The sequence below is a fragment of the Tepidibacter sp. Z1-5 genome (assembly GCF_037844525.1).
Classification (GTDB): Bacteria; Bacillota; Clostridia; order Peptostreptococcales; family Peptostreptococcaceae; genus Tepidibacter_A.
Genome location: NZ_JBBMMD010000047.1, coordinates 115,343 through 156,925 on the forward strand (window position 1 = coordinate 115,343; position 41,583 = coordinate 156,925).

Below are 41,583 nucleotides of genomic sequence, written 5' to 3' on the forward strand. Positions count from 1 at the left end.
TTGGACCACTTAGAATGGCTCAGGTTATAAGTTTAGGCACAATAGTTGTAGGTATTCTTATTCATTTGGTGTTTATGAATAAGAAAAAAAACAAGATTTAATGTATTTAATAATTAGGAGGAAGAAATGGAATTTAATCATGTATCAGTATTATTAGATGAATGTATAGAAAATTTGAATATAAAGCCTGATGGAGTATATGTTGACGGTACTTTAGGGGGTGCAGGGCATTCTAGTGAAATAGCAAAAAGACTTGGAGAAAACGGAATGTTAATAGCATTTGACCAGGATATAAATGCTATTACGGTTGCTAAAGAAAGACTTAAGGCTTATGAAGGTAGGGTTAAGTTTATACACTCTAATTTTGTTAATTTAAAAGATGAACTTGAAAAGATAGGTGTAGAGCATATTGATGGTATATTAATGGATCTTGGAGTATCGTCTCACCAATTAGATGAAAGAGAAAGAGGCTTTTCTTATATGCAAGATGCAGATCTTGATATGAGGATGGATGTTAGAAATCCTCTTACAGCTGAGTATATAGTTAACAATTACAGTGAAGATGATCTGGATAGAATTATAAAATTATACGGCGAGGAAAACTGGTCTAGAAGAATTGCAAAGTTCATAGTTGAAGTAAGAGAAGAAAATCATATAAAGACTACTGGAGAATTGGTTGATATTATAAAAAGAGCTATACCTAAAAAAGCAAGAATAGATGGGCCACATCCTGCTAAAAGAACGTTTCAAGCTTTAAGAATTGCAGTGAATGATGAACTTGATATAATAGATAAAACTATAGAGGATGCAGCGAGCATTATGAATCCTAAAGGAAGAATATGCGTTATAACGTTCCACTCTCTTGAAGATAGAATAGTAAAGAACGTATATAAAAAATTATATACAGATTGTATATGTCCTACAGAACTTCCTATATGTCAATGTGATGAGGAAAGAATAGTTAAGATAATAACTAAAAAGCCTATACTTCCAACTGATGAAGAAATAGAAGTTAATCCAAGGGCGAGAAGTGCTAAATTAAGAGTCGCTGAAAAAATATAATTTATTAACGAAGTATTAGAACTATTAGCTTTTGTATAAAGGGGGGCAATATGGATAAAAAAGGGACAGTAAGTTTAAATGAATATAAGAAAAAGAAGCAATTAAAGAAAAAATCTCAATTAAATAATATAAATAAGCTTAAAAAGAAACGTTCTAAGAATAAAAGGAAAACCCTAGTTTACATTGTATTTGTTGCGATTGTATTATCCATAATAATAACCTTTATGTATAGATATTCTGTTATATCTGGTCTTAAATACGATATAAATTCTTTAAATAAAGAACTTGGAAATAAAAAAAATGAAAAAAAACAGTTGAATTTTGATTTAGATGAACTAAGCAGAAGTGGATTTATAGAAAAAGATGCAAAGGAAAGGCTTAATATGAATTATCCAACTGAAGAACAAACTGTTTATATAAACATTGATTGATGATAAGGGGGGAAACTTTTGTCTAAATCTAAAATAAGGTATAAAAGCAGATTGATGATTGTGTTATTTGGAGTGTGTTTTCTGTTTTTATGTTTGGTTGTAAGGATTGGATACTTGCAATTGGTAAAAGGAGTTTGGCTAAAAGAGAAGGCTTTATCTTTACAGACAAAGGATATCACTGTAGAAGCTAAAAGAGGAACAATATACGATAGAAAAGGAAAAGAACTTGCGTTAAGTCTTACTAAATATACTGTTTGGGCAGAACCATCTAAGATGACATCTTTAAATAAAAAAGATTTAAGAGAAGATTATGCAACTGTTCTTTCAGAAGTGTTAGAAGAAGACAAAAACACTATTTTAGATGAACTAAATTCTGATAAGAGAATTGTAAGAGTAAAAAGATGGATAGATTATGATAAGGTACAAGAATTAAAAAAGCATAATTTAAGAGGTATGTGGATAGTAAAAGATAATAAGAGATTTTATCCTTATGGAAACTTTGCATCCCATGTGATTGGACATGTTTCATCTGAAAATGCAGGAATGTCGGGTATAGAAAATAAATACGACAAAGATTTAAGAGGTCTTCCCGGAAGAAATATAATAAGCACAGATGTATCAGGAAAAGAAATTCCATATGGAAATGGCAAGTACAATGAGCCAAAGGATGGGATGAATATAGTTTTAACTATAGATGAAGTTATTCAACATTATGCAGAAGAGGCAGTTGATAAAGCTTTAATAGCTACTAATGCTAAAAAAGTTCATGCAATAGTTATGGATCCTAAAACTGGTGAAATTTTGTCTATGGTATCAAAGCCAGATTATGATCCTAACAAGCCAAGAAAAACCGTATATCCTGTATATCAACAGAGGATGGATGAAGGAGAAGATCAGCTAAATGTATTGATGGATATGTGGAGAAATCCTATGGTAAATGATATATATGAACCAGGGTCTACTTTTAAGTTAATAGTAGCTGCATCTGCACTTGAAGAAGATGTTGTAAAGTCTCATGAAAAATTCTATGATAAAGGATATATTATAGTTGCAGATAAGATGTTAAAGGATGCGGGATACCCTAAAAGCCATGGACAAGAAACGTTTGCTCAAGCTATTCAGAATTCATGTAACCCGGTGTTTGTACAAGTTGGTCAACGACTAGGTCTTGATAAATTATATGAATATACACAAGCTTTCGGAGTAACAGAAAAAACTGGTATAGATTTACCCGGTGAGGGAAAAGGAATTACATACAATAAAAAAGATGTAGGGCCTGTAGAACTTGCAACTATGTCATTTGGACAAGGTATATCTATGACTCCTATACAATTGATAACTGCTGTTTCATCTATAGCTAATGATGGAAAGCTTATGAAACCGAAGGTAGTTAAAGAATTTATAGATAGTAATGGAGAAGTTGTTAAAAGGTTTGAACCTGAGAAAATCAGAAATGTAATATCTGAGGATACTTCTAAGTTGCTTAGAAGTATAATGGAAAATGAGGTTATAGAAGGTGGAGGTAAAAACGCATATATATCAGGCTATCATGTTGGAGGAAAGACTGGAACTGCTCAAAAAGTTATAAATGGAAAATATGCACCGGGAAAATACATATCTTCTTTTGTAGGGATAGCTCCTGCTGATAATCCAAAGGTTGTAGTTTTGGTGGTTGTAGATGAACCTAATGTACAAAGCTACTATGGAGGAAGTGTAGCAGCTCCTGTTGTTAAGGATATTATATATAATACTTTGAGATATTTAAATGTAAAGCCTGTTTATACAGAAAAAGAAAAACAAGAACTTATACAAGAAGAGACTATAGTTCCTGAGGTTAGAAACTTGACTCTGCAAGAGGCTGGGAAAATATTATTAAATAATAAGCTTAACTTTACTATAGAACCTAATATGGATGTACATGGAGATGAGGAAATTATAGATATGTTTCCAAAGGCGGGTGCTAAAATACCAGTAGAATCAAATGTAATACTATATGTAAAAGGGAAAAATGAGAGTGATAAGGTTAATGTGCCAAATGTTGAGGGAAAAACTATAAAAGAAGTTTCGACTATATTTGAAGGTTTAGGCTTAAAGCTTAAGGCTACAGGAAATGGAAAGGCAGTATCTCAAAATCCAGTTGCAAATATTCAAGTAGAATCAAACTCTATAGTTACAGTACAATTTGAGTAGAAAAATTCGTCAATAAAAAAAGATATGCGTATTACGCATATCTTTTTTTTATTATGAATAATAATTATAATGAAAAGTATGATTTTAATACAGGTGGGATAATACGAAGGGGGATAGGTCTTTGTCTAGATTTGGGGTTAAGACTAAAAAGAGACTGGTATTCATATTGATAATGGTATCGTTGATATTTTCATTATTAATAGCTAGAATAGGATATTTATTATTAGTAAAAGGAGACTGGCTCAAAGAAAAAGCAATAGCACAACAAACAAGAGATATACCTATAGAACCAAAGAGGGGAACTATATACGATAGGAATGGAAAAGAACTTGCAGTTAGTATAACTAAGAACACTGTATGGGCTAAGCCATCTGAGATAAAGGATAAAAAAATGATAGCTAAAGAACTATCTATGATACTTGAAGAGGAAGAAGATGAAATATATAAAAAAATCAGCAAGAAAGTAGCTCTTGTAAAGGTTAAAAGATGGATAGAGGATGACAAGGCATCACAGATAAGAAAGCTAAAAATGAAGGGGATATGGATAGCAGAGGATAATAAAAGATATTATCCATATGGGAATTTTGCAGCACATATATTAGGGCATGTATCTCCTGATAATGAAGGGGTTTCTGGACTTGAGCTTAAATACAATAAGGATTTAAAAGGTTTTTTGGGAAGACTAGTTATAAGTACAGATGCATCTGGTAGAGAAATTCCAAGGGGAAGTGAAAAATACCATGAACCTACAGATGGATCGGGAATGGTTCTTACGGTTGATGAAACTATACAACATTATGCTGAAAAAGCAGTAGAAAAAGCTCTTATTATAAATAAGGCTAAACGAGTGCATGTAATAGTTATGCAGCCAAAGACAGGGGACATATTGGCTATGGTATCAAAGCCAGATTATGATCCTAATAATTATAGAACACCTATATACAAAAGTTTTGAAGAGGAACTAAATAAATACAGTGAAAAGGATAAGATAAAAGGCTGGTTTAAGATGTGGAGAAATCCAATAGTTAATGATACATACGAACCGGGTTCTACATTTAAGCTTATAACATCTGCAGCTGGGCTTGAAGAAGGGGTTGTAACTCCTGATGACGAGTTTTATGATAAGGGATTCATTATGGTAGGGGGAAGAAGAATAAAATGCTGGAGACATTATAGACCACATGGACAGGAAACATTTACTGAAGCTGTTCAAAATTCATGTAACCCAGTATTCGTAGAGGTTGGTCAAAGGTTGGGAGTTAAAAACTTATATAAATATATAAAGGCGTTTGGTCTTACTAGTAAAACAGGAATAGATCTTCCTGGAGAGGAGAATGGCCTTATGTACAATGAGAAAAATGTAGGGCCAGTAGAACTTGCGACTATATCTTTTGGTCAGAGTATATCCGTGACTCCTATACAACTTATAACGGCTATAAGTTGTATAGCTAATGATGGAAAACTTATGAAACCTAGAATAGTTAAGGAATTTATAGATAATAAAGGTAATGTTGTAAAAAGTATAGAGCCTAAGATGGTCAGAAGGGTAATTTCCCAGGAAACATCTAGGACGTTAAGAGGTATAATGGAATCTGTTGTGGCAGAGGGTTCGGGTAAAAAAGCTTATATAGAAGGATATCATGTTGGAGGTAAAACTGGAACTGCACAAAAGGTTATAGATGGAAGATATGCTAATGGTAGATATATTACATCGTTTGTTGGAATAGCACCAGCGTCAAATCCTGAAGTAGCAGTTATTGCTATAGTAGATGAGCCAAATGGAGAAACACAGTTTGGTAGTACGACTGCAGGTCCTATAATTAAAGAGGTAATTTATAATACTTTAAAATATCTAGAAATAAAACCTGATTATACAGAAGAAGAAAAAATTGATTTTGTAAAAAAAGAAGTCAGTGTTCCTGATGTTAGAAATATAAAACTTAAGGATGCAGGGAAAATTTTAGAGGAAAAGAATTTTAAATTTACGGTGGAGCCTAATATATACGAAACTGGAGAAGAAAAGGTTATAGATGTTTTTCCAAAGCCGGGGGTTAAGGTGTTTGAAGAATCTAATATAATACTTTATACTAAGCCAAATAATAAAGGAAATGAGAATATAATAAAGGTGGTAGTTCCGGATTTAATGGGCAAAACTGTAAAAGAATGTGATGATATTTTAAAAAAAATAGGATTGAAATTGAAACCAATAGGCTCAGGTATTGCTATATCACAAGATAAACAGGTGAATACAGAATTGAATGTAAATTCTATAATTACTGTTGAGTTTAAATAAACTATTAAAAAAAGATAAAGTGTTATATAATTAAAAAGGCAATGTATTTTTGTATGCATTGTCTTTTATAATGAAGTTTATTTATATTTTGAAAGGGGCACTAATATGTTGTTGAACGATTTGATAAAGGATTTGAATATTGTCGATATTAAAGGGAGTGTTGACATAAATATAGATGATATAAACTATGATTCGAGGAAATTAAAAAAAAATAGTTTGTTTATTTGTATTAAGGGATTTAGTTTAAATGGACATGAGTTCATATCTAATGCTATTGAAAAAGGAAGTACAGCATTTTTGGTAGAAGAAGATGTTTACATACAAGGATATACGTTTATAAGAGTTGAAGATACGAGAAAAGCCATGGCGAAAATATCTTCTAATTTTTATAATAATCCAACTAAAGAATTAAATTTAATAGGTGTTACAGGAACTAATGGAAAAACGACTATAACTCACCTTATAAAAGAAATTCTTGAATATAATGATGAAGAAACAGGTCTTATAGGTACTATAAAAAATGTAATAGCAGATGAAGAAATAGTTGCATCAAGAACAACGCCAGAGAGTGTTGAACTACAAGGTTATTTTAGGAAAATGCTTGATAAAAATATAAATAATTGTGCTATGGAGGTTTCATCGCACTCGTTAGAGCTTAAAAGAGTTGATGAATGTGAATTTAAGTTTGGGATATTTACAAATTTAACTGAGGAGCACCTTGATTTTCATACAGACTTAGATGAATATAGAAAAGCAAAAGAAAAGTTATTTCATAAGACAACTTTAGGCAACATTATAAATTTAGATGATGATGGTGGTAAAAAAATATATGAGTCTATAAAAAACTTGAAAACACCTATAATAACATATGCTATAGAAGAAGAAGCAGATATTATGGCAAAAGATATAAAAATATATTCAAGTGGAATTGAATATAAATTAATAACACCGAAATATCAAATGAATATAAAAACACCTATACCAGGAAGGTTTTCTGTATACAATTCACTAGCAGTTATAGCTCTGTGCTATTTAATGGATATACCAAAAGAAACTATAGCTGAAAGCCTACAAAATACAAATGGTGTATCTGGAAGATTTGAAAGCATTGATACAGATAAAGGATTTAGTGTGATAATAGATTATGCTCATACCCCTGATGCACTTGAAAATGTATTAAAAACTGCCAAGGAATTTGTAAAGGGAAACATAATAACAGTATTTGGATGTGGCGGAGATAGAGATAAGACAAAGAGACCTTTGATGGGAAGAATTAGTCAGCAATATTCTGATTATACAGTTATAACAAGTGATAATCCAAGAACAGAAATCCCAGAAGATATAGTAAAGGATATTTTAAATGGAATAGATACTAACAATTCAAATTACAAGATTATACTGGATAGAAAAGAAGCAATTCATCATGCAGTGGATAAGGCTGAAGATGGAGATGTTGTAATTATAGCTGGTAAGGGTCATGAAAATTATCAGATTATAGGTAAAGAGAAAATACATTTTGATGATAAAGAAGTTGTCAAAGAAATATTAGGAAAGGAGTAGAATATGAAGGCGATAAATATAAGTGAAATACTTGATAATGCAAAAGGGAAGCTTATACAGGGGAATAAAGGGACTTTGATAAAAAGTATAAGCATAAATAGTAAAAATGTAGATGAAGAAGGCTTATTTGTACCTTTGATCGGAGAAAAATTTGATGCACATGATTTTGTGTATGATGCATATAAAAACGGATGTAAGACTTTTTTAAAAGATAAAAATCACGATTTAAATTTTAACAGTGAAGACATAAATATTATAGAAGTTGAGGATACGACTAAGGCACTAGGGGATATAGCTAGATTGTATAAAGAAAAGTTTTTGATAAACTATGTAGCAGTTACAGGAAGTACAGGCAAGACTACTACTAAAGACATGATATATAGTGTATTATCTAGCAAATATAACACATTAAAAACAGAAGGGAACTTCAATAACCATATAGGACTTCCTCTGACTATATTTAAGCTTAAAGATGAACATCAATGTGCCATACTTGAAATGGGAATGTCTTCCTTTGGCGAAATAGAATATCTATCAGAAATAGTAAATCATAAAATCGCTGTAATATCCAATATAGGCCTTTCTCATATACAAAATTTGGGGTCGCAAGAAGGTATATTAAAGGCAAAGCTTGAGATAACTAAAAACTTTACTAATGAAAATACTCTTATAATAAATGCAGATGATAAGTACTTAAAAACTTTAAAAAATAAAGAATTAAAATATAAATTAAAAACGTTTGGATTTGAAAAAGACAACGATTTATATTGCGTTGAATACAAAATGAATGAAACAGGGATAGATTTTGAATGTATCGTTCATAATCAAAAAGAGGAGTTTTTTATTCCTGCAAGAGGTAAGCACAACATATATAATGCAATGGCAGCTATATTAACTGGAATTGAGTTAGGACTTAGCATAAATCAAATAAAAACAGGACTTCTAAATTTTAAGAATGGCAAAATGAGACTTGATATACTAAAGACAGATTCGTTTGAAATAATAAATGATGCATATAATGCAAGTCCGGATTCTATGAAGGCAGCTCTCAACATACTTGGTGAATATAAACAAAATAGAAAAATATCTATACTTGGAGATATGCTTGAAATGGGAGAATATGCGAAGAATGGTCATGAATTAGTAGGTGAATATTCAATTGGTAATTCTGATTTAATAATAACTGTTGGAAAAGATTCGAAGCATATAGGAAATGGTGCAATGAAAAAAGGATTTAATGAACAAAATGTAATCCACTTCAATACTAATTCACAGGTTATAGATTATCTTAAAAATATATTAGAAAAAGATGACGTTATTTTAATAAAAGGTTCAAGAGGTATGAAAATGGAAGAAATAGTTGTTTTTTTGAATGACTACAAAATTTAACTATATAAAAAACAAAGTTTAAAACGCGAGAGGAGTTTATAAAATGGTCGATGTACAACATATGATAATGACTATAATAGTTTCGTTTGTAATAACTTTAATATTAGGGCCTATATTTATACCTATGTTACAGAAATTGAAATTTGGTCAAACGGTAAGAGATGAGGGACCTAAAAGTCATTTGGTAAAAAATGGAACGCCGACAATGGGTGGAATAATAATGATAATAGCTATACTTATAACTTGCATAACAACAGCTAGAGTCAATAAGGATATGATATTTGCTTTGATATCTATAATAGGTTTTGGACTTATAGGATTTATAGATGATTACATAAAGGTGGTTCTTAAAAGATCGTTAGGTCTTAGAGCTTACCAAAAACTTATAGGACAATTTGCTCTAGCAGCTTTACTTGCAGTGTATCAATCGAAAACATCTGCACTTGGAACACAAGTAATAGTTCCGTTTTTAAAGCAAACAATAGATTTAGGGTTTTTATATGTACCGTTTATAGTGTTTGTAACAGTTGCTACAGTAAATAGTGTGAATTTAACAGATGGACTTGACGGATTAGCATCAGGGGTTACGCTAATAGTAGGAGCATTCTTTGCTATGATAGCTCTTCAATGTGGAAATACTAGTATAGCTATAGTTTCATCTGCTTTAGCTGGAGCTTGTTTAGGATTTTTAAAGTTTAACGCACATCCTGCTAAGGTATTTATGGGAGATACGGGTTCTATGGCTCTAGGAGGGGCAGTTGCAGCAGCAGCTATACTTATGAACCTATCGCTTATAATTCCGATTGTGGGCGGTATATACTTTGCAGAATCGCTATCTGTAATAATTCAGGTAACATCGTATAAGCTTACAGGAAAGAGAGTATTTAAGATGAGTCCGCTACATCATCATTTTGAATTAGAAGGATGGCACGAAACAAAAGTAGTTATGGTATTTTGGACTGTAAGTATAATACTTAGTATAATAGGTTTCATATCTTTAGCTTAGACATGATAGGGGGAGTTTAATATGAACTTAAATAGTAAAAATGTATTATTAGTTGGGCTTGCTAGAACAGGAATATCTACAATTAAAAAACTTTATGAAAAAGGTGCAAAGGTTATAGTAAATGATATAAAGGATGAAGAAAAATTAAAGGATATACTAAATGATTTAAAAGGATATGATGTCAAATATGTATTAGGAAAGCATATAGAAGATATAAGTGGTATAGATTTAACTATAGTATCTCCTGGTGTTCCTTTAGACCTTGAGTTTATAAAAAAAATAAAATCAGCAAATATAGAAGTAATAGGGGAGGTAGAACTATCGTATAGACTATCTAAAAGCTTTTTTATAGGTCTTACAGGAACTAATGGAAAGACCACTACTACAACACTTGTTGGAGAAATATTTAAAAGTGCAAATAAGGATACTTATATAGTTGGGAATATAGGTAACCCTGTAATTGATACAGTAGATAAATCAAATGAAGACTCTGTCCTTGTTACAGAACTTAGTAGTTTTCAGCTTGAGAGTATAAAAGAATTTAAACCGAGAATAAGTGCAATACTTAACATAACGCCTGATCATTTAAATAGACATAAAACTATGCAAAATTATATAGACGCAAAGTGTAGAATTTTTGAAAATCAAAATGAAAATGATTTTACTGTTTTGAACTACGATTGCGAGATTACTAGGGAATTGGGACGAAAGTGTAAAAGTAAAGTTGTATACTTTAGTAGAAAACAGATTTTAAATGAAGGTATATATGTTAAAGACAATATAATAACAATAAATTTAAACGACAAAGAGATTAAACTTATGAATATAAGTGACATAAGTATACCAGGAAGTCACAATTTAGAAAATGCTTTGGCAGCTGTAAGTATAGCAGCTGTATATGGACTTGATATGGAGGTAGTTAAACAGGTTTTAAAAACATTCGGTGGGGTTGAGCACAGACTTGAATTTGTAAGACAAATAAATGATATTAAATTTGTAAATGATTCAAAAGGAACTAATCCTGATGCGTCTATTAAAGCTTTAAAAGCATATGATAATCCTATCATATTAATAGCTGGTGGTCAGGATAAGAAGAGTGATTTTGCAGAGTTCACAAAACTTTTCAATGGAAAAGTTAAACATGTAATTCTTTTAGGGGAAACAGCGGATATAATAAGAAAAAGTGCTATAGAACAAGGATTTAACGATTGTTACAAGGTTGAAAATATGGAAGAAGCGGTTCAAAAAGCATATAAACTAGCTTCTTCGAATGATGTTGTTTTATTATCTCCGGCCTGTGCTAGTTGGGATATGTATGAAAGTTATGAAGTTAGAGGAAATCATTTTAAAAATGAAGTATTTAGCCTTTAAGTCATTAAGGAGGTTTTTAAATGGCTAAAAAAAGAGAAAAACATTTTGACCCTTATGTATTTTATACTACGTTATTGTTAGTAATAATAGGTATTGTAATGGTATTTAGCTCAAGTTACGTTCAAGCTAAATTTAAACAAAATGATGCATACTATTTTTTAAAAAGAAATATGATATATTCAATACTAGGATTTTGTGTGATGATGTTTGTATCTAAGATAAACTACAAGAGACTAGAAAAGTTTATACCTATGATAGGTATTATCACTGTAATATTATTAATTGCAGTACTTACTCCACTTGGTAAGTCGTTTAATGGAGCGAGACGTTGGCTTGGAGTAGGGGGACTTACTATAATGCCATCTGAGATAGCTAAATTTGCTTCTATAATAATAGTATCGAAGGTAATCGATAACAAAAAAGATAAAATGAATAACCTTATAAAAGGGATAATACCTCCTCTTATGATATCAGTTGTATTCTTTGCACTTATAGTTCTTCAACCTGACTTATCTACTGGAGGAACTATAATAATGACGACATTCGTTATGTTATTTGTAGCTGGTATGGATTTGAAGTACGTATACACTATGATGGGTGCAGGATTTGTTTTGCTAGGTGGACTTATCGCAGTAGCACCTTATAGACTCAAAAGATTCACATCGTTTTTAAATCCATTTAAGGATCCGTTAGGAGATGGATATCAGGTTATTCAATCATTATATGCACTTGGATCTGGAGGTTTATTTGGTTTAGGTCTTGGAAGAAGTAGACAAAAGTTTTTTTATATACCAGAGCCTCAAAATGATTTTATATTTGCTATAATAGGAGAAGAACTGGGGTATGTAGGGTGTATAGTTATATTGTTGTTGTTTTTGTTTTTAATATATAGATGTATAAGAATAGCTATTAATTGTCCTGATACTTTTTCTTGTATGTTAGTTACAGGAATTACAGCTCAGATAGGAATACAGGTTATGATAAATATAGCTGTGGCAACATCATCAATGCCTGTTACAGGTATGCCACTTCCGTTTATAAGTTATGGAGGAAGTTCTCTTATAATATTTATGGCCGCTATGGGAGTTATATTAAATATATCAAGACATGTTAAGTTAGACAGGAGTTGATTTAATGAAAGTTTTAATTTCAGGTGGAGGAACAGGAGGTCATGTTTATCCAGCTATAGCAATAGCAAATAAATTAAAAGAAGAAATTGAAGATGTAGAAATTTTATTTGTGGGAACAAAAAACGGAATAGAAAGTGAAATAGTTCCAAAAGCAGGTTATGAACTTAAGACTATAACTGTTCAGGGATTTAGAAGAAAGATAAGTGTAGATAATTTAAAAAGGGTTATTAAGTTATTTAAGGGGCTAGAACAATCAAGAAGAATAATAAAAAAGTTTAAGCCTGATATAGTAATAGGAACAGGTGGATATGTTTGTGGCCCTGTAGTTTTAAATGCAAGCATAAACAAAATACCTACTATAATACATGAGCAAAATGCATTCCCAGGTGTAACAAATAAAATATTATCTAAATTTGTAAGCAAAATTTTGATAAGCTTTGAGGATGCTAAAAAATACTTTAAAGATAAAGACAATGTAGTTCTTACTGGAAATCCAGTTAGAAAAGAAATTTTAATAAGCAATAAATTCTCTTCAAGAAAAAAGCTTGGAATAAATGAAGATAAGAGAATGATTTTATGCGTAGGTGGAAGTGGTGGAGCTACAAAACTAAATGATTCCATGAAAAAAATAATTCCAAGACTTGTAAAAGAGGATATACAATTTATACATGCAACAGGAAAGAACCACTACGATAAATTTATAAACTCGTTAGGAGAGCAAGACTTCAGAGGATGTCAAAAAGTAGTTCCATATCTTGAAGATATGGCAAGTGCTTTAGCAGCGTGTGATCTTGTAATATGCAGTGCTGGAGCGATAACACTTGCAGAGGTTACGGCATTATCAAAACCGTCTATTGTTATTCCAAAAGCTTATACAGCAGAAAATCATCAGGAATTTAATGCTAAAAGTATAGAAAAAAAAGGCGCTGGAATAGCTATACTAGAAAAACAATTGACATATAAAAAATTGGAAGACGCTATATTTAAGATACTTGGAGATAGAGAAAAATTAACTCAAATGGGCAAAAATAGTGGAGAAATAGGAAGTCCTGAATCTATTGATAATATATATAAAGAAATTATGGATGTCTTAAAGTAACACAAAACCCTGCTAATACATAAAATTATATATTATAAAGACAAATTTAAAATATATCAATTTAACTTTTAGTAGGGGGTGGCCCTTTTGGCAAAATATATAGTCCAAGGTGGAAATAAATTAGAAGGTGAAATTAGATTAAAAGGTGCAAAAAATTCAGTATTACCCATAATAGCAGCAACTATATTGAATGAAGGGGAAAGTGTAATACACAATGTCCCTAATATATCAGATGTTAAAGTAATGATTGATATATTAACTCATATAGGTTGCTATGTGAAAATAGAGGGTGATACATTAACTATTAATACAAAAAATATTAAATCATCTGAAATTCCAGAAAGCTTTGTTCGAAAGATGAGATCGTCTATAATATTTTTAGGATCTATGGTTAGTAGGTTTGGTCATACTAAAATCAGTTATCCGGGTGGATGTGAAATAGGTCCAAGACCAATTGATTTACACCTAAAGTCATTATCTCAAATGGGAGTCAATATTGAAGAAACACATGGATATATAAAATGTAAAAGACAAAACAATAAGGCGTGTGAAATAACTCTGGATTTTCCTAGTGTTGGAGCTACTGAAAATGTTATGCTAGCTGCTGTAAAAACTAATGGTGTAACAAAGATATATAATTCGGCAAAAGAACCTGAAATAATAGACCTTGCAAATTTTTTAAATTCTATGGGAGCTGATATAAAAGGAGCAGGAAATAGTTGCATAGAAATATATGGTGTTGATAAATTGCATGATGTTGAGTATCGAATAATACCTGATAGAATTGCTATAGGAACTTATTTGGTAGCTGGTGCAATAACCAATGGAAGAATAATTATAGACGACATAATACCAAGTCATATTAATAGCATTGTTTCGAAGCTTAGAGAAACTGGATGTGAGATTGAGTATATAAACAATAAGGTTCAATTGATTGCGCCTAAAACTATACAGTCTATAGATGTTATAAAAACTTTACCTCATCCAGGGTTTCCAACGGATATGCAGGCTCAAATGATGGCTTTGATGACATTGGCAAATGGTGCTTGTATAATAAATGAGAATATATTTGAAAATAGATTTAAGCATTGTGAAGAACTTATTAGAATGGGAGCTAATATCAATGTTAATGGGAAATTAGCTGTAATAAGAGGTGTTGATAAACTAATGGGAGCTAAGGTTGAATCTTTTGATTTAAGAGGAGGTGCGGCTCTTGTTCTAGCAGGTCTTGCTGCCGATGAATATACGGAAATAGACAGTATACACCATATAGATAGAGGATATGAGGCTATGGAAAAGGTACTTAATAGTCTGGGAGCTAATATTATTAGGGCTTAGACTTAAGCCCTTTTTTGGGAGGGGGGACAAGTTCTATGAAAAAGAAATATAAAATAATTACTTTTATAATGATTTTAATTATATGTGTATTTGGTTATATGGTAATAAAAACGGATTATTTTATTTTAAAAAAATTAAATGTTGTTGGACAAGTTAAACTCAGCAGACAAGATATACTAATTAGTGGTAAAATAGAATCTGGGAAAAATATATATAAATATAGTTCAAAAAAAATAAGAAAAAATTTACTTGAAAATCCATACATAGAAGATGCTAATGTAAAAATAAAACTTCCCGATATAATAAGTATAGATTTAAAAGAAAGGGTGGCTATGTGCGCTATACCTTATATGGGTTCTTATGCTCTTATAAATGAAGAAGGGATAGTTTTAAAGGTTGAAGATGATTTGAAAAATGTAGATGTACCTTTAATTGGAGGGATAAATCTTCAAAAATTAAAAATAGGTCAAAATGTAGATTTAAAAGATGATAATTTATTAAATAAAATATTAAATTTGCTAAACGCTTGCAATAATGCTAAAATTTTAAGTAATATATCTCAAATAAATATAGATGATAATAAGAATATAGATTTATATACAATAAATGGAATAAGAGTTCTTCTTGGAAAAGGAGAAGACTTAGATTATAAGATGACAGAGTTGAACAAAATTTTAATAGATTTATACACTAAAAATATAAAAGTTGGGATAGTAGATATGAGGTATGACTCATACCCCGTATATAGACCTGAATAGGTGGTGGGTTATTTTGAAAAAAAATAGTTTGTCATTGTTAATATTGAGTTTTTTATTAGGAATGCTAATTATAATTGAATTTAAAACTGTAGATAAGACTACTGGTGGATTAGTATCTTCACAAAAAGCGAATCAATTATCAATTGAACTAAAGAGCTTGACTGATAGAAAAAAAGCATTGGAAAAAGATGTACAAGTATTGGATGAGAGGATACAGGAATATAAGGATTCTGAAGCTGAAAAAAATGTTCTTGTAAAAAACTTAAAAGAAGATACTAAAAAATATGAAACATTGGCTGGATATTATGATGTAAGTGGTCCAGGGGTTGTAATAACTATAAAAAAGCCACAAGGAGAAACTGATGAAACAAAATTGATTTACAATTACGATTATATAGTTACTATAATAAATAAGCTCAATGCAGCTGGTGCAGAAGCTATATCTATAAATGGAGAAAGATATGTACTGAATACAGAAATACATTTATCTGGAGATAAGGTTATAGTAAATGGAAACCCTATAATGACTCCGTTTGAAATTAAGTGCATAGGAAATTCTGATATATTAGAATCTGCTTTGAATATGAGGTTTGGTGTGATTTATCAGCTTAGAAAAGACTGGAACTTAGATGTGGATGTTAAAAAGAAAGATAATATAAAAATATCTAGATACAACAAGACTATAGAGTTTAAATATGCTAAGCCTGTAGAAGTTAATGTGAAGGTGAAATGATTATGGGTAGTATAAAGGTAAAACAAAAATCTATGATAATATTAAACTTTATAATAGGTATAGTAATAGCTATAAACATTAAAAATTTAAGCGGGAATCAAACTTTTGTAACATTAAAAACAATACAAGAAATTGAAAATCAAATAGAAATAGAAAGAGTTGAGGTTGAAAATTTAAATAAATTAATACTTGAGAAGAAATCTAATATAGCAAAGTATGAAATTGAAATCGAAGATACAGGTTCTATAAAGAGCATATTAGAAGAAGAATTAAATAATGGTAAGATTATAACTGGGTTTGAAGATGTAGTTGGAGATGGAGTAATAGTAACCATTAGTGATAGTGAAAGAGAAATAGAAGAATGGGAATATGCAGAGGATTTTGTTATTCATGATAGGAATGTAATAAAAGTTATAAATGATCTTAAAATTGCTGGAGCAGAAGCTATATCTATAAATGGAGAAAGACTTACTACATTTTCTGAAATAAAGTGTGCAGGTCCTACTATAACAATTAATGGAAACACATATGGACAGCCATTTGTAATAAAAGCAATAGGTAATAAGAAATTTTTGAAATCTGCCATGGAAGCTCCAAATTCCGAGATGAATTTAAATAAATATCTTTATGCTGTAGGTTTTGAGGTAGAGGAAAAAGATAAAATAATAATACATAAATATAGTGGTCAATTTGAATTTGAATATATAAAAGAAGGTGATTAATTTGATTTTATCTTTGATAGGACTTGCACTAGGAATCATTATTGGATATTATATACCTGTGACTTATCCTGATAGCTATTCTTTATACATATCGGTAGGGTTACTAGCTGCAATGGACTCAGTATTTGGGGCTATAAGAGCGACCTTTGAAGGTAAATACGATGGAATTATATTTGTGAGTGGATTTTTTGGAAATGCAATTTTGGCTGGTATATTGGCCTATATAGGAGATAGATTAGGTTTTCCTCTATATTATGCGAGTATATTTGTTTTCGGAGGTAGATTATTTCAGAATTTTGCTATTATCAGAAGATATGCTTTTAACAAATTGGTTAATAAAAAAAGAGGAAATTAATAATTTCTGTTGAATACCTTAAATATTAATAAAAATTTAAAAAAAAATATGATTCAATAAATATAGTATAAAAATAAAAAAAGAATTATTAAGTAAGGAGGTTCTTACATGCTACAATTTGATGTTGGTATGGATCAGTTTGCACAGATAAAAGTAATAGGAGTAGGCGGCGGAGGAAACAATGCTGTTAATAGAATGATAGAGGCTAATTTACAAGGAGTAGAGTTTGTAGCTATAAATACAGACAAACAAGCACTTTTTACTTCAAAGGCTGAGCAAAAGATACAAATAGGAGAAAAGTTAACAAGAGGACTAGGTGCTGGAGCAAATCCTGAAATAGGACAAAGAGCAGCAGAAGAAAGTAAAGAAGATATTACACAAGCTCTTCAAGGTGCGGATATGGTATTTGTAACTGCTGGAATGGGTGGTGGAACAGGAACTGGAGCAGCTCCTGTAGTTGCCAAGGTTGCTAAGGAATTAGGAATACTTACAGTAGGCGTTGTGACAAAGCCTTTTACTTTTGAAGGTAAAAGAAGAATGATTCATGCTGAACAAGGTATAAAAGAATTTAAAACTAATGTAGATACATTAATAACTATACCTAATGATAGATTATTACAGATAGTAGAAAAGAAAACATCTATGCTTGATGCTTTTAAAAAAGCTGATGATGTGTTACAACAAGGGGTCCAAGGTATATCTGATTTAATAGCTGTCCCTGGACTTGTAAACTTAGACTTTGCCGATGTCCAAACTATAATGAGAGAACAAGGGTTAGCTCATATGGGTATAGGTAATGCTAAAGGGGAAAATAGAGCTATTGAAGCTGCGAAGCAAGCTATTCAAAGTCCGCTGCTGGAAACTTCTATAAGAGGAGCAAAAGGTGTTCTTTTAAATATAACTGGAGGCGACGATTTAGGATTATTCGAAATTAATGAAGCTGCAAGCTTAGTTCAAGAAGCATGTGACGAAGAAGCTAACATTATATTTGGAGCGGTTATAAATGAAAATTTAGGTGATGAACTTAGAATAACAGTTATAGCAACAGGATTTGAAGAAGGACAAGATACTACTTTAAATATAGTAGATAAGAAAGATAAAAAAGAAGAAGTAAAAGAGATTAAACAAGAAAAAGTAAATACTAGTGTAGATCCTGATTTGGATATACCTACATTTTTAAGAAGAAGATAATATTATCTTCTTTTTTTTATGAAAAAATTGCAAACAAGAAAATATTGTTAAAAAATGAGGAAAATAAATTAGAATTCGACTACCTATTGTGACATAAAAATAACTTAAAATTTAGTATAATTTATTTATGAGTTACAACTAATATATGTCAAAAGAAAAAGGTGATTTAAATGATAGTTTATGCAGAATATTATTTTTTACATAATCTATTAGCAGATTACATGATATTAAAAACAACCTCGAGGATAGTAAATAACAATTTTTCTAAATATAAAGCTTTTCTAGGTGGGTTTATAGGAGCTTTATATAGTATGGTTTATTTTATTCCAAGTTTGATGTTTTTATACAATATTTTAATGAAAATTATTTTTTGCTTATTTATAGTATTTATAAGCTTTGAGTATAAAGGCATTAGAGAATATCTCAAAATATTGATGGTATTTTACATTGTGAATATGTTTTTAGCAGGTATTACATTTTACATAGTTTATTGTTCTGGTATAGAGTATACTTTAGTATCATTAGTTTTAATTTATGCTACTTTTTTTATAGCTAATAGTGGTTTTTTTAATAATTTTTACAAGATATTAAAAAGTCTTAATGTATTTAAAGATTTAAAAAATGATATAACGGTTAAGATTGAAGATAAGCAAGTTGTATTTAATACTTTAATGGATACAGGTAATTTATTAAAAGACCCTATAAGTCAAAATCCTGTAATGATAGTAGATGTTAAAAAGTTAGAAAATATTTTACCACAAGAATTGGTATATGTTGATTATTCTATTATGAATTTGAAAAAAGTAGATTATTTAATGAGTAAGTTAAGTAATACTATCTCGAGTAGATTTAGAGTAATACCTTATAAAGTAGTAGGAAATGAAGATGGATTGTTAATAGGAATAAAAGCAGATTATATAGAAATACAGGGACATAAAAAAGGGAATATAATATTGGGCTTATCAAATTTAAATTCGGATGATATGAATGCATATGATGCAATAATAAACCCTAATTTTATATGATAAGAAATCACAGAATTTCCGTTCTGACAATAATATCGATGTAAATAACTATACTTGCAACTATTTTGAGCAACGGAGTCCGTAGGACTCGTTGGCGATATGAGCTATGCGTTAGCATAAAGCGAATTTTATTAAGGGGGAGTGAAGTTCATGGTTAAGTTGTTTTATAATTTAAAGAACAAAATTGTATATTTAGTCAATAAATTATTGATTAAATTTAATATCATTAGAAAAAATGAGATATATTATTTAGGTGGTAATGATGTACTTCCTCCACCTTTAAAAGCTGAAGAAGAAGCTGAAGTTTTAAAAAAACTTGAGAATGATGAAAGTGTTAAAAGTATATTGATAGAAAGAAATTTAAGACTTGTAGTGTACATATCTAGAAAATTTGAAAATACAGGCCTTGATATAGAAGATTTAATATCAATAGGTACAATTGGTCTTATAAAAGCTGTTAATACATTTAAATTAGATAAAAATATCAAGCTTGCTACATATGCATCAAGATGTATAGAAAATGAAATACTAATGTATCTTAGAAAAAACAGTAAGAAAAAAATAGAAATATCATTTGACGAACCTTTAAATATAGATTTAGATGGAAATGAATTGTTGCTTTCTGATGTTATGGGAACTGACAACGATGAAATATACAAATTAATAGAAGAGGAAATAGATAGAGAACTACTTCAAATAGCACTGGATAAACTTTCTATAAGAGAAAAACAGATAATGGAACTGAGATTTGGACTTCAAAGTGGAGATGAAAAAACTCAAAAGGAAGTAGCTAATATGCTTGGAATATCTCAATCATATATATCTAGACTTGAGAAAAAAATTATATTTAGACTAACCAAAGAAATGAAAAAATTTGTGTAAATTGTTAAATTTTGAGTATTCTCTTTAAGTATAAAATTTATATTTCTGTAAATAATTTAATATAGAAATAACTTGAAGAGAGGGCTGGTATGATGCAAATAAATAAAGTAGAAATATGTGGAGTTAATACATCTGAATTACCAGTATTAAAAAACAAAGAAATGAGAGAACTCTTGGTTAAAATAAAGAATGGAGATGAAGAGTGCAGACAACAATTTGTAAATGGAAACTTAAGACTTGTTTTAAGTGTTATAAAAAAATTTAATAATAGAGGAGAGAATATAGATGATTTATTCCAAATAGGATGTATAGGTCTTATTAAAGCTATAGATAATTTTGATTTAAGTCAAAATGTGAGATTTTCAACTTATGCAGTACCTATGATAATTGGAGAAATAAGAAGATATTTAAGAGATAATAATCCTATAAGGGTTAGTAGGTCTTTAAAGGATATAGCTTATAAAGCTTTACAAGTAAGAGAGCGGTTGACAATAGAGAATTTAAAAGAACCTAATGTCACTCAAATAGCCAAAGAGTTAAATATGAATCGAGAAGATGTAGTTTTAGCTTTAGATGCTATACAAGATCCTATATCTTTGTTTGATCCTATATATCAAGATAATGGCGATGCTATATATGTTATGGATCAAGTTCAAGATAAAAAAGGAAGAGATGAGGTTTGGATAGAGGAAATAGCATTAAAAGAAGCTGTGAAAAAGCTTAATAGTAGAGAAAAGTTAGTTCTTGATTTGAGGTTTTACAAAGGAAAAACTCAAATAGAAGTTGCTGATGAAATAGGAATATCTCAGGCACAGGTTTCAAGAATAGAAAAAAATGCTTTAAAGAACATGAGAAAACATATTTGACCCTAAGTGGTCATTTTTTTTTAGTATAAAATAGATTCTTAATTCATAATTATTATAAATAAAAAAATTCGCTTCATGCTAACGCATGGCTCATATCGCCAACGAGTCCTACGGGCTCCGTTGCTTAAAGTAGTTGCTAGCTTAGTTTTCGTAGCAATGCTATTTACGATTAGAGATTGTATAATTTTCTATAGAATAAAAGGGGGAGGGATATATATGTTTAAAATTTCAGATATGATGGAAAAAGAGGTTGTTAATATAAATAACGGTAAAAAGTTGGGATTTATAAGTGATATAGAATTTGATATGGGAGAAGGTAGAATAAAATCCTTAATAATTGTTAACGAAGGTTCAAAAAATTATTTGTTATCTAGAGGAGAAGCTTGCGCTGTATCATGGAATAATATAATTAAAATAGGACATGATATGATCTTAGTAAAAATAGATCAACAAGTTGATTTTAATGACATAGACATATAAAACATTAATGTATATAATTGTGTTATTAGAATTTATTGGAGGTATACTATGAAATGTCCATACTGTAGTTTTTTGCAGTCTAGAGTAATAGATTCTAGACCAACTGACGAGGGAACTTCTATAAGAAGAAGAAGAGAGTGTGAGAGTTGTAAAAAAAGATTTACAACTTATGAAAAAATAGAATATGTAAGACTTGTGGTTATAAAAAAAGATGGGAATAGAGAAAGTTTTGATAGAAGTAAAATAATAAATGGAATAATAAAGGCGTGTGAAAAACGACCGGTTTCAATTGATCAAATTGAAAATATAGTAGATCAAATAGAATATAATATAAATAAAAATATGTTCAAGGAAATAGAAACCAAGAAAATAGGTGAATTGGTTATGGAAAAGCTAAAGAATATAGATGAAGTATCTTATGTTAGATTTGCATCTGTATACAGACATTTTAAAGATATAAATACATTTGTTCAGGAATTAGAAAAAATACTCAATGAGAAAAGGTGAAATATAATGTATATAGATTTCGATGATGTGAATAAATGTAATTTTGTTAAGGCTACATTTACGACTAAGGAACTGGATATGTCTCTTTTAGACGATAGAAAAAAATTATGTAAAGATTTAAATTTCAATTTTGATAATCTAACATATAATAAGCAAGTTCATGGAAATGATGTAACAATAGTTGGTGTGAATAATATAGGAAATATTGAAGAGGCAGATGGAATAATAACTAATATAGCAGACGTTCCTATAATGGTATTTGTAGCTGATTGCGTATCTATAGCTTTTATAGATATTGAGAATAAGGTTATAGGATGCGCTCATGCGGGATGGAGAGGAACTTATAAGGAAATATCTTCAATTATTATAAATAAAATGAAAACTATATTCAAATCGAAAGTTGAAAATATCAAGTGTATAATAGGACCTGCTATAGGGAGCTGTTGCTATGAGGTTTCGTATGATTTGGTAGAAAAATTTAACACTAAGTTTACAAACTCAAATGAAAGTTTATATATAATAAAAGATGAAAAGTATTATTTAGACCTTTTTAAAATAAACGAATTTATACTTATGAAAAATGGTATAAAAAGAGAAAATATATTTAATTCTAATTTATGTACTTATTGTAATGAAAATACATTCCATTCTTATAGAAGAGAAAATACAACTTCAAAGAGGATGGCTATGGTAATGCAGATACTCTAAAGGAGGAAATAATATGAACACAAATATACTTGTTGTTGATGATGAGGAGCATATAGTCGAGCTTTTAAAGTTTAACTTGGAGACGCAAGGATACAATATAGAAACTTCATATGATGGGTTTGATGCTTTTATAAAAGCAAGAGAGTTGAAGCCTGATTTAATATTATTAGATAGAATGCTTCCGAATATAGATGGACTTGAGGTTTTAAAGAAAATAAGAGAGGATAGTACTATAAAGAATATACCTGTAATAATGCTTACAGCAAAGACTATGGAAAAGGATAAGATAGAGGGTCTTGACGTTGGAGCAGATGATTATATAAGTAAGCCTTTTAGTATACAAGAGGTTTTGGCTAGAGTTAAGGCTGTGCTTAGAAGGTATAATTCAAATAAACCTGAAAAAAAGCCTTTTATAGAAATCGGCAATATAAAAATGGATTTACAAAATTATGAAGTATTTAAAAATTCTAAAAAAATAGATTTGACTTTAAAAGAGTTTGAGTTATTAAAGCTTTTACTTCAAAATCAAGGTAAGGTATTATCTAGAAATTTTTTGTTGGATAAAATATGGGGATATGAATATTTTGGAGAAACTAGAACTGTAGATGTTCATATAAGGCATTTAAGAAAGAAAATAGAAGATGGGGAAAAGTATATAGAAACTATAAGAGGAGTAGGATATAAGATAAATTTAAAAGAAGGTGATTAGTATAAAAATGAATGATATATATTTAATTATTCTATTACTTGTCATAGTATCGAGTTTGATATATAGATATTTGAGTGTGCTTAGAAAATACTTAAAAGAACTTATATGTGCATCAAATAGAGTAAGTGAAGGTGATTTTTCAGTTAAACTGAAAAATCAGTACAGTGGAGATCTTGGCAGGTTATCTAGTAATTTTAACTTTATGATAAGCAAGATAAATACTAATATAGAGGAATTAGAAGATCGGAATATGAAGTTGAAATCTATATTGAAGAGTATATCAAATGGAATAGTAGCGATAGACAACGAACAAAAAATATTGCTTATAAATGATGTGGCTAAAAAATTATTTGATAATAGTGATTTTGTATTTGAAGGACAAAAAATAGACTGTGTTATAAATAATGGAGCTATATCAAAGGCTATATCCACATTGATACCTACTAGAGAAAACAAAAAAATTCAGATAAAAGATGAAAAGGATAGATACTATAAAATAAAAATAGACCCTATATACTTAAAGAATGAAAAAAACGTGGTCATAGGATCAATTATCAATATAGAAGATATAACTGAAAATGTCAGACTTGAAAAAATAAGATCTGACTTTGTTGCAAATGTAACTCATGAAATTAAAACCCCGTTAACATCTATTAATGGATTTGTAGAGACTTTAAAGAATAATGATTCGATAGATGCTGAAACGAGAAATAGATTTTTAGATATAATAGAGATTGAGTCTAATAGACTGAGAAGGCTTATAGACGATATACTTGTGTTGTCTTTTATAGAAAATAATGAAAATGGAAAATATGATAACGTTAATTTATATTCTGTATTTAAAGAAGTATATGATATTACATATAATTTAGCTAAAAATAAAAATATAGATTATATCTATGAATTTTCAAGTGAAGATATACAAATAAAGGCGAATAAAGATTATATAAAGCAAATATTTCTAAATTTAATTGATAATGCAATGAAGTATACACCTGAAAATGGAGTAGTGTCGGTTTTGGTAGTTCGAAAAAATAATAATATAAGGATATCTGTAAAGGATACGGGGATGGGAATACCTCAAGCTGATATACCTAGGATATTTGAAAGGTTTTATAGAGTCGATAAGGCTAGAAGTAAGAAAATAGAAGGAACAGGACTGGGTCTTGCTATTGTAAAGCATATAATAATATCTATGGATGCAGATATAAGTGTTAAAAGTAAACTCAACAGAGGTAGTGAATTTATAGTAACTATTAATGAATAAATAAATATTTCCTTAAATTACAAGGGAATATTTATTTTTTTTTTGTAAAAATAAGTATATGAAATTAAATGAATCACACTAAAGGAGATGATGATTTGGGTAATTACGTATACTTAATATCTTGTTCGTTTTTTATGGGTATATTTGCAAGATTGTATATGATGAAGTTAGATTATAGACAGTACCCTACATATCCTCAAGGTTTTATATCTCATATTACTCTTGGAATAATAGCGGCTGCACTTGGAGCTGTAGCAGTTCCATCGCTTGCTGAAAAAGAGTTTTCTGCAGTTACATTTTTAACAGTAGCAGCTCAACAATTTAGAGATGTTAGAAATATGGAAAGACAAAGTCTTGATAATATAGAAAGTACTGAAATCGTTCCAAGAGGTATGGCGTATATAGAGGACATAGCAAAGGCATTTGAAGCTAGAAATTATATGGCAATACTAACAGCACTAGCTACTGGTATGGTATTTTATTTATCATCAAAGATCTTTAATATGAACAATATAATATCAATTTCAGTATCTGTGATTATTGGTTTTATTGTAGCTAGATTATTAAAGACTATATTGACTAGAGATAAAGTTGGAGAAGTAGCAGAAGTTATACCTGCTAAAATAGAATTTGATGGACCTCTTCTTAAGGTAAATGGAGTAGTCATCATGAATGTAGGGCTTTCATCATCTAGAGATAGATATTTACAAGATGGACTGGCTGTTGAGATTATACCTAAAGATCCAAATAATATAGGTATTTTATCTAATTTAGGACAAAGACAGGTTATAGCACATAATTCATCAGTTCAACTTGGAATTAAAAAAGACGCAGATGAGCCTGATTTTACTCCTATACTTAGAAGAAATCCGGAAAAAGAAAGCATATTAATGCCTATAATACCTATAAAAAAAGATGAAAGTTTACTAATAGAAATAATTAAGAACACTCCTATTATAGAATCTGCAAAAGGGAAAACTAATTTTTTGAAAGGTAGGAGATAATAATGGATATAGGATTAAATGATTATATAATAGCGATTGTTACAACTGATAAAGATATGAAGTCTAATACAGTACCCATATTTTATGCAAAAGATAGAGCGGATTTAGAGAAAAGATCACTTATGATATCTAAGTGCGTTACCGGTATGGTTCATGATGTATTAAATGATACATTTATAATAGTTAAACATTAAGCAAAGTTTGTTATCTTGACTATTTGAGCCATTGCGTTATAATATAACTTGACATATTATTAAAAAGAGTGGTGATGTAGTTGGAACTGAAAAATATTGAAGAAATAAAAAATATAATAAGTGGTGTGAATAAAGGAAGTATAGCAGAGGAATTAAATATTGAAGTTGGAGATATACTTTTAAGCATAAATGATAAAAAGATAGAAGATATTATAGAATATAAATTTTATATATCAGATGAATATCTAGAAGTTGAGATACAGAAAAAAGATGGAGAAATATATATATATGAAATAGAAAAGGAATATGATGAGGACTTGGGGATTGAATTTATAAATCCTATAATAGATAAAGCTAAAAGCTGTAGAAATAAATGTATATTTTGTTTTATAGACCAGCTTCCAAAGGGAATGAGAGAAACTCTTTACTTTAAAGACGATGATTCAAGACTTTCATTTTTACAAGGAAACTTCATAACTCTTACAAATATGAGTGAAGATGATATACAGAAAATGATACAATATAGAATAAGTCCTGTTAATATATCGGTTCATACGACTGATCCAGATCTTAGAATAAAGATGCTCAACAATAAAAATGCAGGCAAATTATATGATATAATGAAGAGGTTAGCAGATGCAGGAATAGAGATGAATGCTCAGATAGTTTTATGTCCTGATGTTAATGATAAAGAAAATCTACAAAGAACTCTTAATGACTTATCTAAGCTATATCCTCATGTAAGAAGTGTTGCAGTGGTTCCTATTGGACTTACTAAGTATAGAGAAGGCTTGTTTGATGCTAAAATATATGATGATAATTCTTCATCAGAAGTTATAGAATTTATACATGAATTTCAAAAGAGGAGACTTGATGATATAGGAACTAGATTTGTTTTTTTATCAGATGAATTTTATGTTATGGCTAAAAAAGATATACCTTCTTATGAAGCTTATGAAGGCTTTGTACAAATAGAAAATGGAGTGGGCCTTATTTGTAAGTTTGAAAGAGAAATAGATGATTATCTTAAAAAAACTTTTGTTAAATTAAAAAAACAAAAAACAGTTTCTATTGCAACTGGAAAATCAGCTTATGAGTTTATAAAAAATGTTTCTTTAAAGGTTATGAATAATGTGGAGAACCTTAAAATAAACGTATATAATATAAAGAATGAGTATTTTGGAGAGACGATAACCGTATCAGGACTTATAACTGCAACGGATATAATTAATCAGTTAAAGGATACAGAACTTGGAGACAAGCTTATAATACCTAGAGCAATGTTAAAATCGGATGAAGCAATATTTTTAGACAACATAACTCTTGATGAGCTTCAAGAAAGATTGGATATAAAAATAGATGCAGCTAAAAACGAAGGTGCAGATTTTGTAAAAAAACTAATAAAGTAACATAGAAAGGGAGTAATTTTAAATGAGTAAACCAATAGTTGCCGTAGTTGGAAGGCCTAATGTTGGAAAATCAACATTATTTAATAAATTAGTAGGTAAGAGAATTGCAATAGTAGAAGATACACCAGGAGTAACTAGAGATAGAATTTATGCAGAGGGAGAATGGTTAAATAAATACTATACTTTAATAGATACTGGCGGAATTGAGCCTGAGAGTGAAGATATAATATTATCTCAAATGAGAACTCAAGCTGAGCTTGCAATGGATATGTCTCACGTGATTTTATTTGTAGTAGATGGAAAAATCGGACTTACGAATGATGACAGAGAAGTAGCTCAAATGCTTAGAAAAACTAAAAAACCTGTATTGTTAGTTGTAAATAAAGTGGATAATAAAGAAAAATCAGAGCATTTTTATGATTTTTATGAATTAGGATTTGGAGATCCAATAGAAATATCTGCTTCAATAGGTCTTGGAATAGGAGATTTATTAGATGAGATTGTTGAGAATTTCCCAGATGGATTAGACACTGAATACGACGAAGATGTAATCAAAGTGGCTATAGTTGGAAAACCTAATGCAGGTAAGTCTTCTATACTTAACAATATACTAGGAGAAGAAAGAGTAATAGTGAGCCCAATAGCTGGTACTACAAGAGATGCTATAGATACTTATTTTGAAGATGGAGAAGATAAGTATTTATTAATAGATACTGCTGGTCTTAGAAAAAAAAGTAAAGTATATGAAAATATAGAAAGATATAGTGTTATAAGAGCTATTGCAGCTGTTGAAAGAGCAAATGTTGCACTTATAGTTATAGATGCTACTGAAGGATTTACAGAGCAAGACACTAAGGTTGCAGGTATTGCACATGATGAAGGTAAGGCGTGTATAATAGTAGTTAATAAATGGGATTTAATAGAAAAAGATAATAAAACTATGAATAATTACATACAAGATATAAGAGGGAAGTTTCCATTTATGCTGTATGCTCCTATAGTATTTGTATCAGCTAAGACGAATCAAAGAATGAATACTGTATTACCTAAGATTAAATACGTTTCAAATGAAAGTTCTAAGAGAATTAGAACGGGTCCTTTAAATGAGGTAATAGGTGAGGCTGTACTTTTAAATCAACCGCCTTCTGACAAAGGGAAGAGACTTAAGATATACTATGCAGCTCAAACTAACATTAAGCCACCTAAATTTACTTTATTTATAAATGATAAAGAACTTACACATTTTTCTTATCAAAGATACTTAGAAAATAAAATAAGAGAGAATTTTGGATTTGAGGGAACTCCTGTTAGATTCAGTTATAAAGAAAAAGAAAGGAAGAGATAGATAATATGAATAATTATTTTATAGCTGCTTTAATTTCTTATTTCTTAGGGAATATTTCAACATCTTATATTTTAGGAAAGACTATTGCAAAAATAGATATTAGAAATCATGGATCTGGAAATGCAGGAACAACTAATGTACTTAGAACGTTGGGTAAAAAAGCTGCGTTAATCACATTTTTGGGAGATGCTTTAAAAGGCTCTTTAGCTGTTTATATAGGACTTAAAATTGGTGGTAGAGACATTGCTTTAATATCGGCATTATTTGTTGTCTTAGGTCATGATTGGCCTGTAGTACTAAAATTTAGAGGAGGTAAAGGAGTAGCAACTACCATTGGAACTATGATGCTTATAAATCCTTTACAAGCTATAATATCCGTGTTAGTAGGTATAATAATTATTTATATTACTAGATATGTATCCTTAGGATCTATGCTTGGGATATGTACACTTCCGTTTTTAATGTTTTTTGTAGGTAAGAATGAATTTATAGTTTCTATTATTTTGACGATTTTAATTTTATTTACACATAGAGAAAATATAAAAAGGCTTATTAAAGGAAAAGAAAAAAAAATAGGTCAAAAAGTTCAAATAAAATAGAGATAGAGGGTGTTTTTATGGAAAAAATTTGTGTGTTAGGAGCAGGTAGTTGGGGGAGTGCTCTTGCTATCTTATTATCTAAAAAAGGATACCAAGTAAGCTTGTATATGAGAAATAAAGATCAGTATGAGAGCATGAAAAAGACTAGGGAAAATATTAAATATCTTCCAGGTGTGATAATGCCAAATAATATAAAAATGACAATTGATCTTAAGGACGCTGTTGAAGAAGCTAAAATAATAGTTTTAGGAGTAGCATCTCAAGGTGTTAGAGGATTATTGAAATCTATAAAAGACTATGTTAAAGATGATCAAATTATAGTAAATGTGGCAAAGGGATTTGAAAAAAATACTAATCTTAGAATATCTGAGGTGGTTAAGGAAGAACTTCCAAATAATCATTATGTTATTTTATCAGGACCATCTCATGCAGAAGAGGTATCTAAAGATATGCCTACTACTGTAGTTGTAGCATCAGAAGATATGAAAATAGCTGAATATATTCAAGATACATTTACAAATCCTAAATTTAGAGTATATACAAATCCTGATGTTATAGGAGTTGAACTTGGAGGAACTCTTAAAAATATAATAGCTTTCGGAGCTGGGATGTGTGATGGTCTTGGATATGGAGATAATACAAAGGCAGCTTTAATGACAAGAGGCATTATAGAAATAGGAAGACTAGGAATGGCTATGGGTGCAAACAGAAGTACTTTTTCGGGACTTTCAGGTATAGGAGATTTGATAGTTACTTGTACTAGTATGCACAGTAGAAATAGAAGAGCGGGTATACTTATAGGTAAGGGTAAGTCTTTAGATGACACTCTTGATGAAATCAAAATGGTAGTTGAGGGAATACTTACAACTGAGGCAGCTTATAAATTATCTAAAAAGTATAATGTGGATATGCCAATAACTAATGAAATATATAAAGTTTTATATGGAGACAATGAAGTAAAAGAATCTGTTATAAATCTTATGTTAAGAAGTAAGACACATGAAATGGAAGAAGTAGCTATTAAAGAAAACTAAACTTTTAAAAGTTTAGTTTTCTTTTTTTGTAATAAAACTCATATTTTTGAAATATATATTTATTAAGAAATTTTATGCGGGGGGGATAATTGTGAAGAGTAATATATATGAAGATATCTCTAAAAGGACTCAAGGGGATATATACATAGGAGTAGTAGGTCCTGTTAGAACTGGTAAGTCTACATTTATAAAAAGATTTATGGAACTTTTAGTAATACCTAATATTGATAATGATTATAAAAAAGAGCGAACTAGAGATGAATTACCACAAAGTGGAACAGGAAAAACTATAATGACTGTTGAGCCTAAATTTGTACCAGCAGATGGAATTGAAATAAAAGTTAAAGATAAACTTAGAATGAAGATTAGAATGGTTGATTGTGTAGGGTATTTAGTTGATGGAGCACTAGGGCATGAAGAGGAAGGAAAAGAAAGGATGGTCTCTACTCCTTGGATGGAAAAACAAATACCTTTTGAGATGGCAGCTGAAATTGGAACAAAAAAAGTAATAAAAGAACATTCTACAATTGGGGTTGTAATGTTGACAGATGGAAGTGTAACAGGAATAGAAAGAAAAAGCTATGTAGCGTCTGAAGAAAGAGTTATAAATGAATTAAAAGAATTAAATAAGCCGTTTAGCATTATTTTAAATACAAGAACGCCTAAAGATGAACAAACATTAAAATTAAAAAATGAGTTGGAAGATAAATATGACATGCCGGTATTGCCTCTTGATATACTTAATATGGATTTAGATGATGTTGAAAATGTTATGGAAACTATATTGTTTGATTTTCCACTTAGAGAAATAAACATAAATTTACCGAAGTGGGTAGAAGCACTTGAAAAAAATCATTGGATAAAAAATGATATTATAAAAACTATAAAAGAAAGTCTTGGTGATGTAGGAAAAATAAGAGATTTCAAACATATATTAAATAAATTTGAAGATATTGAATTTATGGATAAATGTTATTTAGACGATGTTGGACTTGGAGAAGGAATAGTAAATATCAAATTAGATACAAAACAAGATCTGTTCTATAATGTGTTGGAAGAGAAGAGTGGGTTTAGAATTGATGGGGAACACCAATTACTAACTCTTATATCTAAACTATCTAAGGTTAAGATGGAATATGATAAGGTGGAAGTGGCATTGAATGATGTTAGAGAAAAAGGATATGGATTAGTACCTCCATCATTAGAAGAGTTGACTTTAGACATTCCTGAAAAAGTTAAAAAAGGAAATCAATATGGGGTTAAGCTAAGAGCTAAGGCTCCTTCTATACATTTGATTAGAGCAGATATAACTACGGAGGTATCTCCTGTGGTAGGAACTGAAAAACAGGGCGAGGAGCTTGTTAAATATCTTCTAGAGGGATTTGAAGAAAATCCAGAGGAAATATGGCAATCAAATATGTTTGGAAAATCATTGCATGATTTAGTTAAAGAACAGCTTCAAAATAAATTATTTATGATGCCAGAAGACGTGAGAATTAAAATGCAAAAAACGCTTCAAAAAATAATAAATGAAGGTAGTGCTAATTTAATAACTATAATATTATAATTATTAAAAAGAGGCTTATTTAAGCCTCTTTTTTCTTGACTTTTAGGTAGTTGTTGATATAATCTATTAATTAAGATGGGTTAAGTTCTCTAACCCTATTTTTTTTGTAAACATATAAAGTAAATATAAAAAGGATAAACAATGTTTTTGAAGAATTATTAAATTATATAGAGGGTGAACTCTGTGGATAAAAGAAAAAAAAGAAAAAATAAGAGATTAAAAATTAAGTATAATTACTTAATAATACTTGGTGTGATTGCTTACATATTCGTTAAACTTTTAAATAATATGACTAGCTATACGGTACATGTTGAAACTGTAAAGTATGGGGATTTAGTAGAATCTATAAATAAACAAGGAATTATAATAAAGGATGAACAAGTAATACTAGCACAAGCTGAGGGTAATATAGATTACTTAGCTCAAGAAGGTAAACGAGTTCCGAAGAATAAAAAGATAGCTGAAATACAAAAAGGTGAAGTAGACCTTCAAAAAAAAGAAAAACTCGATACTATAAACAGAAGAATAGAGAGTATCAAATTTAACAGAAATGAAGAAATACTTAAAAGTGATATAGAAAAAATAGATGTGACAACAAAAAAATTGAGAGAAGAAATAAAGACTAAGATTATGAATTCAGATATAGAAAATATACAGAATTTAAAAGATGAATTATTAGGTGCTATAGATAAAAAGAGTTTGATATGGGGAGAAAAAAGTATTGTAGGTAAAAATATAAAAACCCTAGAATCAGAAAAATTCAAAATAGAAAATGAATTGAATTCCTCGGTTAAAAGTGTCTTTGCACAAGAATCAGGTGTTATATCTTTTAATCAAGATGAATATGAAGATATTCTTAAGGTATCTAGTATAGAAGATTTAAATTCAGAATATCTTTCAACGGTTAAAAATAAAGAACATATGATAAAGAAAAATGATAAAGTTGAAGTAGGAGATCCAATAGGGAAGATAATAAATAATCATATATGGTATATTGCTGTAGTTATTGATGAAAAAGAAAGTAGTCATCTGAAAATAGGATCAAATGTAAAAGTTAGTAAAGATGAACAGGTATTTAATGCTAATATTAAAAACTTATATAAAGATGAAAATGATAAAAATATATTAGTGCTTGAAGTAGATGAAGAAAAAGTAGATTTTTATGATGAAAGAGTTTGTGATTTTAATATCATATATAGACAGATTAGTGGGATAAAAGTTCCTAAAAATGCTGTTGTTACAATAAAAGAAAAAAAGGGAGTATATATTTTATCACAAACAGGAAGTGCTGTTTTTAAAGAACTTAAGAGTATCTTAGGGGAAAATAATGAATACATAGTACTTGATTATTTGGATATTAAGAAAAATAGAATAGATACTATTGATTTATATGATGAACTTATTATAAATCCTAAAAATATAAAAGAAGGTCAAAAGATAAGGTAGGTGTTAAAAGTGGATTACATAAAACAAAATTTAGAAGAAGTGTTAGGTGAAATAAATAATTCGTCTAATAAAGCAAATGTAAATCCTAAGGATATTATATTAATAGGTGTTACAAAAACTGTAGATATACCTATTATAGAAGAAGTTATACGCTTGGGAGTGACTCATGTTGGCGAAAACAAACCACAGGAACTTGTAAGAAAATACGAGGCCATAGGGGATAAAGTAAAATGGCATCTTATAGGATCTTTACAGACTAATAAAGTAAAGTATATTATAGATAAAGCAGATATGATTCATTCTTTAGATAGAATATCTTTATGTGAAGAAATAAATAAAAGAGCTAAAAGTATAAACAAGGTTATGGATTGTTTGGTACAAGTTAACATATCAAGAGAAGATTCTAAACATGGACTTTTTAAAGAAGATGTTATAGATTTTATAAAAACTGTATCAAGTGAATATAAAAACATAAAAATCAATGGAATTATGACTATGGCACCATATGTTGATAAGCCCGAAGATGTTAGAATATATTTTAGGGATATAAAAAATATATCAAAAGAAATAGAAAAACTCAATTTAGAAAATGTAGATATGAAGTATTTGTCTATGGGCATGAGTAATGACTACAAGATAGCTATAGAAGAGGGAGCAAATATGGTAAGGGTTGGAACTTCTATATTTGGAAAAAGAAATTACATGAAATAGGAGGGACAGAGATGTCTGATAAATTTGTAGATAAAGTAAAGAAATTTATGGGTTTTGAAGAAGAGTATGAGGAAGAATATGAAGAAGAATATGAAGAAGAAATTCTGAATTTAAATCAAAAGCCAGCTGTAAAATCTAATAATAAGATAGTAAATATACATACAACTACTCAAATGAAGGTTATGATACATGAACCACAAGATTATGATGAAGCTGCATCTATTGTAGATAACTTGAAAAATAGAAAGGCTGTAGTTGTGAATTTAGAAAATATAGAAGACTTAGATCTTGTAAAGAATATATTTCATTTTATAAGTGGTGCAGTATATGCATTAGATGGAAGTATTCAAAAGGTATCTAAGGGAATATTCATATTAGCGCCAAGTAACATAGACATAGATGGAAATATAAAAAAAGAGCTTGAAAATAAAGGATTATTTCCGTGGCAAAAAAATGTATAAAAGGAGAAATCATTTATGTGGATTATAATTAGGGCATTGGGATATTTTGTTAGATTTATAGAACTTATGATTTTGATAAGATGCGTGATTTCTTTTGTACCGAAGCTACAATATTCTTCGATTTCAGATTTTGTATATTCGGTAACAGAGCCTATACTTCATCCGATAAGAGAAATGCTTTATAAGCATGCTAATACAGGCCCGTTTGATTTTTCTCCTATAATAGCATATTTACTAATAGGCTTTGTATATCAGGCTATTATTAAATTATTATTTATGGTATTTTAAATGATTGATAAGGAAAGAATAACTTCGCATATAAAGGATTTAGATCTTAAAAAAACTGTATATAAAGTTATAGACAAGGCCTTAGGTGTTTTAAAAAATCATGACTATAGATATACAGATTTTTTAAATCCATATGAATTAAAAAACTCTACAGCAGTTTTAAATTCTATAGATGATATAAAGTACAGTGTATATGGAGGATATGATGGATCTGAAAGAAATGTAATATATATATACCCATATTATGTATGTGAAGAAGATCTAGATTTTCCGATAAGTGCTTTGATGATTGAGGGAAACTTCAAGTTTAAAGAAGTATCTCATAAGGATTATTTAGGATCTATACTTGGAATTGGTATAAAAAGAGAAAAAATAGGAGATATATTAATACATAAAAATTTTTGCCAAGTTATAGTTCAAAATGATATAACAGATTATATAATTCTTAATATGACCAAGGTGGCTCGAAATAATATATCGGTTAAAGACATATTATTTTCTGATATTCAAAAAGTAGATATAAACTATAAAGAAATAGGTTTTACTGTTTCTTCTAATAGAATTGATTGTATTGTATCCTCAATACACAATATATCTAGACAAGAAGCAAATAAAATTATTTCATCAAATAGAGTTTATGTAGATTATGAGCCTATAAATAATGTATCGAAGAAGGTAGATGTAAATTCATTGATATCTGTAAGAGGAAAAGGCAGATGCATAATATCGGATATAGGCGATGTTAACAAAAAAGGAAGATTAAGGATAAAAGCAAAAATAATATTGTAGGAGGTTTTAAAGTAATGATAACTCCATTAGATATAGAAAATAAAGAATTTAGAAGAGCACTAAGAGGATTTAAAGAAGAAGAAGTAGATGAATTTCTGGATGAGGTTAAAGAGGATTTTGAAAAGCTTTACAAAGAGAATATTGAATTAAAAGATAAATTAAGCATGATAACAGAGCAAGTAAATAAGTATAAAAATATAGAGGAAACTTTAAAAAACACTCTTATAGTGGCTCAAAATACAGCCGAGGAAGTAAATACTAATGCAGCAAAAAAGGCACAGCTTATAATAGAGGAAGCTGAGTTTAAGGCTAGAAAATTAATAGAAGAAGCTAACGATCGAGTTATAGATATAAGAAAAGATTATGAAGAAACTAGAAAGTCATTTAAGCTATTTAAGGGTAAGTTTAAAGGACTTTTACAAAATGAAATAAAGATAATAGATGATACTTTTGACGATGTAGATTAACAATGGGCAAAATGCAAAATTTTCTATAAATTAAAAAAAAGATATTGACCTATTTCAAAAAATATTATAAAATGCTATTAAATCTTAATTGAAACTCAATAATTAAAAACTGAGAAGGGGACAAGTACATTTTAAATAATTTTACAGAGAGCTGATGTTTGGTGAAAATCAGTAGATTATAGAGATGGAATATCACCCCAGAGTTGCAGGCTGAAATAAATAGTAAGCTGAGCCGTTGAAATCGTTAATTTTAAATGAGATATTACAAATATTTTAGATTATTTGTAATAACTAGGGTGGTAACGCGTGAATATACCTCGTCCCTTTATAGGGATGAGGTTTTTTTTGTTGAAATAATGACAATACTATATATAAAAAGAAAGGATGAAATATATGAAAAAGTTTGAATCACTAGTAGATTCAGTTGTAGAAAGTGAAAAACAAACATCTGAGTTTTGGAAGGAAGTAAATATATTAGAAAAAACTATAGAACATGGAAAGGACAATCCTTCATTTGTATTCTTTGAAGGACCACCAACAGCAAATGGAAAGCCTGGAATACACCATGTTATGGCTAGAACTTTAAAAGATTCTGTTTGTAGATATAAAACTATGAGTGGATATCAAGTAAAAAGAAAAGCAGGTTGGGATACTCATGGACTTCCTGTTGAAATAGAAGTAGAAAAGCAATTAGGACTAAAAGACAAGCTAGAAATAGAAAACTACGGAATAGATAAATTCAATGAAAAGTGTAGAGAATCTGTTTTCTCATACGAGAAATTATGGAGACAAATGACAGAGCGTATGGCTTATGAGACTGATCTTGATAATCCATATATAACTCTAGATAATAATTATATAGAGAGTGTTTGGTGGATACTTAATAAATTTAACAAAGAAGGATATATATACGAAGGACATAAGATACTTCCTTATTGTTCAAGATGTGGAACTGGACTTGCATCTCATGAGGTTGCACAAGGATATAAAGAAATAAAGACTAACACAGTAATAGCTAAGTTTAAGAGAAAAGATGTAGATGAATACTTCTTAGCTTGGACAACTACTCCTTGGACTTTACCATCAAATGTTGCACTTGCAGTAAACCCAAATGAAACTTATATAAAAATTAAATCTAACGATGAAGTTTACTATATAGAAAAAACTTTAGCTCCTAAAGTAATAGAAGGGGAATATGAAGTAATAGAAGAACTTAAAGGTAAAGATTTAGAATATATGGAATATGAACAATTAATGCCATTTGCAACTGCTGACAAAAAAGCATTCTTTGTAGTATGTGGAGATTATGTAACTACAGAAGATGGTACAGGTATAGTACATACAGCTCCAGCATTTGGAGAAGATGACTATAATGTAGGTAGAAAATATGATCTTCCAGTACTTCAACCAGTTGATGAAAGCGGTAAATTCATTGCAACTCCATGGGAAGGTAGATTTGTAATGGAGGATGGAATAGATGTAGAAATAATCAAATGGTTACATGCTGAGGGTAAACTTTACAAGAAAGAAAAAATGGATCACAACTATCCTCACTGTTGGAGATGTTCTACTCCACTTTTATACTACGCTAAGCCAAGTTGGTATATTGAAATGACTAAGCTTAAAGATAAGCTTATAGAGAACAACAACACAGTTGAGTGGTACCCATCATTCGTTGGAGAAAAGCGTTTTGGAAACTGGCTTGAAAACTTAAATGACTGGGCAGTATCTAGAAGTAGATATTGGGGAACTCCACTTAATATTTGGACTTGTGAATGTGGACATAAAGATTCAATAGGTTCAAGAAAAGAATTAGTTGAAAAAGCTATAGAAGATATAGATGAGACAATAGAGCTACACAGACCGTATATAGATGACGTTCATATTAAGTGTAGTGAATGTGGAAAGACTATGACAAGAGTTAAGGATGTAATAGACTGCTGGTTTGACAGTGGAGCTATGCCTTATGCTCAACACCACTACCCATTTGAAAACAAAGAAAACTTTGATCAATTATTCCCAGCAGATTTCATATCTGAAGGAATAGATCAAACAAGAGGATGGTTCTACTCACTTCTTGCTATTTCAACATTTGTAATGGGAAAAGCGCCTTATAAGAGAGTTTTAGTTACAGATCTTATATTAGATAAAGATGGAAAGAAAATGTCAAAATCAAAAGGAAATACTATAAATCCATTTGAATTATTCGATCAATATGGAGCAGATGTATTAAGATGGTACTTACTTTATGTATCACCTCCTTGGAATCCAACTAAGTTTGATGTTGATGGACTTAAGGAAATTCAAAGTAAGTTCTTTGGTACTATTAAAAATGTTTATAACTTCTTTGCTCTTTATGCAAATACAGATAAAATAAATCCTAATGATTTCTTTGTTGAATACAAGGATAGACCAGAACTTGATAGATGGATATTATCTAAATACAATAACTTAAAATTAGAAGTAGAGCAAAATTTAGATGCATACGATTTAACAAAGACTGTAAGAAGTATCCAAGAATTTGTAAACGAAAATCTTTCAAACTGGTATATAAGACGTTCTCGTAGACGTTTTTGGGCTACAGAGTTAACTGAAGATAAAAAAGCTGTGTACAATACAACTTATGAAATCTTAGTTGGAATATCTCAAATGGTTGCACCGTTTGCACCTTATTTATCAGAAGAGATATACAAAAAAATCACAGGAGAATTCTCAGTTCATTTAAGTGATTATCCAAGAGTTGATAAAGATTTAATAGACGTAAAAGTAGAAGAGAAAATGGACTTAGTTAAGAACCTAGTTACTCTTGGTAGAGCATCAAGAGAGAATGTTAGAATAAAAGTTCGTCAACCTATACAAAAGGTTTTAATAGATGGTAAATATGAAGAAGTAATAGATGATTTAGTTGAACTAATCAAAGAAGAACTTAATGTTAAAGAGGTTGTATTTGCTAAAGACTTAGGAGAATATATGAACTTTAGTTTAAAGCCAAACTTTAAGGTATTAGGACCAGTTCTTGGACCTAAAATCAAATCATTTGGAAAAGCTCTATCTTCACTTGATGCATCTGATGCAGTTGCAAAGCTTGAAGCAGGAGAAACTTTAACAGTAGATCTTGATGGAGAAAACTTTGAAGTTGTAAAGGATCATGTATTAATAAATATTTCTTCAAAAGAAGGATTTAATGTATCTGTTGAAAATAATCTATTTGTTATACTTGATACAACTTTAACTGATGAACTTATAAATGAAGGATATGCAAGAGAATTCATATCTAAGGTTCAACAAATGAGAAAAAATAATGATTATGAAATGATGGATAATATAAAGATATTCTTCAATGGAGATGAAACTATATCAAATGCTGTTGAGTTATATAAAGATTATATAATGACTGAAACTTTAGGTGTTTCTATAGAAAAAGTTTCTGATGAAGATTTAGAAAAGCATAACTTAAACGATCATGAAACTGGAATTAAATTAGAAAAAGCTAATTAATATAAAAAGTGCTCCTTAAAGGAGCGCTCAGACTGTTGATAAAGAGATGTTAATTCTAAGTAATTAACATCTCTTTTTTTCCATAATCATAAATAGGTATTTAAGCGAAAATGAAGATAATTTAAATACCGCTACTTAATCAATCTTTTGATAAAACTAGAGATTGTATCGTTTAAATATCCTAAAACTTCTAAAACTCCCTTACGGTCAAACAACGAAGTTTCTTAACGGATATTTAAACGATACAATCTGAGTTTCATAGTAAAAGATTAATCAAAAGTAGCTAACATTTAAATTACCTTCATTTTAAGTTAGTTGATATAGAAATTTTATGATTTTATGTTATATAAAAGATTAGAAACTCATAGAAAAGAAATGAATTCATTCTCCATTGATTATTTGCTTCCCAAGGATTATTTAGTTAAAAAAATTGAAAATGCTATAAATTTTGATTCTATATATAATTTAGTTGAAAGTTGCTATTCTGCCGACCGGGGCATATCTAGTTCAGATCCAGTTATATTAATAAAAATAGCATTAATACAATGCATGTTTGGAATAACAAGTAAAATTCCTCGCCACACTACTTTTAGTAAAAACTACATATGAAAATTTAAAGATACTGATGTATTTGAAGAATATTTTAACATATGCTTGGCGAAATTCAAAAAAATAAATTTTTAAAAGAACAAGAAATATTCATAGATTCTACTCATGTGAAAGCAAATGCAAATAAAAAAACTGTTCAAATTTAAGCAAAACACTATCAAACATCATTTTGAAAAATAAATAAACTTATCAAGAAAATTATATAATCAAAGTGCAAGTTATACACCATGTAATTTCTACCAATAAGAAAAACTTATGTATAGCATAGCTAAATACATAAGTTTTGTATTTAAACTGAATGTTTCTTAAAGAAGAACTTTTATGCTTTTTCCCTAGATTTTCAGGGGCATGTAAAACTATCTATAAAAATACTGCTTATACAACAATATTGTGAAGAGGAATAAACTTTTAGTGTTTGATAATTTTAAAATTTGTGAATTCCCAATGGTCAGACACTCAAATTTATGAACGGATTATTAAACGATAAAAACTAAGTTTCATGAATCAAAATATTTAAAAGTGATATGTATTGTAAATAATATACATTTTATCTATAATAACAATATGATGCTAAATGAATCTTATATATGGAGGTGTATTATGAAAAAATTAATTACAATGATTTTCTTAATAAGTATGCTATTTTGTTTTTCAATAAATACATGGGCGATGCCTTCTGATTGGGCAAAGCAAGATGTAGATGATATGAAAAGCAATAACTTAGTAAAAGAAGATTTAGTAGATGACGCTAAATTCCAAGATATGGTTACTAGAGAGGAATTTGCAGAACTTGCAGTATTATTATATGCTAAAGCAAAAGAAATGGACGTTGAAGAACTAATGGCTAAAGATACAGAAGAGCCTTTCCTTGATACAGATAATCCATATGTAGCAGTAGCGTATAATGAGGGAATTGTTAACGGAACATCTCCTGTTACTTTCAACCCAAGAGATAAGATAACTAGAGAAGCGATAGCAACTATGCTAAAAAGAGAACTTCAAGAATTAGGAAAAGATACAACTCCTAAAAAGAGTGCAACTTTTAGTGATATGAATAAAGTAAGTTCTTGGGCAAAAGACGGAATAAACT

Annotated in this window: 41 protein-coding genes and 1 other annotated feature (1 of these 42 running past the window's edge); all 41 genes read left to right on the forward strand. The window is 29.5% G+C overall.

The window, feature by feature from the left end:
- Positions 1–101, forward strand: the 3' end of a protein-coding gene (gene lgt / locus WJW32_RS12115; protein WP_340258677.1) for a prolipoprotein diacylglyceryl transferase. The gene continues 637 nt to the left of window position 1, outside the view; 101 of the gene's 738 nt are visible here — the last part of the coding sequence; its start codon lies off the left edge, out of view; it ends in the stop codon at positions 99–101.
- 25 nt (positions 102–126) lie between these two features.
- Positions 127–1,062 (forward strand): 16S rRNA (cytosine(1402)-N(4))-methyltransferase RsmH, encoded by a 936-nt coding sequence (rsmH, locus tag WJW32_RS12120; protein ID WP_340258679.1) that lies wholly within the window; start codon positions 127–129, stop codon positions 1,060–1,062.
- Between the two features lie 50 nt (positions 1,063–1,112).
- The gene (locus WJW32_RS12125; RefSeq protein ID WP_340258681.1) at positions 1,113–1,493 is read left to right on the forward strand and encodes a septum formation initiator family protein; all 381 of its coding nucleotides are present in this window, start codon (positions 1,113–1,115) and stop codon (positions 1,491–1,493) included.
- 18 nt (positions 1,494–1,511) lie between these two features.
- Entirely contained in the window at positions 1,512–3,683 is a 2,172-nt protein-coding gene (locus WJW32_RS12130) for a penicillin-binding transpeptidase domain-containing protein (protein ID WP_340258683.1), read from the forward strand.
- A gap of 121 nt (positions 3,684–3,804) precedes the next feature.
- Positions 3,805–5,976, forward strand: a complete 2,172-nt coding sequence (locus WJW32_RS12135; protein WP_340258685.1) for a stage V sporulation protein D — start codon at positions 3,805–3,807, stop codon at positions 5,974–5,976.
- Positions 5,977–6,081: 105 nt separating this feature from the next.
- Positions 6,082–7,536 (forward strand): UDP-N-acetylmuramoyl-L-alanyl-D-glutamate--2,6-diaminopimelate ligase, encoded by a 1,455-nt coding sequence (locus WJW32_RS12140; protein ID WP_340258687.1) that lies wholly within the window; start codon positions 6,082–6,084, stop codon positions 7,534–7,536.
- Positions 7,537–7,539: 3 nt separating this feature from the next.
- Positions 7,540–8,925 (forward strand): UDP-N-acetylmuramoyl-tripeptide--D-alanyl-D-alanine ligase, encoded by a 1,386-nt coding sequence (locus WJW32_RS12145; protein ID WP_340258689.1) that lies wholly within the window; start codon positions 7,540–7,542, stop codon positions 8,923–8,925.
- 43 nt (positions 8,926–8,968) lie between these two features.
- Positions 8,969–9,931, forward strand: a complete 963-nt coding sequence (gene mraY, locus WJW32_RS12150; protein WP_340258691.1) for a phospho-N-acetylmuramoyl-pentapeptide-transferase — start codon at positions 8,969–8,971, stop codon at positions 9,929–9,931.
- 21 nt (positions 9,932–9,952) lie between these two features.
- Positions 9,953–11,302, forward strand: a complete 1,350-nt coding sequence (gene murD / locus WJW32_RS12155) for a UDP-N-acetylmuramoyl-L-alanine--D-glutamate ligase (RefSeq protein WP_340258693.1) — start codon at positions 9,953–9,955, stop codon at positions 11,300–11,302.
- A gap of 20 nt (positions 11,303–11,322) precedes the next feature.
- Entirely contained in the window at positions 11,323–12,432 is a 1,110-nt protein-coding gene (gene spoVE, locus WJW32_RS12160; protein WP_340258695.1) for a stage V sporulation protein E, read from the forward strand.
- 4 nt (positions 12,433–12,436) lie between these two features.
- The gene (murG, locus tag WJW32_RS12165; RefSeq protein ID WP_340258697.1) at positions 12,437–13,531 is read left to right on the forward strand and encodes an undecaprenyldiphospho-muramoylpentapeptide beta-N-acetylglucosaminyltransferase; all 1,095 of its coding nucleotides are present in this window, start codon (positions 12,437–12,439) and stop codon (positions 13,529–13,531) included.
- 87 nt (positions 13,532–13,618) lie between these two features.
- On the forward strand, positions 13,619–14,869 hold the full coding sequence (murA, locus tag WJW32_RS12170; protein ID WP_340258699.1) for a UDP-N-acetylglucosamine 1-carboxyvinyltransferase: 1,251 nt from the start codon (positions 13,619–13,621) through the stop codon (positions 14,867–14,869).
- A gap of 35 nt (positions 14,870–14,904) precedes the next feature.
- Positions 14,905–15,627, forward strand: coding sequence for a cell division protein FtsQ/DivIB (locus WJW32_RS12175; protein WP_340258701.1), 723 nt, complete (start codon positions 14,905–14,907; stop codon positions 15,625–15,627).
- 13 nt (positions 15,628–15,640) lie between these two features.
- Positions 15,641–16,360 carry a DUF881 domain-containing protein gene (locus WJW32_RS12180; RefSeq protein WP_340258702.1) on the forward strand — a complete coding sequence of 240 codons (720 nt, stop codon included), beginning with the start codon at positions 15,641–15,643 and terminating at the stop codon, positions 16,358–16,360.
- Positions 16,361–16,362: 2 nt separating this feature from the next.
- On the forward strand, positions 16,363–17,082 hold the full coding sequence (locus WJW32_RS12185; RefSeq protein ID WP_340258704.1) for a DUF881 domain-containing protein: 720 nt from the start codon (positions 16,363–16,365) through the stop codon (positions 17,080–17,082).
- A 1-nt stretch (position 17,083) separates the two neighbouring features.
- A complete protein-coding gene (locus WJW32_RS12190; RefSeq protein WP_445330240.1) occupies positions 17,084–17,437 on the forward strand; it encodes a small basic family protein in 354 nt (117 codons plus the stop codon).
- 108 nt (positions 17,438–17,545) lie between these two features.
- The gene (ftsZ, locus tag WJW32_RS12195) at positions 17,546–18,628 is read left to right on the forward strand and encodes a cell division protein FtsZ (RefSeq protein WP_340258708.1); all 1,083 of its coding nucleotides are present in this window, start codon (positions 17,546–17,548) and stop codon (positions 18,626–18,628) included.
- Between the two features lie 170 nt (positions 18,629–18,798).
- Complete coding sequence (locus tag WJW32_RS12200; RefSeq protein WP_340258710.1) at positions 18,799–19,653, forward strand: sigma-E processing peptidase SpoIIGA; 855 nt, start codon at positions 18,799–18,801, stop codon at positions 19,651–19,653.
- A 150-nt stretch (positions 19,654–19,803) separates the two neighbouring features.
- Positions 19,804–20,535, forward strand: a complete 732-nt coding sequence (gene sigE / locus WJW32_RS12205; protein ID WP_340258712.1) for an RNA polymerase sporulation sigma factor SigE — start codon at positions 19,804–19,806, stop codon at positions 20,533–20,535.
- A gap of 92 nt (positions 20,536–20,627) precedes the next feature.
- Positions 20,628–21,401, forward strand: coding sequence for an RNA polymerase sporulation sigma factor SigG (gene sigG / locus WJW32_RS12210; RefSeq protein WP_277734733.1), 774 nt, complete (start codon positions 20,628–20,630; stop codon positions 21,399–21,401).
- Between the two features lie 216 nt (positions 21,402–21,617).
- Positions 21,618–21,881, forward strand: coding sequence for a YlmC/YmxH family sporulation protein (locus tag WJW32_RS12215; RefSeq protein WP_340258714.1), 264 nt, complete (start codon positions 21,618–21,620; stop codon positions 21,879–21,881).
- A gap of 48 nt (positions 21,882–21,929) precedes the next feature.
- Positions 21,930–22,388, forward strand: a complete 459-nt coding sequence (gene nrdR / locus WJW32_RS12220) for a transcriptional regulator NrdR (protein ID WP_340258715.1) — start codon at positions 21,930–21,932, stop codon at positions 22,386–22,388.
- Between the two features lie 6 nt (positions 22,389–22,394).
- Complete coding sequence (pgeF, locus tag WJW32_RS12225; protein ID WP_340258717.1) at positions 22,395–23,096, forward strand: peptidoglycan editing factor PgeF; 702 nt, start codon at positions 22,395–22,397, stop codon at positions 23,094–23,096.
- A 13-nt stretch (positions 23,097–23,109) separates the two neighbouring features.
- Entirely contained in the window at positions 23,110–23,805 is a 696-nt protein-coding gene (locus tag WJW32_RS12230; RefSeq protein WP_340258719.1) for a response regulator transcription factor, read from the forward strand.
- A gap of 7 nt (positions 23,806–23,812) precedes the next feature.
- The gene (locus WJW32_RS12235; RefSeq protein WP_340258721.1) at positions 23,813–25,072 is read left to right on the forward strand and encodes a HAMP domain-containing sensor histidine kinase; all 1,260 of its coding nucleotides are present in this window, start codon (positions 23,813–23,815) and stop codon (positions 25,070–25,072) included.
- 95 nt (positions 25,073–25,167) lie between these two features.
- Positions 25,168–26,076 carry a YIEGIA family protein gene (locus WJW32_RS12240; RefSeq protein ID WP_340258723.1) on the forward strand — a complete coding sequence of 303 codons (909 nt, stop codon included), beginning with the start codon at positions 25,168–25,170 and terminating at the stop codon, positions 26,074–26,076.
- Between the two features lie 2 nt (positions 26,077–26,078).
- Complete coding sequence (locus WJW32_RS12245; protein ID WP_340258725.1) at positions 26,079–26,270, forward strand: capping complex subunit for YIEGIA; 192 nt, start codon at positions 26,079–26,081, stop codon at positions 26,268–26,270.
- Between the two features lie 80 nt (positions 26,271–26,350).
- On the forward strand, positions 26,351–27,679 hold the full coding sequence (locus WJW32_RS12250) for a DUF512 domain-containing protein (protein WP_340258727.1): 1,329 nt from the start codon (positions 26,351–26,353) through the stop codon (positions 27,677–27,679).
- Positions 27,680–27,701: 22 nt separating this feature from the next.
- Positions 27,702–29,024 carry a ribosome biogenesis GTPase Der gene (der, locus tag WJW32_RS12255; RefSeq protein ID WP_340258729.1) on the forward strand — a complete coding sequence of 441 codons (1,323 nt, stop codon included), beginning with the start codon at positions 27,702–27,704 and terminating at the stop codon, positions 29,022–29,024.
- A 5-nt stretch (positions 29,025–29,029) separates the two neighbouring features.
- Positions 29,030–29,623, forward strand: a complete 594-nt coding sequence (plsY, locus tag WJW32_RS12260) for a glycerol-3-phosphate 1-O-acyltransferase PlsY (protein ID WP_340258731.1) — start codon at positions 29,030–29,032, stop codon at positions 29,621–29,623.
- 17 nt (positions 29,624–29,640) lie between these two features.
- On the forward strand, positions 29,641–30,657 hold the full coding sequence (locus WJW32_RS12265; RefSeq protein WP_340258733.1) for an NAD(P)H-dependent glycerol-3-phosphate dehydrogenase: 1,017 nt from the start codon (positions 29,641–29,643) through the stop codon (positions 30,655–30,657).
- Positions 30,658–30,748: 91 nt separating this feature from the next.
- Positions 30,749–32,224 (forward strand): stage IV sporulation protein A, encoded by a 1,476-nt coding sequence (gene spoIVA, locus WJW32_RS12270; protein WP_340258735.1) that lies wholly within the window; start codon positions 30,749–30,751, stop codon positions 32,222–32,224.
- 183 nt (positions 32,225–32,407) lie between these two features.
- Positions 32,408–33,670: an HlyD family efflux transporter periplasmic adaptor subunit gene (locus tag WJW32_RS12275; RefSeq protein ID WP_340258737.1), complete on the forward strand. Its 1,263-nt coding sequence runs from the start codon at positions 32,408–32,410 to the stop codon at positions 33,668–33,670.
- Positions 33,671–33,679: 9 nt separating this feature from the next.
- Positions 33,680–34,381, forward strand: coding sequence for a YggS family pyridoxal phosphate-dependent enzyme (locus WJW32_RS12280; RefSeq protein ID WP_340258739.1), 702 nt, complete (start codon positions 33,680–33,682; stop codon positions 34,379–34,381).
- Positions 34,382–34,392: 11 nt separating this feature from the next.
- A complete protein-coding gene (locus tag WJW32_RS12285; protein WP_340258741.1) occupies positions 34,393–34,842 on the forward strand; it encodes a cell division protein SepF in 450 nt (149 codons plus the stop codon).
- Between the two features lie 15 nt (positions 34,843–34,857).
- On the forward strand, positions 34,858–35,130 hold the full coding sequence (locus WJW32_RS12290) for a YggT family protein (protein WP_340258743.1): 273 nt from the start codon (positions 34,858–34,860) through the stop codon (positions 35,128–35,130).
- Positions 35,131–35,919, forward strand: coding sequence for a YlmH family RNA-binding protein (locus WJW32_RS12295; RefSeq protein WP_340258745.1), 789 nt, complete (start codon positions 35,131–35,133; stop codon positions 35,917–35,919).
- A 14-nt stretch (positions 35,920–35,933) separates the two neighbouring features.
- Positions 35,934–36,386, forward strand: a complete 453-nt coding sequence (locus WJW32_RS12300) for a DivIVA domain-containing protein (RefSeq protein ID WP_340258747.1) — start codon at positions 35,934–35,936, stop codon at positions 36,384–36,386.
- A 102-nt stretch (positions 36,387–36,488) separates the two neighbouring features.
- Positions 36,489–36,714: a binding site (T-box leader), on the forward strand.
- A 65-nt stretch (positions 36,715–36,779) separates the two neighbouring features.
- Positions 36,780–39,884: an isoleucine--tRNA ligase gene (ileS, locus tag WJW32_RS12305; protein WP_340258749.1), complete on the forward strand. Its 3,105-nt coding sequence runs from the start codon at positions 36,780–36,782 to the stop codon at positions 39,882–39,884.
- A gap of 339 nt (positions 39,885–40,223) precedes the next feature.
- Positions 40,224–40,493 carry a hypothetical protein gene (locus WJW32_RS12310; protein WP_340258751.1) on the forward strand — a complete coding sequence of 90 codons (270 nt, stop codon included), beginning with the start codon at positions 40,224–40,226 and terminating at the stop codon, positions 40,491–40,493.
- Positions 40,494–41,093: 600 nt separating this feature from the next.
- On the forward strand, positions 41,094–41,583 hold a 490-nt coding region (locus WJW32_RS12315; RefSeq protein ID WP_340258753.1), incomplete at its 3' end, for an S-layer homology domain-containing protein.

Excerpts from the sequence above, each read along its gene's own strand:
- WJW32_RS12295 (WP_340258745.1), top strand. The coding sequence starts at position 35,131 with ATGATTGATAAGGAAAGAATAACTTCGCATATAAAGGATTTAGATCTT.
- WJW32_RS12185 (WP_340258704.1), top strand. The coding sequence starts at position 16,363 with ATGGGTAGTATAAAGGTAAAACAAAAATCTATGATAATATTAAACTTT.
- WJW32_RS12200 (WP_340258710.1), top strand. The coding sequence starts at position 18,799 with ATGATAGTTTATGCAGAATATTATTTTTTACATAATCTATTAGCAGAT.
- WJW32_RS12235 (WP_340258721.1), top strand. The coding sequence starts at position 23,813 with ATGAATGATATATATTTAATTATTCTATTACTTGTCATAGTATCGAGT.
- WJW32_RS12265 (WP_340258733.1), top strand. The coding sequence starts at position 29,641 with ATGGAAAAAATTTGTGTGTTAGGAGCAGGTAGTTGGGGGAGTGCTCTT.
- der (WP_340258729.1), top strand. The coding sequence starts at position 27,702 with ATGAGTAAACCAATAGTTGCCGTAGTTGGAAGGCCTAATGTTGGAAAA.
- plsY (WP_340258731.1), top strand. The coding sequence starts at position 29,030 with ATGAATAATTATTTTATAGCTGCTTTAATTTCTTATTTCTTAGGGAAT.
- WJW32_RS12175 (WP_340258701.1), top strand. The coding sequence starts at position 14,905 with ATGAAAAAGAAATATAAAATAATTACTTTTATAATGATTTTAATTATA.
- spoVE (WP_340258695.1), top strand. The coding sequence starts at position 11,323 with ATGGCTAAAAAAAGAGAAAAACATTTTGACCCTTATGTATTTTATACT.
- pgeF (WP_340258717.1), top strand. The coding sequence starts at position 22,395 with ATGTATATAGATTTCGATGATGTGAATAAATGTAATTTTGTTAAGGCT.
- WJW32_RS12145 (WP_340258689.1), top strand. The coding sequence starts at position 7,540 with ATGAAGGCGATAAATATAAGTGAAATACTTGATAATGCAAAAGGGAAG.
- WJW32_RS12125 (WP_340258681.1), top strand. The coding sequence starts at position 1,113 with ATGGATAAAAAAGGGACAGTAAGTTTAAATGAATATAAGAAAAAGAAG.
- ileS (WP_340258749.1), top strand. The coding sequence starts at position 36,780 with ATGAAAAAGTTTGAATCACTAGTAGATTCAGTTGTAGAAAGTGAAAAA.
- WJW32_RS12310 (WP_340258751.1), top strand. The coding sequence starts at position 40,224 with ATGTTATATAAAAGATTAGAAACTCATAGAAAAGAAATGAATTCATTC.
- WJW32_RS12285 (WP_340258741.1), top strand. The coding sequence starts at position 34,393 with ATGTCTGATAAATTTGTAGATAAAGTAAAGAAATTTATGGGTTTTGAA.
- WJW32_RS12290 (WP_340258743.1), top strand. The coding sequence starts at position 34,858 with ATGTGGATTATAATTAGGGCATTGGGATATTTTGTTAGATTTATAGAA.
- rsmH (WP_340258679.1), top strand. The coding sequence starts at position 127 with ATGGAATTTAATCATGTATCAGTATTATTAGATGAATGTATAGAAAAT.
- ftsZ (WP_340258708.1), top strand. The coding sequence starts at position 17,546 with ATGCTACAATTTGATGTTGGTATGGATCAGTTTGCACAGATAAAAGTA.
- sigE (WP_340258712.1), top strand. The coding sequence starts at position 19,804 with ATGGTTAAGTTGTTTTATAATTTAAAGAACAAAATTGTATATTTAGTC.
- WJW32_RS12230 (WP_340258719.1), top strand. The coding sequence starts at position 23,110 with ATGAACACAAATATACTTGTTGTTGATGATGAGGAGCATATAGTCGAG.
- WJW32_RS12245 (WP_340258725.1), top strand. The coding sequence starts at position 26,079 with ATGGATATAGGATTAAATGATTATATAATAGCGATTGTTACAACTGAT.
- murD (WP_340258693.1), top strand. The coding sequence starts at position 9,953 with ATGAACTTAAATAGTAAAAATGTATTATTAGTTGGGCTTGCTAGAACA.
- mraY (WP_340258691.1), top strand. The coding sequence starts at position 8,969 with ATGGTCGATGTACAACATATGATAATGACTATAATAGTTTCGTTTGTA.
- WJW32_RS12300 (WP_340258747.1), top strand. The coding sequence starts at position 35,934 with ATGATAACTCCATTAGATATAGAAAATAAAGAATTTAGAAGAGCACTA.
- WJW32_RS12215 (WP_340258714.1), top strand. The coding sequence starts at position 21,618 with ATGTTTAAAATTTCAGATATGATGGAAAAAGAGGTTGTTAATATAAAT.
- nrdR (WP_340258715.1), top strand. The coding sequence starts at position 21,930 with ATGAAATGTCCATACTGTAGTTTTTTGCAGTCTAGAGTAATAGATTCT.
- murG (WP_340258697.1), top strand. The coding sequence starts at position 12,437 with ATGAAAGTTTTAATTTCAGGTGGAGGAACAGGAGGTCATGTTTATCCA.
- sigG (WP_277734733.1), top strand. The coding sequence starts at position 20,628 with ATGCAAATAAATAAAGTAGAAATATGTGGAGTTAATACATCTGAATTA.
- WJW32_RS12140 (WP_340258687.1), top strand. The coding sequence starts at position 6,082 with ATGTTGTTGAACGATTTGATAAAGGATTTGAATATTGTCGATATTAAA.